Below are 56059 nucleotides of genomic sequence, written 5' to 3' on the forward strand. Positions count from 1 at the left end.
GCGTCCTGCGCGGTGGCCCGACCCGAACGAGGACCGGCCCCCGCCGCCGAACAGCCCGCCCCCGGTCGAGCCGCGGCTGCGGCCGAACCCGGCCCCGGCGCCGCCGGAGCGGGAGCGGCCCGCACCGGACAGACCGGAACCGCCCCAGCCGCCCCGCGTCCCGCCCCGGGCCCCGGAACCGGCACCCAGCAGGCCGCCGGAGCGGCCCCCCGCACCGCGCGAAGCACGGCCCAGGGCGCCCGCCGCGGCCGGGGAGGACCCCAGGCGGCCCAGAGGGCCGGACCCGGCACCGCCCAGACGCCCCCGGCCCCGCCCCCCAAGACCAGCGCCGCCTCCTCCCCGGCCGCGGCCGCTGATTCCTCGACCGCCACCGGACCCGCCGGCCCCGAGGCTTCGGCCGGGGCCGCCACCCAGCAGCGACCGGAACCGGCCCGCCCGGCCGCCCGCACGCCCGGCACCGGCCGGGCCCCCGCGGCGTTCGGCCCTGCGGCGGGCGCCGCGCGCCATGTAGGCGACCGCGCCCACCGTGGCCACCGCGCCCACGGCCAGCAGCCCGGCCGGACCGGCGGCCCCGTAGGCGAGCCCGGACGCCGTGGCCAGGTTCGAGGCGCCCAGCTCCAGGAGCGGGGGCAGCGGGGGCGGACCCTCGCCCTCCTGCGCACCCTGGTCCTGGACACCGTCCTCGCCCAGGGGCTGCGGCTCGGGGTCGGGGGGATCGGCGGCCGCGAGCTCCTGGTCGTCCAGGTCGGGGAGCGGCTCCGCGGCGGGGATCTCAACATCATCGGTGTCGGTTGTGGTCACGTTCCCTCCTCTCAGAAAAGGCTGTTCAGGGTCGGGGTGAGCGCCGTGGCGAAGCGACCGATCGCGTCGGCGCCGCCGGTGACCAGGCCGACCGCGCCGGTGATCAGCCCGGCGACCGACTCCGGTGCCCGGAAGAACCACATGACCAGGGCGCCGATGACGAAGACGGGGATGAGCTGGGACAGGCAACCGCGGATCATGCGCACTCCTTGGTGAGGTCGGTGCGAGTGGGGGTGGTGGCCATCAGGTCCTCGAACCCGGGCAGGGGCAGCTGGTCGGCGCACAGCCCGCACCAGTCGTGCCAGGCCACCCGGTGCTTCCTGGGTTCGCGGCACGCCTTGTGCGGAGGCGGCGCCACCAGGAGCTGGTGCTCCTCTGTGGCGGCCACCGCGTCGGCGTACCGGTAGTGCGCGGCCTCGGCGGTGGCGTGGCACGCGCACTGCACGCGCCAGATGAGCGCCTCCCCCTCGGGGGTGTCCTCGCGGCGGCCGTAGCCGACCTCGGGGCGGTGGCGGATGTAGGGCACGGTGTTCTCCTTCCTTCGGTGTGGGTGGGTGCGGGGCCGCTCGCGCGTCAGCTCACCGCCCCGGAAAGGGGTGGTGTCACCTCGCGCGCCACGGCCCCCGGAGTGGTGCGCACACCCGCCCCGGCCGGGGTCGGGGAAGGTGTGCGCACCCGCCGGGGCGGATGGTGGTGCTCCTGTGGCACCCGCAGGTCAGTACGGGTGCCACAGGGCGGGGCGGGTCAGGCCTGCTGGCGGAACGCGGCCATCAGCTCCGCGTAGGCGGCGTCCTCAGCGAGCGCCTCCTTGTAGCGGGTGATCGAGCGGGCGCTCGTGTTCATCCGGCGGGCGGCGTCACGGATCCCGGGCTCCTGCCCCCGGCCGATCTGCCACTGGGCGTAGTCGATGAGCTGGCGGCGTCCCTGCTCCGGGGTGGCCGGGCGGGGCCAGGTCCGCCCCTCCAGCACCTCCTCCTCTTCCTCCTGTGCGGGGTGCGCCACGGGGTCCGCCACGGGGGCGTGCGGCACCGTGGCGGCGGGTGTGGCGGGCTGTGGCACCTGCTGGTCAGCGCCCGTGGCACCCGTGGCGGGCGCGGGCGGGTTGAGCATGACCGCCAGGGCGTCGGTGCCACGGGTGGCCATCGCGGTGATGCGCTCCTCGGCCAGCACCGCCAGCACCCGGCGGATCCGCTCGACCTCAACGGCCTCGGCGTCGACGGGGTCGGCCTCGACCCGCCCCGGCTCCGGGGCGGGGGCCGGCGCGGCCGCGCCCGCCTCGATGTCGGGGATGAACGCGCCCGACGCGGTGGCCTCCAGCCGCGACCGTTCGTCCGACCACGTCTGGGTGCGCCACTGGGCCGTGTTGGCCTTGATGACCGACCGGATGACCGCCGTGGTCCCCCAGGAGGCCGCGGAGGCGCCCAACGCGATGACCGCGCCCACGATCCCGACCGCGCCCAGCAGCCCGGTCTTACCGGCGACGATGCCCGCCGTGTTGAGGCCGACCGAGACCACCAGCAGGACCCCGATCGCGCCGAGCATGATGGCCAGCACCCGGCGGGCGTCGGACCCCAAGGCTGCGAGGTTGGCCTTGTTGTGGGTGCGCACCAGCCCCTGGAACGTCAGCAGCAGGATCACCGGCACGGTCAACAGCGCTTCGGCCAGGACCCCGACGCCGACCGCAACGGGCAGGTCCCACTCGGTGCGGGCCCAGGCCCCGATGCCCAACGCAGAGGCCGCCGACCCGGCCAGGGACACCGCGATGAGCATCCGGCGGATGCGCGGGTCCGCTTCGTGCAGCGCCAGCGAGGAAGCGGCGGGGTTGTCGGCCTCCTCGTAGGCGTCGATCGCCTCCAGTGTGGCCGCGGCCCGGTCCGCGCGGGTCTCGGCCATGGACAGCGCCCGCTCCCCGCGCTGGGCGCGGGACCGGCGCTGGCGGCGGGCGGCGGCGAGCTTGTCGTCGGCGGTCTCGGCCTGTTCGGCCAGCACCGCCCGTGAGACGGTGTCGGCGGCCGCGATGCGCTGGTCCAGCGTGCGCGGGTTCGCGGCCGGGTCGGCGTGCAGCGTGGTGGTGTCGACGCCGTGCAGGTCGTCGGTGGCCTTGTTGAGCTGGCGCCAGGCCTCGACGGCCTTCGCCGGGTCGTGGCCAGTCGGCGCCCCGGGCTCGGTGGTCTTCTTCCTCTTCATCAGCGGGTGTCCTCCTTCGGGGTCCGGCGCGCGCGGCGCTCGGGGACGGGCAGGGGGTGTTCGGTGTGGATCAGGTCGCGGCCGGTGGCGGCCAGGAGCACCGCGGTCGTGGTGCACAGCAGGGCCGCAGCGGCCAGCATCAGCACGGCGGTCATCGGGTCTTCCCGCAGGTCCAGCACACGTAGGCGCCGCGGAAGACGTCCCAGTCCATGGGCTGGGCGCCGCAGCAGCGGGGGGCGTGGCCGATCCGGGCCAGGCGGCGGATCAGGGCGCTCATGCGGCCGTCCCCCGCTCCGCGACGAGGTCGGCCTCGACGGTGTCGGTGGGCCAGGTGCCGTCGACGTCCACGGGCACCAGCTCCAGCACCGGCGCGGTGGGGGTGTCCAGGACCTCCCACACGGCCAGGAGCAGCAGCCGGGCGGGCAGCTCTCCGAGCCAGCGCTGGTAGCCCTCGACCAGGGCTCCGATCCGGGCCCGCTCCAGCGGGGTGGTGTGGGCTGCGACGCGGTGGGTGGCCGCCTCGACCTGCGCCAGGTCGGCGGAGTCGGTGACGATCTGCCAGGTGCAGGTGGGGCAGTCGCGGGTGGCGATCTGGCGCTGGCGGGTACGCTCGTTCTCGTACATCGGTGCCTCTTCCTGTTCAAGGTCGGTATGCAGGTGTGCGAGAGCCCCGCCGGGCCGTAATCCCGGCGGGGCTCGCTTCGTGTCGTGGGTGGTCAGGTCACCGGCGCGGGGTGCCGGGGTCGATCACGACCCCGTTCTCGATCACGACGCCACCCCCGAAGACGAAGTCGCCGTGCTCGGCGCCGGCCTCGGCCGCGGCGGCGAGCGCCTCCGCGACTCGCTCCGGGTCGCCATTGCCGATGGCGGAGTTCTTGATCCAGCTGGCCACGGGTGCGCTCCTTCGTGTGGGTGGTGCGGACCGGGCGGCCCCTGCGGCCCACCCCCCAGGACGGGAGGGGTGGACCACAGGCACCGGCCGGGCTAGAAGGGCACCCCGGTCCTCTCCTCCAGCACCCGGGCGCGGCGGGACTGGAGCTTGGAGATCTGCTCCTCAAGGAACATCAGCGGGACGTCGTCCTGGGGCAGGGACACCGTGATCTGACCCAGCCGCGGACCCAGGGTGAAGGCGTGCTTGCCCACGACCTGGGCGTGCAGGGTCCCCTCGGCCGCGTCGGGGTGCGCCTCGACCTGCACGGTCGTGGTCGGCGCCAGGTGATGCTGGGCGTAGACCGCGATCTGGGCGGTGAAGTCCAGCTGGTCGCTGGCGTGCACGGTCAGCGGCTCGACGTCGGTCTCCAACCCGAACCTGTCGAAGCTCACGATCCGGGTGAAGCCATCGGGGTTGTGCATGTCAGTCCTCTTCCTTGTGTGCGCGTGTGTGCTGGTCAGGCGGCGATGACATAGGTGGCGAGCAGGTACTGGGCGTGGGCCCGGCCGCGCTCGGCGGCCCGGCACAGCAGGCGGGTCAGGCCCTCGCGGACGTCGTCGGGGGTGGTCCACCGCGCGACGAGGCTGTCGACGCGCTTTGCGGTGGCCTTGGCCTTGTCCCTGGGGGCCGCAATGAGGCCCGCTGCGGCGGCCCAGACGCGGACCTTGTGCTGCTCATCGCGGGTCTCGGCGTCCTGCGCGCCCTGGTCCTCGGGGGTGTCGTTCGGGTGGTGCGGAGCGACCGTGGCGGGGGCGTCGGGGGCGGTGGCCTCGGGGTAGATCCGCATGTCGGGGTCGTGGGCGGCCTTGGGGTTCGTGGGGGCGGGGGTCTGGGCGGTCTCTCCGGAGTCGCCCCAGACCTGGGCGATCATCTGGTCGCGGCCCGCCATGAACACCAGCTCGCTGGCGCGGCGGCCGCCCAGGCGCTCGATCGTGCGGGCGATGTGCCAGTCGGTCTCGGTGGTGCCGCCGTGGGTGAGCACGCGGATCACTGCGGCGCGGGTGGTGCCGGCCTCCGTGGCGACCTGGGCGATCGACAGCTGCGACATCGCGTGCTCCTCTCTGATGGCGGTCAGGGATCACCCCTGCTCACCGGAGTCCACTCCCGGGCTAAGGCCTGCGGCCATGTGACTGTTATAGCACGCGATCGTTTAGTGTTCTAGTACACATGGAACAATAAGTCGTGAGCACGAGTTGGCAGGCTGCGGAGTCGCAGCCCGCATACCGGGCTATATACGCGTACTAGTACACTGACCTTGTTCACCACGAAGGAGCCGCACGTGTCCCCTCAGGTTCAGCGCACCGACCCGCCCTACCTGCAGGTCGTGAAGCACATCAAGGCCGAGATCGAATCCGGTGTTCTGCAGGATGGACAGAGGATCGACTCGGTTCGCAAGATCGTCGCCAAGTGGAACATCTCCTTGGCCACGGCGACCAAGGTCGTCAGCACTCTGAAGGCTGAAGGGCTGGTACGCAGCGAACCCGGAGTGGGCACAATCGTCACCCGCGAGCAGGCGGCAGCCAGCGCGAAGGACCGCGTGGTCCGCAGCATGGAGGGCCGGATCTACGCAGCAAATGAGCGCGCCGAGATCCGCGCGGCCGAACTGGTACCGGCACCCGAGGACGTCGCGGACGCCCTCGGCCTTCCGGCCGGGACGAACGTCATTCGGCGCCAACGGGTCACCCTTCGGGACGACGTACCGTCCTCGGCGAGCACGTCTTGGTTCAGTGGTGACTTGGCTGGCACGGCCCCACTGCTGTTGGAGGCGAGGCGGCTGCCCCAAGGCACTCCGAAGTACGTCGAGGAGCAGGCGGGGCTCGTTCCTGCTGTCGGCAAGGACCAGCTTCGCGCCGACATCGCTTCAGAAGAGGACTCCGCAGCGCTCGGAATCCCGCTGGGATCCCCGGTCCTGCGCAAGCAGAACTGGGTGTTCAGCTCCGAGGGTGACGTGATCGAGTTCGGCCAGTCCGTCTCGGTCGCCCGACGTTGGACTACCTACAACTACGAAATCTCCAGGTAGGAGCGACATGGAACTGCTGCACTCGGGAAAAGTGCGCGACGTCTACGCCGACGGTGACGACCTCATCCTGGTGGCCTCGGACCGCGTGAGTGTCTACGACGTCGTGCTGCCCACCCCCATCCCTGACAAGGGCAAGGTTCTGACCCAGCTCTCACTATGGTGGTTCGAGCAGCTGGCTGACGTGGCGCCCAACCACATCATCTCCGCCACTGACGTGCCTGCGGAGTGGGCCGGGCGGGCCATTCGATGCCAGAAACTCACCATGCTGCCGGTGGAGTGGATCGCCCGCGGTTACCTCGCGGGTCTCGGGCTCAAGGAGTACGAGAAGCAGGGCACGGTGTCAGGCATCGCGCTTCCCGACGGTCTGGTGGAGGCGTCCAAGCTTCCGGAGCCCATCTTCACTCCCACGACCAAGGCGGCCGAGGGCCACGACGAGTTCATCACCTTCGCGGACGTGGTCGAGGAGATCGGTCAGGAGACCGCCGATCGTCTTCGCACGGTGACCCTGGACGTGTACAAGCGGGGCGCCGAGATCGCGGCTGAGCGCGGCATCATCATCGCCGACACCAAGCTGGAGTTCGGCCGAGCGGCGGACGGCACCCTCGTACTCGCTGACGAGGTGCTGACCTCCGATTCCTCGAGGTTCTGGCCTGCGGATGACTGGCAGCCGGGCAGGCCCCAGCATGCGTTCGACAAGCAGTTCGTTCGGGACTGGTCGAGCACCGTCACCGACTGGGACCGCACCCCGCCCGGACCCGAGATCCCGGACGAGATCGTGGAGGCGACCCGGGCCCGGTACATCGAGGTCTACGAGCGGATCACTGGGAAGCGCTGGGAGGCGTGAGCATGTATCAGAGCTACGACCGCAACAAGCTGGTCCAGCAGGTGCGGGAGCTCCTGGAGCGCGAGGGCCTTCAGCCATTCGCACAGGACGACCCGAAACCGGAACACGCAGCGATGCTGCTCCTCCGCTCCTTTGGAATCGAGCCCGTGGTGGACCAGGTGGAAGCGCTCAAGGGTGCCATCAACCGCACATGGGAAGACAGTGACGAGGCTCGCGCCAGGCGGACCTGATCACAGACTTCACAGCGTCCCCGACGTTCGCGCCCCTGTAGTCTCAGACCACCTCAAGACCACCGACTGACCCCAGACATGACGAAGGCCCGGGGGCCTAATCCCGGGCCTAAGTCGAAGTCGATGAGCTGGCTGTCCAGATACGACAGTTAGCAATGCTCACCCCACATGAATGCATGGCCCACTGTAGCCGAATTAAGGCAAAAGTTGAGCCCGGGGTACCCCCAATCGGGGTGACGAGCGCCGCTACTGCCGTGCAAGGGCTGCCTGGAAAGCACCCATGAGCATCCTGCACATGCAGATGGTCTTCGACGCCGAAGGCCTCAACCACAGCGAGAAGGCCGTTCTCCTCGCCTACTGCAACTACACCGACGCCCACGGCTACGTCTGGGCAGGCGTCCCCCGCGTCAGCGATGACACCGGGGCCTCCGAGAGCACCGTCAAGCGGGTCCGGAGAGAACTCCAGGACCGCGGGCTCCTCGCGACTAAGCGCCGTGTCGACCCACGCACCGGTCGGTCCACCTCGAACATCACCCGCATCAACCTCGACCGCCTAGCGGCCATGAAGCGTGCCCCCCGCGAGTACGACGACAACGTCATCGAGGAGCTGGGGTTCACCGAGTCGGCCGAACCCCAGACCCCCTCTGACCTGCGGACAGGTCAATCTGATCTGGGGTCTGAACTGCGGATAGGTCAGATTGACCCCGGACCCGGGGTCAATCTGACCTCGCCAAAGGGACAGGTCAATCTGACCCCTAATCCATCAGATGAACCATCAGGTTCATCCTCCTCAGGGGCTGCTAGCACCACACCGTCCCCGGTGGCCTCCGCTGAAGAGGAGGAGGGGACGCCTTCGGCTGGAACCGAACGGTGGGGTGTGCTCCCCATCGACCTGGTCGTGGAAGCCACCGACGCGACCCGCGAGGAAGCCGCCGCGCTCGTGGAGATCCTGCGCCCGGAGGCCAAGAAGTCCCTGGGAGGCCTGATCCGCCGCATGGCCCAGAAGGGCGACCTCGACCACCGCCTGTGGCTGCTGCGCCGCCAGAGTGCACCCCAGGCCCGCACAGGGGGTTCCGGGCGGGCCGCCCGGTGTGCGCTGCACGTCCCGAGCCCGGTCCCCTGCGGGTCCTGCCGGGCCGACCTCGCGGTCGTCGGAGATACCGCTCAGGCCGTGATCGATCTGTACACCTCGCTCGGTCCCGACGCGGCGACCCTGCGACCGGACCTGGCCCGCCACCCCAGGATCGCGGTCCTGGCCGCCGTGTAGGCGTCCGACGTGGCGACCCTGCCGATCAACCTGTACCCGCAGCGGCGGTGACTTCGGCTACGTCCTGCACAACGAAATCGGGGCCGGACCCCCGAGCTACCAACCCTGGGTCCGGCCCCACCACCCCGTGAACGAGATGGAGATTCCAGTATGACCGACCAGCTCAACAGCGGCCTCGACTCCGACCGCCAGGCGTTCGTGTTCGACAGCGTGGAGACCGACGCGGTCCTGTCCGACGTCGCCAGCGAGATGTCCCTGATCGGGTGCCTGCTCGCCGCTGGTGCCGCCGCCGCGAACGTCGCCGCGTTCCACCAGGCCGCCGAGATCGTCCGCCCGGCGGACTTCTACCGGCCCGCCAACCGCATCATCTGGGAGCGCCTGGCGGCCATGGCTGACCGGGGCCTGCCCATCGAGCTTCCCACCTTGACCGCGGAGCTGCGCACCGCAGGAGACCTCAACCGCGTCCAGGGCGCCCCCTACCTGCTTCACCTCCAGGAGCAGGGGCTCACGCACGCGAACGCGACCTACTTCGCGAAGATGGTCACGGACGCCTCCATGCGCCGGCGCATGTACCAGACCTCGATCTCGATCGGCCAGATCGCGCGGACCGGCAAGGGCGACATGATGGCCCTGGTCGAGGAGGCCGACGCCCAGTGGGGGCAGGTGCATGCCACCGACACGGCCTCGGCCGACGGCGTCGAGCACTTCGGCGACGACATCATGACTGACCTGATCGACGACCTGTCCTCCGACGAGGACCCGATGGGGGTCCCCACCGGCTACGCCGACCTGGACGCCCTCCTGAACGGGTTCCACCCCGGCGAGCTGGTCGTTGTCGCGGCCCGCCCCGGCGTCGGCAAGACCACCCTGGGGTTGAACGTGGCCACGCACGCGGCCAGGAACGGCCACAAGGCCCTGTTCGTGTCGCTGGAGATGAACCGCAAGGAGATCGGTCACCGCATCCTGTCCGCGCAGACGTCCGTGCCGTTCTTCACCATCCGCAACAAGCTGCTGACGGAGGCGGACTGGGCGCGGCTGGCCGCCCACCGTGAGGAGATCGCCTCCTGGCCGCTGGTCATCTCCCACAACCCGGCGATCACGTTCCCTCAGGTCAAGGCCGAGATCCGCCGTCAGGCCCGCAAGGGGCTCAAGATCGCCGTCGTCGACTACCTCCAGCTCCTGCAGGACCCGGACTCCAAGTCGGCCGACAGCCGCGAGCGTGAGGTCGCCCTGATGACCCGGGGCCTGAAGGTCCTGGCCCAGCAGCTGGAGATCCCCATCATTGTGCTGTGCCAGCTCAACAGGGACTCGGCGAAGCGGGAGGACAAGCGCCCGAACGTGCACGAGCTGCGCGAGAGCGGCGCCGTCGAGCAGGACGCGAACGTCGTGCTCCTCATCCACCGCGAGGACGTCTACGACAAGGACTCCCCGAGGTCGGGGGAGGCGGACCTGATCGTGGGCAAGAGCCGCAACGGGCCCATGACCGACGTGACCGTGGCGTTCCAGGGGCACTACAGCCGCTTCGTGGACATGGCACCCGGGGTGTAGACCTCGCCCGCGAACCGCGGCCCCGCACCTGCGCACGGTGCGGGGCCGCCGCCGTGCCAGGGGCCCTTCCGGGAAGAGCGTGACCGTCACGCTGGTGGTCACGCGTGACGTCACGCCATTCCTCCTCCGCCCCGAACGGCGTCGTGCTTGAGTGGCACCGCCAACGCGAAGGAGCCCCCGTGAACGTGCAGACCCGACTCCGACCCCGCCCCGCTACTGACGACGACGTCCAGGCCCTCATCGACCTCCGCCTCGCCGCTGCCTCCTGGCTGCGCTCCATCGGCTCCGACCAGTGGCACAACACGGCCCGCGCCATCAACGACATCCGTTCCGGGGTCGCCTCCGGGACCACCTGGGTCATCGACCACGACGACCAGGTCGCCGCGATCCTGACCCTGGCCGGCCCCGACTTCGACTTCTGGACCCAGGACGACGACCCCGACAACGCCCTGTACCTGTACAAGTTCATGATCGGAGACGCGCGCCGGGGTACTGGCCTGGGCGACCGGTTCCTGGACTGGGCGTTCGGCCGGGCCGCAGCCCGGGGCAAGGCGTGGCTGCGCCTGGACTGCTGGCGCACCAACCCGGCCCTGCACCGGTACTACCTCGACCGCGGCTTCGAGCACCTGCGCACCGACGTCTTCCCCGGGAGGGGGAGCGGCGCCCTGTTTCAGCGCGCCACGGCTGAACCGGGGGCCGCCGGCAGCTGACAGAGGAACGAGGCCTTGCACCGGTACCGGCGCGGGGCCTCGTTCGGCGTGGCTGCCCTCTTGGTGGAGGTCCCGGTCCCCGAAGAAGGCTTCGGGGACCGGTCTTCCTCGTCGGCCCGGAACCGGAGAGTCCTGGTGATGTTCGGAGGGAGACCTTCAGTCACCCGCGATCAGTAACAGTAGAAATAGCAAGTTATAGGCAAGAGTTCCTTTTCGGGAGCTTTCGTTCTTTTTCGCGTGTGGTTGCGGTGTTTGTGCTGGTGGCGGCCGTTGGGGGTGCGGGTCGGTGCTTCTTGGGGGGCGGGGGCGCGGGTCCGGCGGTGGGTGGGGTGTGCGCAGGGATCTGGCGATCCGCAGGAGAGAGCCGGGAGGCACCCCATGAGGGCAAGGTCCAAGCGTTTCAAGGCCGCTGTTGCGGCTGGCATGGTCGCGGTGGTGCTCGCGACGGGTGCGGCATCGTGCACGGGCAAGAGCAAGAAGGCCCGGTGTGTGGCGGTCGAGCCGGTGAGCGTCGGTCAGACCAGGGCCGTGCAGTAGCAAGAAGTTCGGTTCGGTGGTTTGCCGATCACCCAGAAAGGGTAAAACATACAGTGAGGGGTGAGGGTGTCGCACCGCCGGGCACCCCGCCCCGCACCCCCCAGCGCCACCGTTGCTTGAGAACTCCACAGAGAGCCGAGAGGAGGTGAGCGCCAATGCGCGGAGCACCACTGAACACCGTTCTCCGGAACGGAGGGGAGGAGCCCGAGCCAGCCGGTGAGGGAGAGCACCCGTGGCCGGACACCACGATCACCCACCCCAAGGGCAAGTGAGCGCGGGGGCACCGGGAACCGTCCCGGTGCCCCACCCACCGCCGGGCATCCCGCCCGCACAGAACCGAGAGGAAGTGGCCACATGAACCCCACGATCATCCTTCGCAACTCCCAGGACGGCGAGCCGGACAAGGACGGGACGATCAACACCCCCCGCCCGACCCAGACCCCCTACCCCAAGAAGAAGTGAGCGCGGGGGCACCGGGAACCGTCCCGGTGCCCCACCCACCGCCGGACCCGCGCCCCCGCCCCCCAAGAAGGGTGAGAGCGCAGGTATCTTGCCCGTGGTGCGCTGGTGTGGCGTCTGGCTTGGGATGGGGCGAGGGGCTGGCCGGTCCGCGGTGTGAGGGAGTTGGTGGGGGCGAGGCCCGGTCTGGGTGCGGCGGTCGGGTGGTGTGCCGGCTGGAGCAACTCCTGGTGGGGAAGACGGAGAGCAAGTTATAGCTGAGGGTGACCTTTTTGGGTCGTTCTCAGTTTTTTTGTGTGTTTTTGCGGTGTTTGTGCTGGTGGCGGTGTGTGGGTGGCCTGGGTCAGGGCTTCTTGCGGGCGGGGCGCAGCTCCGGCGGGGGCTGGTGAGCGCGCAGGGATCTGGCGATCCGCAGGAAAGTTCAACCCCGGTGGTTTCGCCACCAGGGAAATGGGTAAAATCTACAGTGAGGGAATCGCATGGACCTCTCGACCCAGACCCAGCCGCTCGGCGGTCAGTGCCCCCAGTGCCGGGGAGCGGGAACCACCGACGGTGGCCGCACCTGCACCGCCTGTGGCGGTAGCGGCCAGTGGTGACCAGCACCACCTAGCACCCCAGCGCCACCGGGGCACCCGCTACGGCGGGTGCCCCACCCCCCCAGCACCACGGTTGCTTGAGAACTCCACAGAGAGCCCAGGAGGCAGCGCATGTACCTCGTGATCGTCGTCGTGGTCATCGTCCACAACCCCGGGAACGGCCAGCCGGGCCCGGGCGGGACGGCCGCCCCCCAGCCGCCGAGCCCCTTCCCGTTCGGCTTCACGCCGGGCAGGGTGCTCCCGCTCAGGTCGCCGCTGTACTGAGTGGCGCAGGGGGCCACCGGCCGCCGGTGGGTGGCCCCCGCCGGAGCCGCGCCCCGCCCGCAAGAAGGGTGAGAGCGCAGGTATCACTGGAGTGGGGCCATCGGCGTGGCGACCTGGATGTGGGCCGTGGTGGGTTCGGTCTGGGGGGAGCTGGGGGTTTGTGCGGGTGGGCTGCGGGTCCGGGTCGAGGGCCTGCGCGGCGGTGCCAGATGGGGGCTTGGTCGAGCGGGCGCCCCGAGGCGGGTCCGGTCTGGGGGGAGCTGGGTGCGGCGGTCGGGTGGTGTGCCGGCTGGAGCAACTCCTGGTGGGGAAGACGGAGAGCAAGTTATAGCTGAGGGTGACCTTTTTGGGTCGTCCTCAGTTTTTTTGTGTGTTTGCGGTGTTTGCGTTGGTTGGTGTTGTTGGGGCTGTGGGTCGGTGCTTCTTGGGGGGCGGGGGCGCGGGTCCGGCGGTGGGTGGGGTGCGCGCAGGGATCTGGCGATCCGCAGGAAAGTTCAACCCCGGTGGTTTCGCCACCAGGGAAATGGGTAAAATCTACAGTGAGGGAATCGCATGGACCTCTCGACCCAGACCCAGCCGCTCGGCGGTCAGTGCCCCCAGTGCCGGGGGGCGGGAACCACCGACGGTGGCCGCACCTGTACCGCCTGTGGCGGTAGCGGCCAGTGGTGACCAGCGCCACCTAGCGCCACCTAGCGCCACCTAGCGCCACCTAGCGCCACCTAGCGCCACCTAGCACCCCAGCGCCACCGGGGCACCCGCTACAGCGGGTGCCCCACCCCCCCAGCACCGCCAAGGACCACCGTTCCTTGAGAACTCCACAGAGCGCCGAAGGGAGGTGAGACCCATGGTGATGGACCCGCCCACGAAGCCGCGCCCCCAGGGTCCGCAGGGCCCCCGCCCCGCCGACCGGAGCTAGAACAGCCCCAGCAGGAACCACACGAGGAGGAACCCGCCATGGCCGACAAGGACGCGAAGAAGCTCCGCAAGGAGATCCAGAAGGAGACCACGAAGCTCCGCCGGGGCATCCAGGAGAACTCGCGGAACTTCCGCGATGGCAAGCCGCTGCGCCGCCGCAAGAGCGGGAGCAACTGAGCCCCACCCACCGCCGGACCCGCGCCCCCGCCCCCCAAGAAGGGTGAGAGCGCAGGTATCACACGCAACTGGTGTGGGTGTGTCGTGGTTGGATGTGCGGCCCGTACGGGTCGGTCGATATGCGAGGAGACAGGTGTAGTGGTCGAGCAGGAGAGTCCCGCGGAGGAGTGGGTGACGTTGAAGGAGTGGGCGGCGCTGGTGGGGTACAGCCACGGCTACGCGGTGCATGTGATGCCGCGGATCTATGCGGACTTCCCGGCGCCGGAGCAGCCGCGGCGGGGGGTGAGTGCCAAGGGCGGGGGCGGGGGCAGTGCCCTGTACGACCCGGTCAAGCTGGAGCCGTTCCGGCCGCGCCGGCCTGATCCGGTGGAGCTGGCTGCGGAGGACTTGGACCGGGAGGTGACGCTGGGCGGGTTCGCGAAGCTGATCGGTGTGGACGGGCGCAGCGTGTCGCAGATCAAGGACGACCGGCCGGACACGCTGCCCGACACGGTGGACGGCCGGCGGTGGTATCCACGGGCGCAGTTCTTCGCGCGGGACCTGCTGTTGATGTGGAACAGCCGGCCCGGGCGGGGGGCGGGGTCGGACAAGCGTCGTCCGCCGCTGCCGTGGAAGGAGGAGGGGCCGGGCTCCTGAGGGGCTGGCGGTTCCTCGCCCGCGCACCCTTGCCTTTCGCTCCTCCCCTGCCGGGCCGTCTTGCTCTGCTGTGCTCCTGGCGGGGGTCTTCGCCCAGGTGGGGCGGCCCTGCCCTGCGGGGCGTCCTTCCTGGTCCCGAAAAGTCGGGTGTGTGGGCTGTTTTGTGGGTGATTGGTGCGAACCAGGGGGTTTTGATGTGCGTCCTAGTCGCCGTAGGCGCGCTCCCGGCCCCTTGCTGTTTGGGGCGGGTTGAGCGCGCGGGGATCGTGTTGGACCACCAGGGGGTTGCGCGTGGCGTGGGTGACGACGCTGGGCCCGGATGCTTCCCAGGTCGACTACCGGCTGCAGAGCCAGTGCGGTTGCGACCAGGCCGCCCACACCCACGCCGAGGACTCCCAGGAGCACGCCCACGGTGACGAGGCTGCCCGGGCGGCCGAGGACTACCGGCTGTACGGGGCCGCGCGTGCGGTGGAGCGGGTCGGGTCGGGGTGGGCGGCGTTCGGTGAGCGGGCCGGCACCACCCTGGACGATGAGGCCGCGCTGGAGTCGATGCGCCAGGTGATGGCCGGGCGCGATCCGCGCACCGGTCAGCAGCTGGTGGTCCCGAAGATGGCCGTGGACCCACGCGCCAAGCTCGAGGCCGCCCCGTTGGTGGAGGCGGTGCGGGCGGTGGCCGAGGCCGCGCACATGGACCCGTCCGCGTTGTTGGAGTCGCCGCGTCTGGCCGCCCGGTTCGCCCGCCTGGAGAAGGGCCTGGTGCGTGACGGGCAGGGGCACCGGGCGCCGGTGGCGGAGCTGGAGGCGATCGCCGAGGCCGCGGGTGTGGACCCGGGCCGGGTGTGGGATGCGGCGGAGCTGGAGCGGGCGCGCGCTCATGGCGATGATCGTGTGCGGGTGGGCAACCGGGGCTATGACCTGGTGCTGAACATGCCCAAGAGCGTGTCCTTGGCCTTCGCGCTGGCGGATGAGAAGACGGCTGCGCAGGTCGAGGAGATCTACCTGGAGTCGGTGCGCGAGACCGTGGCCGACGTGGAGGGGTGGGTCGCCTACGGGATGAGCGGCCATCACGGTGACGGTGAGCGGGCCCAGCGGGTTCAGGCCAGCGGGTTCGCGGCCTCGATCACGCTGCACCGCTCGGCCCGGCCGGTGGAGGGGCAGATCGGTGATCCGCACATCCACGCGCACGTGATGATCCCGAACATGGTCCAGTGCGCTGATGGCAAGTGGCGGACCTTGGCGGCGGGCGGGCGTGATCTGCACCGGCATGTGGCGTTGGCGGGTGAGCTGGCCAAGGCGCGGATGCGCGAGAAGCTGACGCGCCGCTTGGGGGCGGTGTGGGAGCAGGACGAGCGCACGGGTGAGTGGGAGATCGCCGGGTTCGACCCGGCGCTGCGCGGGGTGTTCAGTTCGCGGGCTCGGCAGATCAACGCCCTGGTGGGGGAGGACGCCTCCCGGGAGCACAAGCAGGCCGCGGGGCGGGTGCTGGCCGAGGCCAAGAACCCGTTGAGCGAGACCGGCACGGCCCGTCAGGCGTGGCGGGCCCGGGCCCAGGCGTCGGGTTTTGACGTGGACGCGGTGGTCACCGGCGCGCTCCCCGGGGCCCCGGGTCAGGGGCCCGAGACCACCCGGCCGTCGCTGGAGGAGCTCATCGCCCAGGTCTGGGATCCGCGGACGGGGGTGACCTCCCAGCGCAAGGTGGTCAACCGGGCGCAGGTGATGGCCGCGGTGGCGGCCGCGCTGCCGGGCGGGGTGGGCCGGCTCTCGGAGCTGGAGGTGCTCACCGACGCCGTGATGGGCTCGGACGAGGCGGTGGCGCTGCCCACCAGCGAGGGCGCGCACCTGTCCAACGCCGACCGGGTGAGCTCGAGGCGGATCGTGGAGGCTGAGCGCACGATCACCGCCTCGGCCAAGCGGCGCCTGGGCCAGGGCGCGGCGGTGGTGGAGCGCACGCAGGCGGTGGCGGTGCTGGGCGCCTTCGAGGCCGAGCGCGGGTTCGCTTTGTCGGCGGAGCAGCGGCGGGTGGCCGCGCGGCTGATGGGTGCGGGCCATGGCCTGGACATGGTGCGGGGTGTGGCCGGGGCCGGTAAGACGACGCTGATGAGCGCGGTCAACACCGGGTGGGAGGCGGCCGGGTACAAGGTCGAGGGCGCCGCGGTCGCGGCGGTGGCCGCCTCCAACTTGCAGGCGGAGTCGGGGATCACCTCGAGCACCGTGGCCACCTGGCTGCAGCGCATCGATGCCGGGCCCGGCCTTGAGGGTGTGGACGTGCTGGTGGTGGACGAGGCCGCGATGGTCAACGACTTGGACATGGCGGTGCTGGTGGCCGAGGCCGAGCGCACCGGCACCAAGATCGTGGGCATCGGCGACCCCAAGCAGCTTCGGGCGATCGGGGTCGGGGGGACGTTCTCGGCGGTGCACACCCTGGTCAAGGGCGACACCTTGACGCACAACCGCCGGCAGAGCGATGCGGTGGACCAGCAGGCGCTGGCGGCGTGGCTGGAGGAGGGGCGCGAGGTCGCTTTGTCGGTGTGGGGGCGTGCGGGGCGGGTGCACGCCGCCGAGCGCGCCCACCAGGCGCACGAGGCCATCGCCCAGGCCTGGTGGGGGGACCGCCGGGGGATCGGGGACCGGTTCCAGGGTGTGGAGGACGTGCTGGTTTTGGCGGCCCGCAACGGGGACGTGGACGAGCTCAACCACCGCATCCGCTCCCTTGCCCGGGCGGGCGGCCACCTGCAGGGCGATGAGGTCGGTTTCGCGCTGCGGGGCGGGGAGCGGCTGGCATTGGCGGCCGGTGACGTGGTGCGGGTGCGCCGCAACGACTACCGGTCCCGGCGCGGTGAGGGCGAGGACGTCCTCAACGGGTTCCGCGGGGTGGTGGCCGAGGTGGAGGCCCGGCGCGGGGCGCGGGTGGAGTGGCGCCGCCGTGGTCGTGTGCACAGCGCCTGGATCAGCCCTGAGGCGATCGGGCGGGGTGATCTGAGCCATGGGTATGCGATGACGATCGCGGCGGCTCAGGGGCTCACGTGTGCGCGTGTGCACGTGTACGGGATTGGGGCGGACGCCCATTCGCTGTATCCGGCGATGACGCGCTCGCGCAAGCGCGCGGATCTGTACTTGGCCTCGGAGGCGCTGCAGGATCCGAAGCTGCGGGAGCGCCTGGCGGGTGCGCGCAACGACAAGGACGTGGTGGAGGCGTGCGTCAGCGCGTACGCGCGCACGCTGGAGGTGCGCAGTGAGGGGCTGGTCATCGATGAGCTGGACGGTGGCCGGTCTGAGCGGGCGCAGGGCGCGCCCCGTCAGCGTCCCAATGTGGGTCCCGGGCGCGGGGGTATCGATGCGCCGGTGGGTGTGGACAAGGCGCTGGGCAAGTTCGCCGCCCGCAAGGGTGCGGCGGGGCCGGTCAACCGGCGTGGGAGCGGCCCGGGGCGCAGGGGCGGGCGGGCCAAGTAGGGTCCGCCCGCCCCTTGCGGGGTCCTGGTGCTTGGTGGGGCGGAGCCCCTAGGTCTGGGGTAGGAACTTGTCGCAGGCCAGATGGTCAGGCCCTTTTTGGGGCTGACTTTCTCCCGTTTGAGCTTTACACCGTCAAGGTGAGGGTGTTGTCTTCGCCCGCGCCCTCTCCCCCCACCTCTACCAGGTGTTTCCTGGCCAGTTCAGCGGCCCTTTCCTGAGGGGCCCAGTCCCGGTCCCGGTACCAGTGGGCGACCTGGGCGGCCATCACCGCCATCTGCCGGACCGCCTCCAGGCAGGCGTCCTCGTCCCGCAGGGCCTGCGGATCCGCCGCGGCCAGGGCGCGGGCCGCCTCGCGCAGCCGGGCGGCCGCCACCGTGGCCGCGGCCCGCACCGGAGGGCGCCCCGCGTGGCTCCAGTCCCGCTCGGCCGCCTCCAGCACCCCCGCCACAGGCTCCGGTGCGGCGGCTGCGGCCAGGGTGAGCGCATCGGACAGCGCCGCGACCCCCGCCGCACGTGCCCCCGCACCCCAGGGCCCCCACAGCTCCCCCTGGGCCCGCACCGCCCGGGTCAGACCCGCCCAGGGCCCACCCCCAGGCACTGGAGCCGGAACAGGGGGCACGTCGGCGAAGCGGGCCCGCACCCGGGGCAGGGACAGGTCCGGGGCCAGGGACCCGCCGGAGAACCACACCGGCTGCCCATCAGGGGCCACATCCCCGGGCAGAGCCAACGCGTACCCGGTCACGGCCCCGGCGGCGCTCTCGCGCGGGCGCAGCAGCGCCCCGCCCTCCCCCAGGGCGGCGAAGAACTCCTCCTCGGTGCGTGCGGCGGCCGCCGCACGGCGGGCCAGACACTCCAGAACGGCGCGCGAGGGCCGCTCCCGGCCCTGGCGCAGGGCCTTCTCGGTCTCGCCGCGGGTGGGGGAGGGGGCGGAGGTGTTGTCGGAGGCGCTGGTGGGGCGCAGCCCCAGCTCGTCCTCCAGGCGCCGGCACTCCTGGCGCAGGCGCAGGGCGTCGTTGTGGATGTCGGGGTTGGTGTCGTCCTGGCGGGCCAGGGTCGCGAGCAGGTGGATGTGGTGGCTCTCGCCTCCATCGTGGCGCACGGCCACCCACCGGCAGGCCCGTTCATCGCCCAGGGGGGCCACCCCGCCGGCCGAGGCGAGGCGGCGTGCGACCTGCTCCCACTCGGGGTCGGTGAGGGGGCGGTCGGTGGGGGCCACGCGGATCGCGCAGTGCCACACGTGGCGGCGCACCTGGGGGCGCACGAACCGGTCCAGGCGCCGGGCGAGCACGCCCAGGTCGGCGGCGGGGGTGCGGCCGGGGTCGGGGACGCCCAGGGTGCGCCAGGCGCCCACCTGGTGGGGATCGGTGTGCTCGTTGGCGCTTCCGGGCCCGTACAGGTACTTGAGCAGTCCGAGGGTGTCCTGGCCGCGCATCACCTTGGCGATCATGGTCGGGAGTGTTCCACAACCGCCTCGCCGGCGTCCTCGAGGGTCTCCACCGCGGCCGCGGCGCGCTCGAGCAGGGCCCGGACCTGGTCGGGTGCGGGGTCGGGGAGGGTGCGCAGGTCGGCGCCCAGGTGTTCCAGGGCGATGACGGCGTCGTTGAGGGCCACGAGTGTCTGGCGGGCGTCGGGTGAGGTGGCCAGGGTCTGGCGGGCCACGCCCAGGGCGGCGTGGGCGGCGAACCCGCTCAGGGTCATGGCCTGGTCCTTGGCGGCCTGGAGCAGCAGGGCGTGCTCGTCGTCGCTGAGGCTGAGCTTGACGTAGTTGTCGCGGCGGATGCCGATCCTGCGGTTGCCGCGCCGGTGCTGGGCTGTTTCCTCCACTGCCGGCTCCTCTTCATGGTGTGGGGGTGTTCTCGCGTTGCCTGGTGATGATGGCCGATGCGGCGGGCGGGGGCGAACGCGGGTCGAGAACCAGGGGGCCGTCCGCAGCTTCTGACAGACTCGTCCGGTTACTGGCGATTTGGGAGAAACCGATGTCCGATGTGCTGTCCGGCTCGACCTGGTGGCTGGTGTGTGCCGCGGCGCTGGTCGTGACCGGTGTGGCGGTGTGGGGGATGCGCCGTGCGGCCTCACGCAGACCGAGACCGGACCCGGGTGAGGGGCGTGCGGGGGCTGTGCCCCTGCACGGCGGCTACCTGGTGGCCACCGTAGTCATCGCGGTGGTGGCGCTGGCACTGATCCTGGTCGCGTTCACCATGAGCTACGCGGCCCTGTACGAGGCGGCCACCTGGCTTCAGGACACCCAGCTGCACGCGCTCAACGGCGGTGACCTGCGGTTCCTGTTCCCCGTGGGGATCGACGCCGTCATCGTGTACTTCCTGGCCATGGACCTGCTCATGGAGTGGCAGGGGCGCCGGCACGCGTTGAACCGGTGGGCGGCCTACGCGCTCTCGGCCATCACGATCATCCTCAACGTCTCCCAGGGGGACGGGTCCACGGCCTCCTACCTGGGCCACGCGGGCCCGCCGATCGTGATCATCCTGATCGCGGAGGGGGTGGCGGCGTGGATCCGGCACCTGGCGGGGCTCGCGCACGGCCAGGCCGCGGACCGCATCCCCGTGGGGCGGTGGATCGCGCACCCGGTCTCGACGATGAAGGTGGCGCGTCTGATGCTGGGGTGGGGGATCACCTCCTACCCGCGGGCGCTGGAGCACGAGCAGCGCCGGCAGCTGGCCTATGCGATGCTGCGCGAGCAGCACGGGCTCACCTGGCGCCGGCACACCCCCAGGCATCTGCGGTGGATGCTCGACAACGGGTACGAGCTCGACACCGCCTTCGCTCTGACCCGGGCCATGACCGCGGACACGGTGGCCATGACCGCCGCCGAGGCCACGGCCCTGGCCAACCCGGGCGGCCAACGCGGCCCGGTCGGCCACGACGATGGACAGGTTGGCCACGGGATCGGACAGCGTGGCCACGACGATGGACAGGTTGGCCACGGGATCGGACAGCGTGGCCACGACGCTGGACAGGTTGGCCAAGGGGTTGGCCACGGTGGCCAGCCGGGGCCGGCACCCGCCCTGGAGGGCGCGTCCGAGCCGCCCGCGCCCGACCCCGTCCCCGCCGATGGCCAGGACGAGACGGACACGGTGGCCACCGCCTCGGACACGCCCGTGGCCGAGGCGGCCACGCTTTCCCCGGCCCCGGACACGGCCACGCCCCGGGTGGCCACAGGCGACGAGGAGCACCCCCAGCCGGAGGCGCCCGCACCGGTCCCCGAGACCGTGCCCGCCCCCTACTGGACCCGGGAAGGGCCGGTGTTCCAGAGCCCCCCGGCCCAGGAACAGCCCGCGGCCGAGGTGCCCCGCGAGCCCCTGGCGGCCGCCGAACCCGAACCTGAGGTGGAGCAGGAGAGTGAGCCTGAGCTGCTCTCACCCGAGCAAAAGCGCGAGCGCGTGCGCGAGTTGCTGCAGACCCACCCGACGATCACCGACGCCGAGATCGCCGAGCGCATCCACGCCTCACCGCGCACCGCGCGCCGCTACCGCAGCGAGCTGGCCCCGCAGCGGCCGCTGGTGGACACCCCGCACTGACCGCCCCGGACACACCCCCGGCACCGGCGCCCGAGACGGGCTCCGTGCCGGGGCGGCGCCCGCCTCAGGCGGGGTGCGGCGGCGGGTGGCCACACCCCGCTGGCCATCTTGTGGCCACCATGGCCAAGGCTCTGGCCACGGTGGCCACGGCCATCCGGGGCGCGCCGGTTTTACCGCGTAAAACCCTGCGGCACCGCTCGGCGCACCGCCTCCCCGCAACCGGACGCAGCCGGTGCCGGACACGGTGTCCACACAGTGGCCAAGCATGTCCACCGGCCTTGGCCACGCGTGGCCAAGGCCCTGCAGTGCAGGGGGCGCCCGGTCCAGGGCGCGTCCCCCACCGCTGGAGTTTTACGCGGTAAAACCCGCCGGGCCTCTCGAGCCCCGGCCGCTGATCAGGGATTCGCAGGTGGGGGCTCATCGTGACGTTCGCGCGGGGACGACGGACACAGCACCGGGAAGCACCGAGGTCGACTCCGGGAGTGCCCTGTGCCCTCGTCCTGGTCCGGCCGAGGCTCACTGGCGCGTCCCGTGTGTCCAACGCACGGGAGACACCCCCGTACCCCTGTTTGGCCACCGCCGGACACCGTGGCCAAGGCCTTGGCCACGCCTGGCCATCGTGGTCCAGGCGTGGCCACCAGGCCCGGCCACGGTGTCTCCAGGTCTGGCCATGGTGGCCGACAGAACGGGCGCGGCGCGGGGCCCGGTCCGGGGTGTGGTCACTCTGTGGCCACGGTGGCCAGAGCCCGCCGACAGTGCTGGCCAAGAAGTGGCCAAGGGGTGCGGCCACCCCTTGGCCGGGGTGCGCCAGGGGCCGCACGGCGCCTCCCCGAGCCCTAGGCTCGGGCCGTGATCCATCTCCAGGTACGTGGCGAGGACGGCACCATCCAGGCTCGCTCCGAGCACGGTCTGGTCTGGGGGCCGGAGCTGGCCGGCCTCGACCAGTCGGTGTTCGCGATGCTGGGGCACCTGCTGCCGTACGCGGACACCGTTTTCAACAGCCGCCAGGTGTCCACCCTGCTGGGAGAGGTGCCGCGCCTGCCACCGGGCGTGCTCAGCGACGAGTTCGCGCGTGCGTTGCTGGACCTGGGTCACAGAGTCCTGGACGGAGAACACCTGTACCTGTGGTTCCTCGGAGACTGAGCCAGCAGACCCGCCCACTCCCGGAGGCCGCGGCCTGAAGGGCTGGGACGACCACCGCGCAGGGCACCGCGTGGCCCCGCTCGTCGTGGCGGGCGGCCCCCACCCCGGGTGGAGGAGCTCGTGGGTTTTACCGCGTAAAACCCTGCGTCCCCGACCCATGCCCGCACCCTCCCAGGCGTGGCTGTGGCCACCGTCGGACACCGTGGCCAACGCTCTGGCCACGCGTGGACAACGGTGGCCATGCCTGGCCACCGCCTTGGCCACGGTGTCCTCCAGGTCTGGCCACGGTGGCCACCAGAACGTGTGCGGCGCGGAGCCAAGCCCGGCGCGCGGCCACCCCGTGGCCACGATGGCCAGAGCCCGTCGGCGGCGCCGGCCACGGTGGCCAAGGGGTGGCCACCGTGGCCAGGGAGCGACTCGGCCATGTCCGGGGGCGACCCATCCGAGAACCTGGCGCGGTGATCGCCAGGCGGCGCCGGAGGGTTTTACGCGGTAAAACCCGGGCCCTCGCCAGAGCCCCGGGGAAGTGCGCGGCGGGCCCGAACGGCTCGACGGGTTTTACCGCGTAAAACTCAGGGCCCAGAAAATCGCCCAGGGGGCGGTGCGATCGCGCGGCGCCGCCCGCCCCCTCCCCGGAGCGGGACACCGCAACGGCCCCCCTGTGCGCGAGATCCAGTGTCAGACCCGGCCCGCACCCACACCTGCCGCGTGCGTGCTAGGCCTGGCGTGCCGCCTCGTGCAGGCGCACCCGCAGCCGGTCCGCCAAGGTCGAGACCCGCTCTGCCGCCGGGGTGTCGGGAGCGGCGGCCGCCGCGGCCTCCAGGACCAACAGCACGTCGTGGGCCTCCTCCAGCGTCAACAGCGGCGGCACCGACCCCGGCGCGAGCAGATCGTCGACCAGGTCCACCTTGGTGGGCAGGCTCTGCCGGATCCGTGTGCGTGCCGATCCCAGCCCGCTCTGCCCCAGGCCTGCGCGCCGCTGCCCCATCGTTTCGCCCCTCGTGCTCGGTGCCCCTTGGCCGACCGTAGCGCCACCCGCACCCCCAGGTGGCTGAACTACAGCCGGTCCAGGAACGCCTGGGCGAACCGCTGGAGTTCGTCGGGGCCCAGCCCTGAGGCCAGCTCCTTGTAGACCTGCTCGGCCAGGACTTCGGGTTCGTCCCAGGACAGGTCCAGCGTCAGCTGCTCCCCCGGCTGCGGGGCGCCCTTGGGCTGGGCGGCATCGCGTGGGGGATTCTTCGCCACCGGAGGTGCGGGCTGTGCCGGGGCCGCCGGGGAGGGGGCGGCAGGGTCGGCGGGTTTTACCGCGTAAAACTCCTCCTGCTGCTTGCGGCGGGCGGCCAGCTGCTCCTGGGGTGGGAGTTTGCCCAGTTCCCGGGCCTGGGCGAGCTTCAGCTCCCCGTCCTTGAGCTCCTGCTGCAGATCCGGGTGCAGGTCGAGCAGGATCAGGCGCTGGGTGATCCACCCGTTGGACTTGCCCAGCAGGGCCGCGGCCTGCGAGCGGTTCAACCCCTGGCCCAGGAGCTTGCCGATCTCACGGGCCTCCTCCAGGGGGTGCAGGTCCTGGCGGTGGATGTTCTCGGCCAGCACCGCCGCGCGCAGGGTGACCTCGCTGTCGTCCTGTTCGCCGCGGGGGGTGCGCACGTGCACCGCCACGGTTTCCAGGCCGGCCTGCTGCGCGGCGGCCAGGCGGCGGTTGCCGTTGATGACGACGAAGACCGCCTCGGCCACCGCCTCCTCGTGCTCGGGGTGGGCGTGGACGTAGGCGCGGCGGGGGAGGACGTGCAGCGGTTGCAGCAGCCCGTGCTCGGTCAGGCTGCCCGCGAGCTCGGAGAGGTCGCCCAGGCTCTCGCGCGGGTTCTCGGGGTTACCGACCAGGTGTGCCAGGGGCACCCGGGAGGGGTCTGCGGGGGCCTCCCCCGCGGCCTGGGAGATGAGTTGGCGGCGGGCGCTGGTGGCGCGGCCCGCGGCGCCGAAGGAGGCCGAGCGGCCCAGCTTGTCGGCCTTGCTCATGCCAGGATCCCCGCGATCTTGCGCATGGCGGCGGCCTGGTCGGACTTGGGGTCGTAGACGAGCAGGCCCTGCTTGCTGCGCACCGCCTCACGCTGCTCCTTGCGGTCGGGCACCACGGCGATCACTGCCGGGTCGCCGATCTCCTGCCAGGCCTGCAGGGAGGAGGTGGCGATGTACCCGCGGCGGCTGTCGTACATGTTGACCACCAGCCCCAGGTAGTCGACCTCCAGGCGCATGTCCTGGCGCAGGTCCTCGATCTGGCCGGTCAGCAGGGTGTAGGCGTCGGCGCTGGAGTCCTCGGCCTGCACCGGGATCACCACCCCGGAGGCGGCGGGCTTCTCCTCGGGGCGGCGGCGCCCGTAGTAGATGGCGCTGTCCATGGCCAGCCCGAGGCTGGGCGGGCAGTCGACCACGATGACGTCGAAGGCGGACTCCAGCGGTTCCAGGGCCCGCTCCAGGGCGGCCTCGCGGGCGCGGATCGTGGAGAGCTTCACGTCCAGGACGAACCCGTCGGCGCACGCGGGCAGCAGGTGCAGCCGGTCGGCGAAGCGCTCGTCGGCGATGGGCACGACGAGGTCGGCCAGGTCCCCGTGGGCCTCGCCGGTCATGTGCTTGACCAGGCTGTCGCTGCCCAGGGCCAGGTTGTCGACCCCGAACTGGGCGGTCAGGTGGCCCTGGGGGTCGAAGTCGACCAGGAGCACGCGCTGGGCGGGGCCGCCGTACTCGATGCCTTCGGCGTAGGCCTGCCCCACTCCGGCGGACAGGGCGGTCTTGCCCACGCCGCCCTTCTGGTTGGCCAGGATCCTGCGGCGGGGATGCGGTGTTGCCACGTGCTCCTCCTGTGGGGAAGGGTGGTCGGCGAGCCAGAGCTCCAGGGCCTGGGCCAGGCCCTGGATGTAGGAGACCCTGCGCTGGGCGCAGTGCGCCTTGAAGGTGTCGTAGACACCCGGCGCCAGCCAGGTGCTGAAGGGCGGGGCCCCGGAGGTGTCCGCGACGGGCCGCGGGCCGGCCTGCTGCCAGGCCTGGAGGGCTTGGGCCACTACGTCCTGCATGTCGATCCGGTGCTCGGCGGCGCGGACCTTCACGCGGGCCCGGAGTGGTGCGGGCAGCTTGGAGGTGACCTTCTCCCTCTCGCCGGAGGTTGGTGATGCCATGGGCGTTACCTTACTAACGCCGCCTGAGCTGGGCGAAGCTCTTCTGCGCGCGTGCCGCGATCTTTTACCCGGTAAAACCGGGGCCGGCGGTGCCGTGCCCCGGCGGGTTCCTCCGCCCTGGACGGGGTTCGCAGCGAGGCGCTCGGTGGGGCACCGGCGGGCCCAGACCACGGCGACGACGGCCAGCGAGGTCGGGGAGAAGCCGGTCACGGTGCCGGCGCCCGCCCCGGTTTTGGCCCGCGCGGGGTTCTGGCGCCCGCGACGGAGGGCCCGGACGTCGGGTGGGCGCCAGGTTCCCGCGTGGAACCGGGGGTCCCGGGGGCTGGCCCCCGGGTACCACCAGGCGCCCGCCCCGCCGGACCTACCGGCCGATCCCCGGGCCGCGGCCGCGGATGGGTCCCGGGGTGTGCCGGTAGGGCGCCGAGGGCGGGGGCGTGGGGCGCGGCGTCCTGGTCTTGCGCACCGGCGCCGGGGCGGGGGCGGGGGCGGGGGGTGCGCTGATCCGGGACGGGGGCCTCTTGGCGCTCCGGCCCGCCATGCCCTTGCGCCAGGCCGCGTGGTCCAGCTTCGTCAGCCCGTCGGTGTTCAGGGTGGCCAGCTCGGCCCTGGTCAGCGCCCGGGAGGTGGCCACCGGTTCCAGGGCGGTCAGGTGCTGGGCGCGCTGGGCGGCGGCCACGGCCGCGCTCTCCTGGCGCTCGCGGCCCGCCCGTGCCTGCTCGGACAGCTTCCGGGCCCGGTCGCGCAGGGCGTCGGCCTGGCCGGAGACGTGGTGGATCCGCTCGCCCGCCTGGTGGGCGGCGGCGCGGGCGGCGGCCGGGTTCGTCCTGCCCATCATCAGCCGCAGCCGCCCGACCTCGGCTCGCTGTTCGGCGAGCCGGTACTCCTCGCGCAGCGCGGGCAGGGCGGATTCCAGCTCGGTGGCCTGGCGGATGAGGGCGCGGGCTTGGGCGGCCTGGCGCTCGTGCTCGGGCACGACCTGGTCGTCGTCGTGGTCGGCGGCCGCCGGGGCGGGGAGGTCGGGGGTGCCCTCGGGCAGGCGGGCGGCGAGTTCGTCCAGGAGTAGCTGGTCCTCGTCGTCGGTGAGGGTGGCGGCGTAGGCGGCCACGGCCCGCGCCAGCGCCTGGGCCTCGTCGGCGGCCTCGCCCAGCCGGGCCCGGGTGATCTCCGGTTCGATCTCGGCCGCCGGGAGGTACAGGTCCGTGCGTTCCCGCGCCCGGCTCATGGCCGGGTACAGGCCCCTCGCGTCGGCGCCCAGGCCGTAGACGTGGCACCGGTCCGTGGTCATGCCCTGGGCGGAGGCGATCGTGGTCGCGTAGCCCAGGTCCAGGTCGCCGCGCCGGAGCTGCTTGGGGCTGATCCAGGCCTGCTGGGGCCGCCCGCCGTGGCGCCAGGCGATGCGGGCGCCCCGGTTGGCGTCCACGGCCGTGACCACGCCCCGGTAGCCGTTGAGGACGTCGACCTCGCCGTCGCCGCGGCGGGACCGGTAGTCGTTGCTGTTGACGAGCACGGGGATGTCAGTGGATCGAGCACCAACTTGTCAGTGGGTGCGAGCACGAACATGTCAGTGCTCGACTTCTGCTTCCTCTCCCGCTGACGGTGAGTATTCGGGGAAGAGGCTGAACCGGACGTCCGGGTCGACGGCGAACCCGTCCTCGGCGGTGTCCGCTGCCAGACCGGCCTCGGCCAGGCCCCGGGCGCCGGCGTCCCAATCCGCGTCGCGCGGCGGCGGGCCGAACCCCAGCAGCGCGGCCAGGACCCCGGCTTCCTCGGCTCCGATCGGGATCACCCGCCCGGCGGCCTTCTCCAGCGCGGCCCGCTGGTCGGCGGTGAGCAAGTCCATCCGGGCCCCCAGGACGTAGGTGTGCGCGCCGGTGCGGCGCACCGCCCAAGCACCGGCCGCGTCCGGGTGCGCCCGGAGGTGGTCGAGCGCGGCCTTGAGCCGGGGGTGAGGCCAGTCGAGTGCCTGGCACAGCGTGTAGGTGTGCATGGGGGTGCCCGCGTGCGCGAGCGCGGCCAGCACCACCCGCGCGTCGGCCGCTGCCCTGGGGGCCTGTGGTTCGTGCTCGGCGTCCTGGCGGTGGTGGGCCAGCACCGGTTCCAGGTCGGGCAGCAGGTCGGCGGGGTGCAGGTCCAACCGGCGAGCCAGGTCGATGAGCACCCGCGCGGGCAGCTCGGGCAGGCCCCGCAGGGAGTCGTGGTCCAACTGGTGGGGGTGCACGCCCAGTAGGTCGGCGACCTCGCGGACGGTCACCCCGCACTGGGCCATGCGCTCGTGGAGCGCCCACCCCTTCATCCCCGGGCTCCGGGGAGGCGGGACAGGGACAGTCCGCGCAGGCGCATCCACCCGCCCAGGCGGGGTGTCCTGCCGTCGCCGTCCTGGCAGCGGGTGGAGTGCGTCCAGGGGCGGTCCACGAACAGGTCGCGGCAGAGCGCGCGGACTCCGGTGAGCAGCCCTGGGACGGGGCTGCGGCCGCCGGGGAAGCTGACGTAGTCGGGGTGGACGAAGAACGGGTCGATGTCCAGTGCGCCCTGGTGGTGGCGGTGGGCCAGGTGGGCGGCCATGAACAGGCGGATGTGCGCGGGCAGGCGCACCGTGCCGGTGAGTTCCTCGTACTCGGTGCCGTAGCGGTCGCGCCTGGGCTCGGGAAGCGGGGGGTGGCGGCACCGGCGGATGGAGTAGCGCGTGGGATAGACGGGGATCGTAGGGGGGTGTTGCCACTGGAGCTGCCCGGCGGGGGTCACGTCCTGGCAGGTGATGGTGTCGAAGAACCGCGGGTCCTGGTCCAGGTGCAGGGCCAGGACGGTGGCGGCGACATGGTCGGTGCGGTAGTGCCGGTACAGCCGGTGGGTGCGGGTCAGGTCCAGGTGCCCGCGTAGCGCGGCGGCGGGGTCGGGGCCCAGGCGGGTGGTGTTCCAGCGCAGCAGCCACTCGGTGCGCAGCAGCGCGGCCTGGGCGGCCCGCACCCGGAGCAGGGCCAGGCGGGGGTCGACCAGCGCCCCGATGAGGTCGTCGCGCAGGTAGGCGGTCAGCGAGACTGTGAAGTCGCCGGCGCCGCGGGCGCCCTGCTCCCAGTCCAGGGTCCGGGCCAGGGTGGCCTGGTAGATCTCGTCGACGCGGGCGAAGGCGGCGCGCCCGAGCCGGTCTCGGCAGGCGGCGCGGAACCGGGGGAAGTCGACCAGGGGCAGGTCCGGGACGTCCACCGTCGGTGGCGGCGTGGGGGGTGCAGCGCCTTGGCGCAGGGCTCCGCCCAAGGTCACGGCGAAGGTGTAGGTGTTCTGGACCCGCAGGTTCCGCTCCCGCTCCAGGGGTGGGATGCGGGGCGTCTGGCCGTTGCTCCAGATCAGCGTCAGGTCGCACTCCACCTCGGCCAAGGCCCGGATCTGTTCGTCGGCGAGCAGGTGGGCGCGGTCCACGACCACGTGGCGCACGCCGTGGGCTCGTATCCAGGCCCGCGCCAGCCGCCACAGCTCTCCGGGGGTTCCCGCGGGCAGGGCGCGGGGGTCCTTGCCCAGGGCGCGCATCGTGTCCCGGACCAGCGCGAGGGACCCGGTGGCCTGCGGGGTGGGGTGCACGATCAGGTGGGGTCGGGCGCCCAACGCGCTGTCTGAGCGCTGGTGGTGGATGCCGGGCAGGGGTTCGTCCCCGGCGTTGTGGACCAGGGTCAGCTCAGGCATCGGCTCCCCCGCCCAGCAGGGCGTAGGCGTTGGCGAGTACCGCTGCGTTCAGGGTGTCGGTGCCCTCCTCGGCGCACAGCGCCGCGGCGGTGTGGGTGAAGGACGCCCAGTCGCGCAGGGTGCCGTGGGCGAAGGTGTCGTCGACCTCCAGCAGCAGCTCCTGCGGGGCCTGGGCGTAGATGGGGTGGTAGGCGCCCATCAGCGCCGCGACGTCGCGGCGCGGGATCGGCTTGAAGGGCACCATGCGGAACAGCCGCGAGCGCAGCATCGGCTCGCGCGAGAGCACCTCCCAGCAGCCGTTGCCGCCCGCGTACAGCAGCGCGAAGCGGGTGTCGGGGTGGTCGTGCAGGTGGCGCAGGAGTTCGAGGCAGTCGCCGTTGAGGCGCTGGGCCTCGTCGACCACGACCAGCCGGGACAGGCCGGACAGGTGGTCGATGAGGGCGTTGACGAGCTGGAACCGGTTGCGGCGCGCGGGTGCGCGCTCCCCGGTCAGGGCGAACAGCAGCTCGTCGGCGACCACGCGCATGGACGGGTGGGAGGGGAAGGCCAGCACCACCGGCTGGGTGTGGGCGTGCTCGGCCACGGTGGCATGGACAGCGAAGGTCTTGCCGGTCCCGGCGGGCCCGTAGATGACGCCGGTGGCCTGGTGGGCGACCAGGTCGGTGACGGCGCGGCGTGTGAGCTGGAAGGAGCGGGTGTTGAGGGTGGAGGCTCCGGTCAGGCCCATGAAGTGGGCGGGTGCGCTCACGGGTTCTCGTTCTCCTCCACGACGGGGTGGACAGTGGGGTCGACCAGGCCCAGCAGGCTGGTGCTGGACTTGGCCGCCAGCGCCTGGTCAAAGCGGCGGCGGGCGAGCTCGTCGCCATCGGTGGCGGGCATCAGCCGCGACTCGGCCGCGGGGGCGGCCCCGGTCATCGGCGCCAACTCGGTACGGGAGCGCCGGGCCGAGCGGCGCTGGGCGGCGGCCAGCCGGCGCGCCTCCTCCTTCTGCGCGGTGCGGAACGCCTGCACCTGTTCGGGGGTCAGGTGCGCCTGGGGGTAGGCGGTGCACAGGTGCTCGCCGCCGGTGTAGACCTCGATGGAGCGGTTGTCGTGGGGCATGTAGCGGATCTGGACGCGCTCGCCGCGCCGCCCCAGGAGTTCGGGCGCCAGGTAGGACATGCGCTCCCAGCGGATGCCGTCCTTGCCCACGACGCGCTCCTCCTGGGCCAGTAGCAGGTGGCGCAGCCGCTCCGCGCTGATGCGCGCCAGCGGGGCGGGGTCGACCTCCCACGCCCGGGCCGGGGAACGGCCGCCCAGGGCGGAGTGGGCGTGGGCGGTGTTGTACCAGGCGACCCACTCCCGGACCCGGCCGACCAGGGTGTCGATGCCCATCGGGCGCACCTGGGCGGTCTCGGCCGCCGCCCGCGCGGCGGGGCGGTCGTCCACGGGGCCGTGTAGGCGCCCGGCCGCGTCCCGGGGGCCGCCGGTGAACCCCGGCAGAGCGGACAGCAGCATCTGTTCCAGGGTGCGGTGGAAGCGCTCGACCTTGCCCTTGCGGTGCGGGGTGTAGGCGGGCAGCCGGTGCACGTCCACCCCCAGGGCTGCCAGGGCATCGGTGACCGGGCGGGCGGCGAACTCCAGGCCGCGGTCGATGCGCACCAGCGCCGGGACCGCGCCGAACGGGCCCCGCTCGGGGTCCTCGACCAGCCCGGCCCGCAGCGCGGCCAGCACGGTGCCGGTGTGCGGGGTGAGCGTGATCGACCACCCCACTAGGGCGCGGGTGGCGTCGTCGACGATCGTGGTCATCCACGGGCGCACCGCGCCCCCGCGCGGGGGCAGCACCAGGACCGGGAGCTGCTTGTGGTCGGCCTCCCACACCTGGTTGCGCACTGACGGCGGCCGGGACAGGTACACGTCGGCATCGCGGCGGGCGTTCTCCCCGCCCTGCCACAGGGCTCTTTCGGCGGCGGTGAGCTGGGTGGCGAACGCGCGGCGCAGGGTGTGCACGGACACCGGCCGCGCGCCCTGCCACCCCTGGGTGAGGGAGTCGGGGACCGGGACGCCCGCTGGCGCGGCTGTGCCCCCGGTGACGGAGCTGCGGGGCCCCCGGTGACGGAGCTGCGGGCGCGGTGCACGGCGGCGGCGTTGCCCCGGTAGAAGGCGTAGGCGGTCCGGTCGGTGTCGGTGAGCCGGTATCCGGGGCGGGCCCGGCCGTCGGCCCGCGGTGCGTGGGGGTCGATCCACCGCCACACGGTGCGCTCGCTGACCCCGCACCCCTCAGCGACCAGGCGCACGTGCCGGGCGGTGAGCTGCCCGGCGTCGGCGAGCTGCCGCAACCGCTCGGTCGCCGAATGACGCCGCTCCGGGTCGACTCGACCCACCGCCACCACCTCCAGCGCGCAGCCCTCGATGTCGAGTATGAGCTGACCAGTGGCGATGTGTTGGAAAAACAGCAAACCCCGCACCGTAGTTGGGTGCGAGCCAGGTCGGTAAGTCGGAAGGCGACCTTCTGGAATCTCTGAGGTGACTTGGATATTATCTGAGGCACACGTCTTGACCGGATCACCGGCAACGGACGCGAGGGCGCCACACCTACAACGGCGTGGAGGAGGGAGCTGTGAGTTACCAGAAGATCTCAGTGAACCTGTCAGACGAGGTGATGCAGGCCTTGAAGGCCATGGTGGAACGCGACAACGTCACCATGACGGAGGCGATTCGCCGAGCCATCTCGACTCAGAAGTTCCTGGATGACGCGCAGCGTTCGGGCCAGCGGATCTTGCTGGAAGACCCCGAGTCCAAGGACGTGCAGAGGATCGTGTTCCGATGAAGGAGGCAGGCATGTCTGGCCGAGATACCGACGGTTCGCGTTGCCCTCACGACGCTAAGCAGGCCACCCACAGCTCAGTTTCACCGGGTGAGTCGGCAGGCGTGAGGGAGCAGTGCAACGCACGAGCTCACCAAGTGACTGTCCGCACAACCGATGAGGTGATCCAGCCATGTTGCAGCCAGGATAAAGAAGCTCCTTTCGGAACCACTCATTCAGAGACCGCTACCTGCTGTGGGCAGGCCTCGACCTCCCAGAGCCAGGGGATCTCAGAGGCGCCCAATGACGCCTCCTGCCGCGGGCTCGACCATCCGAGCCTGGTGCCCCACACCATCGAACAAACAGAAGCACGGACGAGGGGCAACATAGCGTTGCTGGTCGTGACGCTCTTCGGCCTGGTGCTCCTGATCCAGATGATCGCCGTCATCATCGGCGCCTTCACCGGCGTTCCGATCGATGAACTGACCGGCTTCTTCCAGACGGTCACCGACGGGACACTCTTGCTGGTGACTCTCGCACTCGGGTACTACTTCGGCGCCCGGAGTTCCCGAGTGCAGGCAGAGAAGTGAGGGGTCCTCGTTGAGGTTGGCGGCCCGGCGAATCGCCGGGCCGCCTTGGTTGGTGCCCCTGGCTTCTGATACCCCGAAGTATCAGAAGCCAGGGGCCGTGCCGGGTTCTGATATCGCGGGGCCCGGGTAGGTTCAGGGGCCCGGAACCACTTCTGATATCAGGAAGGCGCCGCCCGATGCCGCCACGCCAGGACGTCCCGGCCGTCCACACCCCGGTGTTTGCCTCCTACGCCGCCGCCCTGGAGCGGGCTCCGCTGGATGCCCACACCCGCCGCGCCTACGCCTCCCGGGTGCGGTCCTTCCTGGCCTGGCTGGACGACGCCGCCCCGGCCGGAGGCGACCCGCTCACCGACCCCCACGGCCGTGACTTCGCCGCCCGCGACTACCGCGCCCACCTCAAGACCGTGCTCAAGCGCTCGGCGGCCACCGCCAACGCCCACCTGGTCGCCCTGGACCACTTCTTCACCCACCTCGGCCTGGGTCCCGCCACCGTGGGCCGCGACGAGCCGCCGGCCACCGCCCCCCGTGCGCTGGCCCCGCGCGAGCAGAAGCGGTTCCTGCGCGCGGTGGAGAAACGCCCCCTCGCGCGCGACCGGGCCCTCGGGCGGCTGCTGTTCTACTCCGGGCTGCGCGTCAGCGAACTCGTCGCCCTGGACGTGGAGGACGTGCCGCTGTCCGCACGCAAAGGGACGGTGATCGTGCGGGCGGGCAAGAACGACGACTCGCGCACCGTGCCCCTGGCCGACGCCTCCGCACGCACCGCGGTGGCCGTCTGGAAGCGCGAACGGGCCGCCTGGCCCGGTGCCGACACCGCGGCGCTGTTCCTCAACCGCCGCGGGGGCCGGTTGAGCGACCGGGCGGTGAACCTGCTCCTGGACGAAATCGCCGCCGACGCCGACCTGGTCGACGAGAACGGCCGCCCGGCGCTGTCGGCGCACACCCTGCGCCACACCTTCGGCACCAACCTCACCCGCAGCAGAGTGGACGTGGTCACCGTCGCCCAGCTCATGGGCCACAAGCGCCTGGAGACCACCCGCCGCTACACCCTGCCCACCCAGGCCGACATGGAAGCCGCCGTGGCCCACCTTCCCACCGACGAGTGATCACCTTTTCGGGGTATTTCCTCCGCCTTGCCGTCGAACGACCGCCATGATGGTCCTCATGGCGAAGATCCGGCACCCCATGTGGCAGAGCGCGGCAGTGGAATCGGTCTGCGCGGTCCTGGCCAGCACGGATTCCCCGGGGCTCTCCGGCTCGGAGATCACCACGCTTCTGAGCGTGTCGAGAGTCCCCGACGTGGACCCCAGCGCGAGCAACAAGAGGAAGCGGCTCTGGGCGGCGCTGATGACCCAGCAGCAGCGGGACCAGGCTGCGAACTGCATCATCAGGTTCATCACCGAAGCCATGGCCCCGGGGCGCTACGTCCAGGACCGCGCCCGCTTCGAAGCGCTCAAAGACGCGCTCAACGAGCCTTTGGCGTTACTGGGGCTGCGGGTCAACGAGGCCGGGAAACTGGCCCGCGGGGCCAGAGCGACCAACCTTGACGAGGTCGCCAGACTGGCAGGACGGCTCCAGAGCGAACTCCGGCGCCGTGGGGTCCACCCCCAGGTGATCAGGTACTGCGAGGAGGAGATCCTGCGCCAGTCGGTGTTCCACGCGGTCTTCGAGGCCACCAAGGGGCTGGCCGAACGGCTGCGCGAGATGTCGGGATCCACACTCGACGGAGCCGACCTGGTCGACCACTGCTTCAGCACGCGGAGGCCACCACCCCTGGTCCGCATCAACGGCTTCACCACCGAGAGCGAGATCAGCGAGCACAAGGGGTTCGCCAACCTCCTCAAGGGAGTGTTCGGCACCTTCCGCAACCCGCCGGCGCACACCCCCCGCGCCACCGCGGGATGGCGCATCCCCGAACCGGACGCCCTCGACCTGTTCTCCGCCCTGTCGTTCATGCATCGGCGTCTCGACGCGGCCACTGTCACCCGCTTGCCCTGATCTGCGATTCCTGCTGCTGAACCCTTAGCGCGGGTTTTCGTTCCGATGTTCCTCAACCCCGAGAAAGGCCCAACATGCTTGAAGCCCACGGGAGCGCGAGCGACGAGAAACCGTCGAATGACACCACCGAGGCTGAAGCAGGCCTCCTCGCTGAGGTCGATGAGGTACTTCATGGCGAGCGAACCTTGTGGCGCGCCACTGAGCGCCTTGTCGGCCTAACCGCTCCCTACGTCGATGAGGTCTGTCTGGGTGTGCCCCTCACAGAGGGGGGTTTCAACGTGGACATCGTCAGCCGGACCATCGTGCGGCGCGCCCACGACGCACTCGCAGCGATCACGGCCGCCGTGGATTCCCCGGCCCGCGCCAACGCCCGAGTACATCTCCGAACGATGACGGAGGATCTGATCTTCTTGCAGTGGCTTCGGAGCCTCGATGAGGGAGTTGCGGCCAAGTTTGTGCAGATAAACGCACTTGTGGAAGCGTTGACGGCTGTCGATACGCAGGAGAAGTTCCTGCCCATCGCGTACCAGCGGCTGGGAACAGACGTCCCTAACCTCGGGTTCCCCGATGTCACAGACACCCTGGAGCGAGCGAAGAACGACTTGAAGGAGCTCTGTCGGGGGCAAGGATGGTGGAGGAATCGGCCCCCGACCATCAGGAAGATGGCTGAAGAAACCGACCTGGTGCAGGTGTACGACTTCTTCTACTCCCTCAGCTCCAAGGCGGTGCACTCCAACCTGCACGAGATGGGACGCATGGTGTGGGGTACCGAGCACACCGTGGACATCTCCTCCAAGCCGTTCGAGGACCTCCACCCCAACCTTGCCGTCGTGTACGGGACATGGCTCTTCCATGACCTCCTGAGTGCGGTCATGGGCCTGTTCGAACCGATCCAACGGCTGTCGAGCGGCCAGGCATACGGGGTGTGGCTCGCTCTGATTCTGTTCAGGCCAGCGCACAACGGACGGTTGCCGCTGCTGATCCACCCGGAAGAGCTCAGATGGCGGCGAGGCTCCGCCTAGCAACGGTGCTGCCTGAGTCGGGCTTGTGGCACTGACATCTTCGTGCTCGCGACCACTGTCATGTTCGTGCTCGTCAACAGGGAGGTCAGTGGAAACGCAGCCAACTTGTCAGTGGTCGGCGCAACGAAGATGTCAGGACCGCACAAGCCGGCCCTGATACAGGGGGTGACCGGGTTCGGCCAGGTGTCCACACTCCGCCTGTGGCTGGCTACGGTCGCACCATGGCCACCGACCCCTCACCCCCTCGACCGCCTTGGCGCGAACGCCTCAAGGAACGACTCACCCGGCTGAGTGAACGCCTTGAGCGGCGACGCCATGGACTGTCCTGGACTGCGGTCACCGGCGGTGGGCTCGGCGCGGCCGTGGCGTTGTGGCCCCTGGCCACAACGGTCTGGGACCTGCTCGGGCTCACCAGGGGCCAGACCTGGCGCGTGGCCGCGGTGGGGGTGTGCGCTCTGGTCCTGGCTACCGGCGTGGTGGGGGTGAACTGGAAGCGCACCGCACCGGTGCGGCTGGCCTGGCTGATGCTGGCCGCCTGGGCGCTCGCTGCGGGCACGGTCGCGGCCATGACCGCCCTGGCGTGGCTGGTGCTCGACACCCCCCAGTGGAAGCCGCCCGGGGAGCTCACGCCCAAGAGCCTGGACGCGATCGCCACCCGCGCCTTCGCCATCGTCGCCGGCCTGGGCGGTGTAGCCCTGCTCGTGATCGCCTACCGACGCCAACGCACCACCGAAGCCGACGCCGGGCGCGCCGAACGGGCGGCCGAGCGCGAGGTGTCGAAGCTGTTCACCGACACCTTCGACAGCGCCAGCGACAAACTCGGCAGCGAACACGCCGCCGTCCGCCTGGCCGGAGTCCACGCCCTGGCCCGGTTGGCCGACGAAGCGCCTGAGGGGCGCGAGGACCTGGTGCAGATGGTCATCGACGTGTTGTGCGCCTACCTGCGCATGCCCTATGCCCTCGCGCCGGGCACGCTCCCCGAGGACGCCACCGACGACCAGATCGCCAAGCACCACGAACGCGAGCTGGAGTTCGCCTCCTTCCGCCAGGTGCGCCACACCATCATCCGAATCATTAGCAACCACCTACGCGAACCCACCCGCTGGCAGGGTAAGAACTACGACTTCACCGGTGTTGTCTTCGATGGCGGCAACCTGGCCGGGGCGGAGTTCACCGGCGGGGAGGTGTCCTTCAGCGGGGCCGAGTTCGTCGGCTGGGAGGTGTCCTTCAGGGGGGCCCGTTTCGTCGGCGGGGCGGTTGACTTCCGCAGGGCGGAGTTCACCGGCGGGGAGGTGGACTTCAGCGGGGCCGAGTTCACCGGCGGGGAGGTGGACTTCAGCGGGGCCGAGTTCACCGGCGGGGCAGTGTCCTTCTTCGGGGCCCGTTTCACCGACGGGACGGTGGACTTCTTCGGGGCCCGTTTCGTCGGCGGGGCGGTTGACTTCCGCAGGGCGGAGTTCACCGGCGGGGAGGTGTCCTTCAGCGGGGCCGAGTTCACCGGCGGGGCAGTGTCCTTCAGCGGGGCCCGGTTCACCGACGGGACGGTGGACTTCTTCGGGGCCCGTTTCGTCGGCGGGGCGGTGGACTTCCGCAGGGCGGAGTTCACCGGCGGGGAGGTGGACTTCAGCGGGGCCGAGTTCACCGGCGGGAAGGTGGACTTCCAAGACGCTTCAGGTAGGTGTCCCATCAAACTGCTCGAAGCAGTTGAGAGCGGAGAGCCAGGAGTGACCCTGTTGCCTGAACAGTGGCAGCTGAACTCGACCGAGCACGGGGAAGAGAGGGGCTCGGAGAGCCCCTCTAACGCATCCGATCACTGACATTCCCGTTGCGCCGACCACTGTCATCTTCTCTGCGCTTAACAACCCGGCCGACCACCCTCCCCCTGTTGAGCGCAACGCAGATGTCAGTGCCGTCGCCGGCCTCGGACCGTGCTCGCTCCCAGTGACCGTCGAAGGCTGCGAGGCGAAGGGCCATGGCCGCCGCTATGCGGGGCTTATCAGCGGCCAGAACCAGGCGAACGGGCACGAACCACGCGGGCTGGGTAGACCACTCCGAACAGGCGGATTGGTCTACCTTCTGACCTGCGACAACGTCACCAAGGGTGCGCGTGGGGCTCGGAAGCGGCCCTGTCGTGACTATCCGGGCGCGCGGTCACGGTGGGTGGCCACTGGCCGGATGCGGCAACCACCGTCCGAACCGGAGACGGGCGGTCTAGCGTGGCGGCCATGCGCTCACCCACCCCCCGCCAGTGGACCGGCATCGCCCTCGCCGTTGTGGTGCTGCCCGCGCTCACCGCCACCGCCTGGCCGCTGCTCGTCTTCCTCTGGAGCCTGCTCCCCGACACGCTGCCCTTGGGGCGGATCCTGCTGGGAGCGGCACTGACGGTCGCTCTGGTGGTGGCGGTCGTGCTGATCCGCGCCGAAACGCGCCGTCGAACTTCGTTCCGGCTGTGGTGGCTGATCCTCGCCGCGTGGGCGGTGGCCATCGGGTCCGTGGCCGGGATGGTGGTGCTCATCTGGCTCGTCCTGGGCACCCCAGGACTCGACCTTCCCCGCGACCTGTCCCCCCGTGCCTTGGACGCGATCGCGACCCGGGCCTTCGCCGTCGTCGCGGGCTTGGGCGGTGTAGCCCTTCTGGTAATCCACTACCGGCGTCAGCGTACGACCGAGGCCGATGCCGAACGAGCCGAACGGGCAGCGGAACTTGAGGTCACCAAGCTGTTCAACGAGCGCTTCACCGCCGCCTACACCGAACTGGGCAGCGAGCACGCCGCCGTGCGCCTGGGCGCCGTCCACGCCCTGGCCCACCTAGCCGACGACGCACCCTCCGAAGAGGAGGTGCAGATGGTCATCGACGTGCTCTGCGCCTACCTGCGCGTGCCCTACACACCCCGCCCTGATGAGCCTTCCGGACAACCCACCCAACCTGTCCTGCCAGCGGCATCTCCGACCACAGCCGTCGACCTCAGCCGACTCAGCAGCACCGAACACGACGAGACCCAACGCGAGAAACAACAGGCGGCCCAGGAAGAACACCGAAGGCAGGTTCTGGAGTTCGAGTCGTTCCAGCAGGTCCGCCACACCATCATCCGCGTCATCGGCAACCACCTACGCGAGCCCACCCGCTGGCGCGGCAAGAACTACGACTTCACTGGTGTGGTGTTCGACGGTGGCGACTTCAGCCATGCCTGCTTCTCCGGAGGCACCGTCCGATTCGACCACGCCCGCTTCCCTGGCGGGGACGTGCGCTTCTTCAACACGCAGTTCGTCGGCGCCGACGTGATCTTCCAATACGTTCGCTTCTCCGGCGGACGGGTGTACTTCACTGGTTCCAACTTCTCCAGCGGCACCGTGACCTTCCGCGCCGCGCGGTTCTCCGACGGCCTTGTGCACTTCAGTCACGTCAAGTTCTCCGGAGCTAACGTGCACTTCTATGCAGAGTTTTCCGGCGGAGGGGTGTACTTCAGCGAAGCCTGTTTCACGGGAGATGCCGTGGACTTCCGCCTCGCCGAGTTTTCCGGAGCAGAAGTGGTGTTTGCCACCAGCGAGCTAGGTGGAGCTGCGACGGGAGACTGTCCTATAGGGCTGGTGAAGTCAGCGGCAGCGGTCAAGCGTGTGCGCCTGCCGCAAGCATGGCTTGAGGCAGGTGATCGGGATGATCTTGCCCCTCCCCTGAAGGGCCACGCCTGGTAGCGCTCCGCTACTGACATCTTCGTGGCCGCCCCCACTGTCATCTTCACGGCCGTCAACACCGCACGCGTCTGGTGAGCCGCACCTGCGGATGGTGCGGCGACCCCGTCCCCTACAGCGGGAAAGGCCGGCCACCCCAGTACTGCGGCAAGGCCCACCGGAACCGGGCGTGGGAGGTCCGCTCCGCCCAGGCCCGCCAGGAGCGCGACCGGGCCGCGGGGACCGCCCGACCCGAGGGCGAACCCGTCCGCGAGGTCGTGCGGGAGACCGTGACGCGCAGCGCCCGCATCGAGGTCCCCGCCCCCGGCCGGGTGCGCACCGTCCAGGTCGAGGTGCCGGTCGAGGTGGAGCGGCCGGTGCGGCTGGAATCGGCGGCAGAGGTGTGTGCGGTGCTGCACGCGGTGGAGACAGCAGTACGCCAGGGGCGCTTCCCCGAGGACGGCCTCGACCACGTCCTGCGCCGGGCCGTCGCGCTGACCGAGGCGATCCAGGACTACCGGGGCTGGGAGGACTGATCCGCCCGGGATATACGTCCCGGGAGAAACTGGGGTGACCAGCAGTGCCACGGTTTGATTGACCTTGGTGCCTAGGCGTGATTGACCTGGATGCATGGAGTGTGAATGCTCTGCGTGGTCTGCTGGGTGGCTGTGTGCTGCCTGGTAGGTCCTGCCTTGGCTGTGCGTCCTGGGTGCCTGGGAGAGGTCCCTCGGAAGTAATGCACGGGCGTGTGGTCGGGTGGTCGGTGTTGTTCAGAAGGGGAGATGTCGGCGTCGGCAAGGTGTCGGCAAGGGGGTCTGACCGGGAAAGACGAGACCGGTGGCAGAGGGTGAGTCAAGCCGCGTGTCTAGCGTGGGGTCTAGCGCCGGGACCAGTGCGGGGTCTAGTGCCGGGTCTAGCGTGGGGTCCACTCCCCCCACACCGCCCACAGTCGGTCACGACACCCGCGAGCATGTTCGTGACCTGTAGTGATACGCCTCGCACGCGTGCTACGAGTGCGAGACGTAGCACGGCTAAGTCGGCAAACCGCCCGCGCGGCCGCGCGGGCGGTGGCAGGCTCGGGTCCATGAGCGAGACGACCCCCTCCGCCGCGGTTCCGGTGCGCCTGATCGGCGGGCCCGAGGACTGGCACGGCGCGACCCTGTCCACCCACACCGCACAGGAGCTGGCGGGCCCCCGCGAGGATCTGGGCACCTACCTGATCAGCTCCCACGTTCCCCAGGACCACCCCGACCCGGGGGCGCGTGCGGTGTATGAGCCCGATGCTGAGCCCGGCCGGGCTGATGTGTGGTTCTTCCGGGGGTGGGTGCCCCTCGCGCCGGTGGACGCCGAGTCCCGCTCCCCGGAGCGCGAGGTGGAGCTGGAGGTGCACGTCGACGACGACGGGCTCCCGGTGGCCATCGTCGCCCGGGAGGTGCCCGACGACGTGATCCGGGTGGTGCGCGTCCTGGCCCACTGGCAGGCCTCCGGGCAGGACCAGCTGGCGCCGGAGGGCGTGTGGCACGTGGCCACCCGCGACGGCGACTGGTACCTGGCATCCCACCTGGGGGACCGGTGGACCGGCGGGCCCCTGCCCGTCCTCCAGGACCAGGAGCGCGGCGGCGATCTCTTCGCGTGAGAGGCCAAGGGCCCCGGCACCCTTGGGTGTCGGGGCTTCACCGTGACTTTGACCTGTAGTGATACGCGTATCACGCGTGCTATCCGTGCTATGCGTCGCACGGGTGCTATGTGTGCGAGACGTGCGAGGTCTACCCTCGCGGGATGGACATCTACGACCTGATCAACCAGAAGGGCGGGGTCGGCAAGACGGCCCTGACCATCGGCCTGGGCGGCGCCCTGGCCGACGCCGGGGAGCGCGTGCTCCTGGTCGACCTCGACCCCCAGGGCCACCTGACCGACGCGCTCGGGGTCCCCGAGTCACCCGAGGACGCGACCCTGTCCCAGGCCATCCTGGGCGAGTACGAGGGCCACCCGCGCGACCTCGTGGTCGCCTACCGCGAACGCCTGCACGTGCTGCCCACCGCGCTGGACATGTTCCTGCTCGACCGCGGCCTGTACATGTCCAGCGGCCGCGAACACCGGCTCAAGAACGTCCTGCAGCACCTGGAGGACGACTACGACGTGTGCCTCATCGACTGCCCGCCCTCCCTGGGCGCCACCACCGACGCCGCGCTCATCGCGGCCCGACGCCGCCCCGGCCATGGGGGCGGACTCCTGGTTCCCGTGGAAGCGGAGGACTCCTCGATCCGCGCCCTGCGGCTGCTGCTGCGCCAGATCGGCACCCTGAGCCAGGTCATGGACGTGGACATCGACGTCCTGGGCCTGGTCCCCTCCAGGTTCGACGTGCGCGACGGCACCATGGTCACCAGCGTCCTGGAGGCGTTCCGGAACCTGGGCAGCCCGCCCGTGATCGGGGAGATCCGCAAGCGCAAGGAAGTGCGGGAGGCCTGGCGGGCCAAGGTGCCGGTGACCGAGTACGCCCCCGACTCCGAGGTGGCCGGCTGGTACCGCGACCTGGCCAAGGCGGTGCGCGCATGAACGCGAAGCGCAAGGCCCCGCCCCTGCCGGACATGGGCGGGGTGAGCGACGACTGGGGCAAGATGACCGCGATGCGCCAGGACGAGCACGCCCAGGAGGAGAAGGAAGCGCCGGCACCCGTGGCCGAGGCCGCTTCCCCGGCCCGGCCTGAGCCGAAGGCGGCCGCGGCCACGGAGATGACGCGGCGCAGCTGGTACGCCAGCGCGGACGCGGTGGAGGAGCTGGCCCGGGTCGTGGACGACATCCACCACACCACCCGCGCGCCCAAGCACGAGGTCGTCTCCGAGCTGTTCCGGGCGGCCGTGGCCGCCGCACCCCGGGTGGAGAAGAAGCTCTCCACATAGCCGTGATACGCGTGCGAGGCGTAGCACCCGTGCGAGGGATAGCACGGGTGCTACGCGTATCACGAGTGTTCGCCGGGGAGTGTGGCCATCCTGTTGGCCATGGCCAGGACACCGTGGCCGGGGCGGTTGGCCATGGCCAAGGCCTGTCCGGCGGGGGCGGGGGCCGTGGCCACCGGCGTCGTCATCGTGACGACGTTGTCGTCATGGCGACGACGGATTCGTCGTCATGGTGACGACAATGTCGTCGCCGCGACGACGCGGGCGGCGGCGTGGCCAGCACCCGCCGAGTGCGCCTCGCACGCCTGCTACGGGTGATACGCGTGCGAGAAGTAGCACTCGTGCTACGCGTATCACGCCTGTTCGTGTGGGTGTGGACATCCCAGTGGTCATGGCCACAGCGCCCTGGCCATCGGTGGCCAAGAGGCGGCGGTCCGGCGGGCGCGGCCTCGGGGCGCCCGTGCGCTCCGGGCGGTGTCCGGGGTTCGATGGCCACCGCGGCCGGAGCGGCTGGCCATGGCCAAGGCCTGTCCGGCGGGGGCGGGTGGACATGGCCAGAGGCGTCATCACCACGATGACGCGGCGAGGTGGCGTGGCCAAGCGCCGCCCCCTCGTGTCCGGGGTGCGGTGGCCACGGCGCTCGTGGTGTGCGTCAGCTTTGGGGTGACGACCTTGTGGGGCGACCGGACGCCCGGCGCTTGGCGCGGGTGTGCGCGGACTGCTTGGTGATGCCCAGGACGGCGCCGATGCGCGCCCAGGAGGCCCCGGCGGCGTGCGCCCGGGTCAGCGCCGCGTCCTCCAGGCGGTCCAGGTCGGCGCGCATCTGCCCGAGCAGGGCGAGCACGGCCAGATGGCCGGCGGCGTCCAGGTGCTCGTCGGCGGTGGCGGCGACAAGTTCGGCGACAAGTTCGGCGGCCGGGGCGGTGGCCAGGCGGTCGCGCCAGTCCAGGGCGGCCTGACCCTTGGCGTACCGGGAGGTCAGGTACTCGGCCGGGCCCATCACCAGCGGGTCCCCGTCTCCCTCGCCTGCGGCGTCGGCGCTGGGCTGACGCAGCAGGTGGGCCACGCCGCCACGCGCGGCCGCGGCGATCTCGCTCGGGTCCGGGTGCTGCTGGCCCAGGTGGTCCAGGAGGGCGTCGGCCAGTGCGCCGGTTCGGCCGTCGGTGGCGTGCGGGTCGGTGCGTGCGGCCAAGTGCACGGTCAGGGCGTTCTGCAGGGTCCACCGGTCGCGGCGGCCGACCTTCCCCAGGTCCCCCGACAGCGACAGCTCGATCGCGGCGACGGCCAGGGCGCGGTGGGTGTAGGAGCGCCGCAGGTCTATCGCCTCCCCGACGGGAAGGCGCTCGCGCACCGTGTCGTCGGTGGGCCCGTCCGTCCAGGCCAGGGTCCACTCGCGGTAGGAGGTGTCGTACTCGGCGTGGGCGCGGCAGCCGGGGTGTTCCGTGGACAGGTCGGCTGCCAGACGGCGCAGGGCGTGCGATCGGCTCATAGGCGTCAGCCTAAGGCTGACGCCATGAGTTTGTCAGTCTAAGACTGACATCCTGGTGGGTGCCGTTTAGGTAGCGCCCGATCCTGTTCGGATGCCCCTCGCGCCCCCGGCGCCCGCCGCCGGGGCCCCGTTTTCCTAAACGTCACGCCTGATAAGTGAACCTTATCGGTGGTGAGGCAACCGGGGTTGACGACTTCGGGCACGAGAGAGCCCCCGGGCAACGGCGCGTTGCGCAGGGGCCTCCGTGATCCGGCCGTGACCTCGGGCGGGGGTCTACCGCCAACGGCTGTAGCAATCCTCGCCCCGATGTCAGTCCTCGTCCTTGGCCGGGGGCTGCTCGGTGCGCTCGGGCTCCGGCGCCGGGACGGGCTCGCTGGTCTCGCGCGGCTCACCGGTAGACCGGCCGCCTATCCCAATGCCGCCCTTGGCGGTGGGGGCGAAGGCGAGGGGCGGGGTAGGGGGTGTGAACACGGGTGCTCCTTCCCGGGGCGCCGTGGTGCGCCCGCTCCCTGAGCATGCACTGGCCCCGGCCGCGCCGTGTCCGGCAACGGCCACTCGGCAGGAGCTACTCGCCGGTCACATGTCCTGTTGCCGGGCGTTCGGGAGCAGCAGGCCAAGCCGGAAGAACACCGACTACTCGATTACCGGCCCCCGCCAGATTCACCCCCTACGGATCCAGTGAGCGGGGTAGGTTTCTCCTATCTATTCCGGATCGGAGCCCCGTGTGTTGAAGGCCTTCGCGTCCATGTTCAACCTGTCCGGACGCACCCCCCCCTATGTGCCTCCGCCGCGCCACACCCCCCGCCCCCAGGACCCCGACCTGGAATGGGACGCCCTACCTGAGCACGTGCGTGAAGCGGTGATCGCTCGGCGGCGGGCCTGGCTATTCCAGGCCGGGATGCAAGACCAGACCACAGACAAGCCACGGGCGACCACGTCGCCCCCTCAGGTGAAGAGCGAGGGGCCCCGACTTAGCCGTAATCAACTCACTACCCTGATCGCTTTTTCGCCCATATTCATCGCACTGATCACGGTCACCTTCATGCTGAGGGACGCGGGGATGATATCGATCGGGCTCTTGTTGATGCTGGGGCTGGGCTTTTCCATCTGGGCTCTGGCTACGGGGTTCTTGCTGGCCGTGGCCAACGGCAAACGTAGACAGGATCGACGCGGCCGTCCCTACCGGCACCTCTCTAGGGACTTTACTAAGCCCCCCGCCCCTGACCCCGTCATAGCTCCCGGGCGCGCCTATTCACCGGGCTTCAAAATCCATGACCGGGATGAGGTCCCCCGTGACTGATCTGGCTTCCGCTTCGAACGGGTCCCCCGATGAGCCACAGGACAGTCCCAGGCAGGACACGACCGCGTCCTCACTGAGAAGGCTGCCCTCTGGCATGGATGCCGAGCTGCGCCGTCTGGAGTACACCCACGAGTTGGACGTGGAGGACCGGCGCCTCAAGGAGAAGTATATGGAGATGGAGGATCGACGCGTCACCCGTGGACAGTGGATGAGTTTCACCATCTCATTGCTGATTCTCGGTGTGCTGTTCGCAGCGGTAATGACCGGCGCCCATGCGGCCGCCGCCGTCCTGGCCGGAAGCGCCATCACGGTGGGTGTCGGATCCTTCGTCTACAACAACCGTCACGAACCCAGCGCACAGCCCCAGCCTCAGCCTCAGGGTCAAAAAACGGCTGCTCCGATCCCCGAGGCCGTGACCTGACCCTGCACACCATCGAGCCCTCGCAACCCTCGGTTGCGGTGGCTTCCGAATGGCGGTCGCCGCGGCCCCGTGCGGTCTCGGCCGGGGCGGGCTGCCCCTGGATGTAGAGGGCTCGGGCCCACTCCGGGGGTGAACCAAGTACGGCCGGAAGGGGTAATGCGCTTTCATCCGATGAAGGATTCCTTCGTCTGATGAAGTCCAGCGCCGCGAAGGGCGGTGCTGACCGCACTGATAAGAGCAGTTACCAGCGGCCAGAACCAGGCAATACCGGAACGAACCACACCGAATCGCTAGACCACTCCGAGCGGCCGGATTGGTCTACCTCCTGACCTGCGGGAACGTCAGTCCATTGCCGCTTTCCGGCGTACTTGGTTCGCCCCCCGGTTCCGCCCCAGTGCCGCGGCCGCCGATCCTCCCCGGGGTGCCGGCACTTCCGTGGGCGTCGCGACGCCGACCTTCTGACCGACATCTACCGATCCAAGCCACACCTGAAGGACATCGACTGCCCACACTCCGAGGCACTAGACCCAATGCCACCCCGAGCCACCATCCAGGAGCCACGCACCTAGGCATCTTGATCACCAGACGATTAAACCTAGGCACTATGCCGATCACACCGTGGCACCACTCATGCCCGTGTTGTCGTCCGGGACGTATATCCCGGGTGCTCAGTCCTCCCAGATCCGAGCGTCCTGAATCACCTCGGTCAGCGCGATGGTCCTGCGGAGCACGTGGTCCAGGCCCCCCACGGGGAAGCGGCCCTCGCGCACCGCTGTCTCCACCGCGTGCAACACAGCGCACACCTCGGCCGCTGACTCCAGCCGTACCGGCCGCTCCACCTCCACTGGCACTTCGACCTGGACGGTGCGCACCCGGCCGTGCGCGGGGACGGGCACCTCAATGCGGGCGCTCCTGGTCGCGGTGCGCGTCACGGTCTCCCGGATCACCTCGCGGACGGGTTCGTCCTCGAGGCGGGCGGACCCGTCCGCTCGGTCGCGCTCTTGGCGGGCTGCCGCGCTGCGCACCTCCCACGCCCGGTTCCGGTGCGCCTTGCCGCAGTAGCGGGGCGGGCGGCCGCGGCCGGAGTAGGACACCTCTGAGCCGCACCAGTCGCAGGTGCGACTCAGCAGTCGCGTGCGGGTGGTCTGCGTGACGCGCGGCGTGCCGACGTAGGGGCGCCCCTCGGGGTCGGTGTCGGGCAACTGGAGGCCGTCGTGGTGGTGTTCGTCGTCCATGGCGGCACCGTACCGACCCACACCCTCTTGCGTCCCGGACGTATCCGGCATCACTAGTAGTGCCACGGTGTGTGGAGAGTCGATGCTGACGCCCCGGGGGCAGGGTGGTCCTCGGTGGCTGATCAGTTAGGTTCGTTCATATCGGGCTCTTGGTGTGGATCTTCGGTCGATTTGGCCGTGGCCTTGTGCTTGGGAGGTGTCTCCCATGCCTGGGGGATGAGCAGGGTTCGAGGCATCGCGTGCACCTTGGCCTCCAGGAGGCCATCGGGGCACGCCCCTCGATCTCGTCGGAACTGTGCCAGGTCACCCGCGAACCCACCCCAACCGAAGTCCACCTGCCCGCTGGTGAACTCGGCCTCGGTGAAGTCCACCTGCCCGCTGGTGAACTCGGCCTCGGTGAAGTCCACCCTTCCGCCCTTGAACTCGGCCCCCCGGAAGTGCGCCTGCCCGTCGGTGAAGCGAGTTCCGCGGTAGGACACCGTCCCGTCGGCGAACTCGGAATCGACGAAGCCCACCTTCCCGCCAGCGAAGCGGGCCGCATCGAAGTGCACCTGCGCGCCAGCGAAGCGGGATCTAAGGTAGAACACTTTTCCGCCAGCGAAGCGGGCCCCGGAGAAGAGCACCTGCCCGCCGGTGAACTCGGCATCCTGGAAGGAGACCAACCCACCGGTGAAGCGGCCCCTGTTGAAGAACACCCGTCCGCCGGTGAACTCAGCCTTGTAGAAGGACACCTGCCCGCCGGTGAAGCGGGCCTCGTAAAAGTCCACATCTCCGCTGGTGAAGTGGGCCTCGTTGAAGAGCACCTGCCCGCCGGTGAACTCGGCATCCTGGAAGGAGACCAACCCACCGGTGAAGTGGGCCCCGGTCAGGTTGCCACCGTCGAAGACGGCGCCTGTGAAGTCGTAGTCCTTGCCACGCCAGCGGGTGGGCTCACGCAGGTGGTTGCCGATGATGCGAATGATGGTGTGGCGCACTTCCCGGAACGAGGCGACCTCCAGCTCACGCACACGGTGTTCCTCGCATCGAGCCTTGCTGGCGTTCTTGGGCAGCGCCTCAGGGGCAGGGGTGTAGGGCATGCGCAGGTAGGCGCAGAGCACGTCGATGACCATCTGCACCAGGTCCTCGCGGCCTTCGGGCGCTTCGTCGGCCAACCGGGCCAGGGCGTGGATCCCGGCCAGGCGCACGGCTGCGTGATCGCTGCCCAGTTTGTCGCTAGCGCTGTCAAAGCTGTCGGTGAACAGCTTGGTGACTTCGCGCTGTTCGCCGTTCTCTGTGGTGCGTTGGCGTCGGTAGGCGATGACCAGTAGTGCCACACCACCCAACCCGGCCACGATCGCGAACGCGCGGGTCGCGATCGCGTCCAGGTGCTTGGGGGCGAGGTTCTCGAGCTGCTGCCAGTTGGGGGCGCCCAGCAGCAGCCAGGCCAGGGCGGTCAGGGCCGTGACCGCTCCTGCGGCCACCGTCCAGGCGGCCAGGATCAGCCAGATGAGTCGCCTCGGCGAGGTGCGTTTCTTCTTCGCACCGGCCACGCCGGCGGCCAGGAGTACAGTGCACACCCCCAGAGCGGCCAGGCGCCAAGCCTGGCCGGGAGTGAAGCCGAGCAGGTCCCATGCCGTTACAGCTAGAGGCCACAACGCCACCAAGCCCCCAAGTCCGCCGAGGATGATGGCGGTCCAGGACAGGTCGCTTCGGCGTTTGGCAAGGTGTTCCCGCAGCTGTTCGGCTCGCTTCCGCCACGGGAGGGTGTCGGCAGGTGGGGAGGGTGCGGCGGCCATGGTGTGACCGTAGCCAGTTGCATGGAGGGTGTGGACGTCTGACCGAATATGGCCACCCCTGCCTCAACCCCCGTCGTCTAGCCATGCCAGCAGGCGGATCCCCCAGCCCCGGTCAGCAACAGTGCGGCCTCCGCCTAATCGCCGAGGTCTTTTCCGAGGGAAATCCTCGCGTGCGCGAGGAGCAAGTTAATAACGCAGCAGAACTGCGTGCCCCATCGGGTGCAATCCCACAATAATGCAACCCAGAATGACAACCGACTGCCATCGGGTTGCATTCTGGGAAGCAAGAAGTGGAATTCTAAGCTTTGCCTACCACCCCCAGAGCCACTCGAACAACCTGGAAGCAACCTGTCTGAAGAGCGCAGATAGCGCCAGGGGGACCACGAACAGACCGATGCGACGCCAGTCGCTCCTGCGCTTGGGCATGGGCTGCCCCTCCGATCATTGATCACAGTATGCGTCGGATAGCCAGAGTCAAAAAGAGAGTAGCGCACCACCCTGCAATGGATGTGCCCAAGCAGATCAGTCCATGTTTTTCAGGAAAAGAGGAGGCCATTCTATTTAATAAAACAGCCGCACTTCGTGCTCCATCGTTGGAAGCCCATGGGATTCCAACAACATGGGCCTGACCTGCGAAGACGCCTCACTCCCCCAGTTCTCATGTGCCTTGCGTCACATGCCGATCTCGGAGTGGCCAAACTCGAGGCTTTCCCTGCACACGACGGCGGCGGCCACCAGGATGGACCCATGACAAACACCTTCTCGACAGACGCCACCGTGACCGTGCGCCTCGTGGGAGGCCATCCTCAGTGGGACGGCGAGACCCTCACCTACTCCCGCGCCTCCGTCCACGGCGTTCCTCTGGGCGACGTGGGCGCGCTGCTGATGATCCCGGACGGGTCCTACCCCGACCATCTCTCCATGCAGGAGGGGGTCGACTGGCGGGCTCACTACGCCCCCGACGCGGACGACACCCGCGAGACGTGGACCTTCCAGGGATGGATTCCCAGCTGAAACCGCACACCGTTCCACCGGACCACCAATACACCGGTGTAACTGCACGCCGGTAAGCCGGTGTACTGGTGGATCGGTAGACCGGTGTGCGGGATACTCCACGACATGAGCGATGAACCGAAGATCTACACGGTCGCCAGCTACAAGGGCGGCGTCGGCAAGACCACGATCGCCAGCGAGCTGGCCTACGCCCTGGGCGCCGTCCTGGTGGACCTGGACTGGGACCGCGGCAACGCCACCCGCGCGTGGGGGTACCGCACCGAGGAGCGCTCCAACGCGCCGCTGCTGGACGCCATCGAGGCCGGACGCACCCCCCGCCCGCGCAAGGGTGTGCGCAAAGCGGACCTAGTCCCCTGCCATGAGGACTTCGTGGACATGCAGCCCGCACCCGATGCCATGGCGGCGCTGATCGAGCGGTGGGCCAAGGAATGGGGCCGCGACGTCGTGGTCGACACCCACCCCGGCGGCAGCCCCTCGACCCTGGGAGCGATGGCGGCCGCGCACCGCATCGTGGTGCCGGCGCCCTTCGGAGAGAAGGAGCACGAAGCCCTGGAAGGGATGGTGCAACAGCTGGCCGACTACCCGCTGATGGTCATCCCCTCCCGGGTGCCGCCGGTGCCACCGGCCCGCGACATCGACCGCCTGCGTCGCATCACCCAGGCCGCGAACGTTCCGGTCGGCCCGCCGGTGTCGCACTACGTGTGGCTGCCCCGCCGCTCCCGGCGCATGGCGGTCAGCGCAGCGCCGGTCTCCAAGCAGGGGCGGCCCTTCGCTGACGAGATCGCCGCGGTCGCCCAGGCGGTGGCCCAGTGAGCAACGGCCTGGACGACCTGTCCAACCGGCGCCGGCGGGGCCGCACGGCTCCACCGCCCAAGCACCCGCGGTCCGAGCAGCCCCCGCTCCCCGAGACCGAACCCGTCCCCGATTCGGCACCGGAGCCTGTGGTCGAGCCCGCCCGGCAGCCCCGGTCTAAGGCACCCGCGCCCGCCCTCCGCCAGGACCCTGGGCGCAGCGATGCCACCCGGGCCAAGCGGGCCCCGTCCGTTGAGGCGTACCTGGACGAGCCCCTCATGGACTGGCTCTGGCAGGTCGAGGCGGAAGCGGTGGGGCAGCGCATGCGCTCCGTCAACAGCCCCGTCGTGCGCCTGGCCCTACGCCGCCTCCAGGAGCAGATGAGCCCGGCCGAGGTCGTCCAGGCCCTCCGGGAGAACAAGCCCGCTCCCACGGGGAAGCCAGGGCGCCCGCGCCGTTGACACCGGTCAACCGGCACATAGATACACCGGTGTATTGGTGGAACTGCATACCGACATACCGGTGCTTGCAGGGCTGTGACCTGAGGCGTGGCCCGCGCCGCAGTAGTGGTTCGGGGAAGCCGCCAGAGCCTGGAGACACAAGAGCCCCGCACAACGGTTGGCACATTCCAAAGGTCGTTGCGCGGGGCTTTTCCATGCCGGTCCTCGAGGCACCTACTACGGGTTCACATGCCCGTGACGGTCACCGCTTGGTGCCAGCCTGGCTGAGCAAGTGCTTGATCCACTGCTCGTCTACGAGAGCCAGCCGCCCCTCATGCTCATCCCGCAGGTTCTGTAGGTTGCGGGCATAGCGCTTGATGTCTCGACGGTCCCCGCGGTTCAACGCCTCGTCGAGCAGCAGCGCCGAACTTTGGAGCTTGCCGGAAAGACGCTCCTCCGTCCGGGATTCCTGAGCCTTCCGGAAAGCCGGCTTCGGCGTCGAAGGGCGCGGGCGAGTGGGCGTTGTGGCCCGACGTCGGACTGGGGGCCGCTGAACTCGGAGGTCCGACTCAAGAGAGGCCGCCCTCTCGCGTGGCACAACAGGTGCGGGTTCAGGCCTCTCCTGTACGACTGTTTGTGCCTGGGCCGGGACACGCCCGACCGCAACCGGAGCCTCGACAGGGTGAAGGGGGCGGTTCGGGGCAGGCACGTACCGTTCGGCACTGCCCCATCCCTCCTCGTTCGCTCCTGCGCGGAGGAAGACCTCCATGGTGGGAGCGGCGTTGCCGTGGTCCGCGAACCGGATCAGGCCGTAGGACACTCCGTACTTGTCCAAGAGCATCCGCACCAGGCTGTTGTCCTGGTGCACGAACCAGTCCCACTCGCGCGCCCGCGGGGCCTTGGCGTCCTGTAGGACCCTGTCGTCAGTCGCATCGCCCAGCACGATGCGGGTGTCCCTGGGGTCTCCGGGGGAGCTGATGTGCATGAAGCGAGCGTCGCACCCCCTGACGTTGTCGAAGAGGTTCATGTGCCCCTCAGCCAAGCCGCGTGCCTGCCGCCAAGGGCTGAGCGCGGACCAGGCGGCCAGCGGGTCGAAGTCGCGCCAGCCCCGGCGCCGCTCCGAGAGAGGGCAGTCCGCAGCTTTCGCGCCGCGGTGGAAGAAATGCGCGACCTTGTCCAGGGGGAAGCGGGCGGACAGCTGTCGGCCGCAGCCCCCCTGGTGCGTGCCGCACCAGTAGTGGGAGTCGGGGTCGTATTCGACTTTGGCCTGGTCGCGGTCGGTGGGCAGGTAGAAGGCCTTCTTGGAAGCTGCGGTGGGACCCACCACGGCCGTCTGGACCCGACGGGTGTCCTGTGCTGCGGCCGAGACCGAGCGGAAACTGGTCAAGCGAACTCCTCCTAGTAGGGGCGGGCAGCTTGTTCGATGCGGTGTTGCAGAGTGTCACGACCACCCAGGAACGAACCACTACATCTAGTGCCTTGCCCCTTTACTATGGACTACATCTAGGACAATCGGACTTGGGTTCAACGAAAGGCCAGCTCAAGAGGCGCGTCGTCTCACCCGACGTGATGCGCGCAGGTCCAGGTACGACCCGGTGGCTTTGATCAAGCCGGGTAACCGGTGAACCGTTACACAGATACACCGGTGTATTGGTGGATCGGCCCACCGGCACACCGGTGTGTATAGAGCTGCGAATGAGGTTCGGCGAAACCCGCTGCGGTACCGTCTTGCTCCCGCTACGGTGCGCGGCGTTCCCACCTCTGGTCGAAGAGGACTGCCGACGATCCTGTCCCGATACTCCCTAGACTGGCAATGCCGCAGGTCAGCGGATTCTACCCACTGACCTGGGTGTTGTTTCGATAGACGTGTTCGGGTATAAATTCAGGGGCGGAGGTCTTGCCGGACCCCCACCCCCAGAGAGTGGACTCGTGCCGCCTGCCAGCGAAGTCGAGTCACCCTGTTACTGAAGGCTCAGATGCGGCTCCTTAGAGGAACCCGCTACCTGGGCCTTCATTCATGAACCACTCAACGTGGTTCCAGAGTTTGGCCGATCCAGTCCAAATCAACTGGAGGAGCGCTGCGGTTTTCACCGCAGTAGCGATCTTGCTGGCGACCCTGCGCAGGAAGTTGGCCTTCTTCGGCTGGATGTCGTCCATCTTCGTTCTTCACCTCCTTTCCAAGGGTGCTGTCGCGCAGCCTGAACTGGCTGCTCACGTGGTAAACGTTGACCTCAGACCACCCAAGGGGGGCCAGAGGGGCCTTGATCCGCTGCTTCTCCACGGTGACGAGTCCTTCCCGTTCGAGTTCCTTGATGCCTCGCGCTGTGGTGTCGGCCGAGAAGCCGTACCACTCCTGCATCCGTTCCATTCGCAGTCCCTTCACACCAGCCGAGGGGCCGGCCAGCAGGACCAGCAGCATCGCCAGCCCAGGCAGAGCCAACCGATCGGCATAGCCTTCGAGCCAGAACCAATGAGGTAGCTGGAAGTAGGCGCTGCGGTCCCCGTCCTTGCCGGGGCGTGTGTACGCCTCTTCGCTTCCGTCCTCCCGAAGAAGTGTGGCCGTGATGGTTGGACTCTGCCCTTTGCGTCCTTTTCGGCTGCGGCCCAGGAGCTTGCGTTCCTCGAGACGCCCGAAGGCCTTCCAAACCGAGGCGCGGGCAGTGGTCTCCGATGCATGTTCGGTGAACCCGATCGCCCGAGCCCAGACGAGGCTGTCCCTGCTGGTTGCCCAACTGTCGTCGTTGTGACTGCTGGTCAGAGCGAGAGCAAACAGATACGTCAACAGTCCCCGGCGGTCCCTGCCGATGACGAAGGCCGCCAACGGACCCTCCCGTCGCGCGGCTCCGCGCGGAGCCTGAACGAAGGCTTTGCGCACAGGGGTGGCCTTGCGACGCGTGCCCCGCAGGAGAGCCTCCCGGGTCTCCAACGTTGATGCTTTCAGCATCGCGCCGATCTGCTCTCTCATGTCCGGGACCTTACGACATCTAGCAGGTCAAGCCAATCGCAGTAAAGATCCAGAAAAGTCGTTTCAGCGGTAGTAGTGTAGATAACCATGACAATGACACTGGAAGGACCTCTGACGAGAGCAGTGTCAACAGCTCGGGTTTCCCGAGGAACGATCCAGCGAAGCAGTTAGAGGTCGAAGGCACCTCTGTCGACGCCTGCCCGCGGTTCTATGCCAACATCCTCAGCTTCTGGGTTCTGACTTTCGGTAACTTGACTTACCGAAAGCTAGAATTCGGACATTGACCCCACCTCTCCCACCCCTGGAAGGTCCCCTGTGACGACCGAGCACACCACCGAGCTGATCCCGTGCCCCGACGACGACACAGTCGAGGGGGTCGTCGACGCGGTGGTGGTCGACGGCGGCCAGGCGCTCGTTCTCCCCGACGACGCGTTGACCGAGTCCGCGGCCGCGCGCGTGGCGGACGGGTGGGCGGTCTCCACCCGCACCGGCTACGCCCGCGACTGGCGCACCTTCACCGCCTGGTGCTCGACCACCCATCGCGCCCCGCTCCCGGCGACGGCCGAGACGCTGGCCTCCTACACCGACCACCTCGCCAGTGCCGGGGCCGCCCCGGCGACCGTGGACCGGGCCCTGGGCGCCATCGCCTCCCGCCACGCCGCCGCCGGACACGCGGTGTCCACGAAGGCCGCGAGGATGGTGCTGCGTTCCTACCGCCGCGAGTGGGCCGGGGCAGGCGGGCGCAGGAAGCAAGCGCCGGCGCTCTCGGTCGAGGACCTGCGGGCCATGCTCGACGCGGCCGGGCAGGACTTGGTCGGCCTGCGCGACCGCACACTCCTCCTGTTGGGCTACGCGATGATGGCCCGCCGCTCCGAACTGGCCGCCCTGGACATCACCGACCTGCGCACCGTCCCCGACGGGTTGGAGGTGTTCGTGGCCACCTCCAAGACCGACAAGGACTCCGCCGGGACGACCGTGGCCATCCCCTACGGCACGCACCTGTCCACGTGTCCGGTGCGCACCGCGAGCGCCTACCTGGCCACGCTGGCCAACGCCGGTGTCACCACGGGTCCGCTGCTGCGCTCAATCGACCGGCACGGCCGCCTGGCCGGCACCCCCGACGCCGCAGGGCGGGGCACGGGGCGCATGTCCGGGGCCGGGATCAACCTTGTGGTCAAGCGCCTGGCCACCGCCGCCGGGATCGAGGGCGTGACCGCGCACTCCCTCCGAGCGGGGCCGGCCACCGCAGCCGCGGCCGCCGGGGTCCCCCGGGCCTGGATCGCCCGCCAGGGCCGGTGGTCGGAAGCCTCCACCGCCGTCGACTCCTACATCCGTCCGGCCGATGCGTGGCGCGACAACCCCATGCGCAAGGTCGGGCTGTGAGCGCACCCGGTCCAAGACACCACAGGCATGTCAGGCTTAGCTTGACAGCTCTACGCGTCAGGCTTAGCTTGACGCCATGAGTCGCTCCCGCACACCCCAGGCCCTCCGCCGCCTGGCCGCCGACCTGACCGAGCGCTACCCCGGCTGCCGCGCCCAGGCCGAACCCGCCTCGGGCGGCAGCTGGGAACTGCGGTGGACCGACGGCCCCAGCATCCCGCTCGTGCGCACCCAGGCCGCCGCGGCCGCCCCGGACACGGACGTGGAGCTGTTGCGCACCCACAGCCCGCGTGCCTGGGCCCTGGCCGCCATCCGCGCCTGCCTGGCCGGTCAGATCCGCCCCGGAACTGACGGGCCCGCGCTGGTGTGGCGCCTGGAGGAGCCCCTGGCCGCCACCGAGGACCCCGACCAGGCCCCCGAGGGTGAACGTCTGGGGAAGATGGCCGAGGAACTCCTGGCCCAGGCCCAGGACACCCTTCTCCCGCACCTGTTCCTGGCGCCCGTGGCCACCGACGGGGCGGCCCACCTGCTCACGCCCTTTCAAGCCAAGCCCGGGGCCGAGTCGGGGCCGCTGGTGATGAGTCCGGCCGAGCACCTCACCGCCCGCTACGCGCGGGGCCAGGACGTCCGCGAATGGCGGTTCCGGCTGCGCACCCTGCCCGTGGCGGACCTGGTGGCCGCAGCCCAGGCCGATAAGGACCTGGACCGGGCCGGACGCCTGGCCGTGCTCGGGCTCCTGGACGACATGCGCCAACTGTGGGAGTCCACCGAGGCGGGCGCGTTCGCCTCGGCCCGCGACACGGGCGCTCCCGGCGGCGCGGCGTCCTGGGCCCAGATCGGCGCGGTGCTGGGCATCAGCCGCCAGGCCGCCCACGAGCGCGGCACCCGCCGGGCCCAGGGCACCCCCGCACGACTGTCAAGCTAGCCCTGACAGCTGCGGCGCCGCACCGGCCCGCCCCCCGGGGGAGCGTCATCACCGTGATGACGCCTCTGGCCAGCGCCTGCCATCGTGGCCACGACCTTGGCCATGGCCAGGTGCTGTCCGGCGCGATGGCCACCCTCCCCTCCTGATGCCGTAGGTACGGCATGCCGTAGACACGTCACCCTGTCCATGTCCGGACACCGTCTGGCCATCGTGGCCACGGGCCCGGCCATGGCCAGGACCTGTCCGGCGATGGCCAATAGGCGAACGGTCCCG

At 70.4% G+C, this 56059-nt stretch carries 56 protein-coding genes and 1 pseudogene; 30 read left to right on the top strand and 27 right to left on the bottom strand.

What is annotated here, in order from left to right; genetic code table 11:
• From ACFWTE_RS11410 to ACFWTE_RS11455, 10 genes and pseudogenes are all read right to left on the bottom strand, one after another.
• Positions 1–801 (bottom strand): annotated as a pseudogene (locus ACFWTE_RS11410) (hypothetical protein); the annotation flags it as partial.
• Between the two features lie 11 nt (positions 802–812).
• Positions 813–1001: a hypothetical protein gene (locus tag ACFWTE_RS11415; RefSeq protein WP_378779235.1), complete on the bottom strand. Its 189-nt coding sequence runs from the start codon at positions 999–1001 to the stop codon at positions 813–815.
• Positions 998–1327 (bottom strand): hypothetical protein, encoded by a 330-nt coding sequence (locus tag ACFWTE_RS11420; RefSeq protein ID WP_378779236.1) that lies wholly within the window; start codon positions 1325–1327, stop codon positions 998–1000. Before ACFWTE_RS11420 ends, ACFWTE_RS11415 begins: the two co-directional genes overlap by 4 nt.
• A gap of 218 nt (positions 1328–1545) precedes the next feature.
• Complete coding sequence (locus ACFWTE_RS11425) at positions 1546–2988, bottom strand: hypothetical protein (RefSeq protein ID WP_378779237.1); 1443 nt, start codon at positions 2986–2988, stop codon at positions 1546–1548.
• Positions 2988–3143, bottom strand: coding sequence for a hypothetical protein (locus ACFWTE_RS11430; RefSeq protein WP_378779238.1), 156 nt, complete (start codon positions 3141–3143; stop codon positions 2988–2990). The genes ACFWTE_RS11425 and ACFWTE_RS11430 overlap by 1 nt, the downstream gene beginning before the upstream one ends.
• Entirely contained in the window at positions 3140–3265 is a 126-nt protein-coding gene (locus ACFWTE_RS11435; RefSeq protein ID WP_378779239.1) for a hypothetical protein, read from the bottom strand. The genes ACFWTE_RS11430 and ACFWTE_RS11435 overlap by 4 nt, the downstream gene beginning before the upstream one ends.
• Complete coding sequence (locus ACFWTE_RS11440) at positions 3262–3612, bottom strand: hypothetical protein (protein WP_378779240.1); 351 nt, start codon at positions 3610–3612, stop codon at positions 3262–3264. The genes ACFWTE_RS11435 and ACFWTE_RS11440 overlap by 4 nt, the downstream gene beginning before the upstream one ends.
• Before the next feature lie 97 nt (positions 3613–3709).
• Positions 3710–3880 carry a hypothetical protein gene (locus tag ACFWTE_RS11445; RefSeq protein WP_378779241.1) on the bottom strand — a complete coding sequence of 57 codons (171 nt, stop codon included), beginning with the start codon at positions 3878–3880 and terminating at the stop codon, positions 3710–3712.
• A gap of 92 nt (positions 3881–3972) precedes the next feature.
• Positions 3973–4341, bottom strand: coding sequence for a hypothetical protein (locus tag ACFWTE_RS11450; RefSeq protein WP_378779242.1), 369 nt, complete (start codon positions 4339–4341; stop codon positions 3973–3975).
• A 35-nt stretch (positions 4342–4376) separates the two neighbouring features.
• Complete coding sequence (locus tag ACFWTE_RS11455; RefSeq protein WP_378779243.1) at positions 4377–4967, bottom strand: hypothetical protein; 591 nt, start codon at positions 4965–4967, stop codon at positions 4377–4379.
• Between the two features lie 207 nt (positions 4968–5174).
• On the opposite strand from ACFWTE_RS11455, the gene ACFWTE_RS11460 reads away from it, so the two are divergent.
• The 11 genes from ACFWTE_RS11460 to mobF all read left to right on the top strand — a co-directional run bounded on the left by ACFWTE_RS11460 (position 5175) and on the right by mobF (position 17572).
• On the top strand, positions 5175–5939 hold the full coding sequence (locus ACFWTE_RS11460; protein WP_378779244.1) for a GntR family transcriptional regulator: 765 nt from the start codon (positions 5175–5177) through the stop codon (positions 5937–5939).
• Positions 5940–5946: 7 nt separating this feature from the next.
• A complete protein-coding gene (locus tag ACFWTE_RS11465; RefSeq protein WP_378779245.1) occupies positions 5947–6783 on the top strand; it encodes a phosphoribosylaminoimidazolesuccinocarboxamide synthase in 837 nt (278 codons plus the stop codon).
• Between the two features lie 2 nt (positions 6784–6785).
• Positions 6786–7013 carry a hypothetical protein gene (locus ACFWTE_RS11470; protein ID WP_378779246.1) on the top strand — a complete coding sequence of 76 codons (228 nt, stop codon included), beginning with the start codon at positions 6786–6788 and terminating at the stop codon, positions 7011–7013.
• 280 nt (positions 7014–7293) lie between these two features.
• On the top strand, positions 7294–8280 hold the full coding sequence (locus ACFWTE_RS11475) for a helix-turn-helix domain-containing protein (RefSeq protein ID WP_378779247.1): 987 nt from the start codon (positions 7294–7296) through the stop codon (positions 8278–8280).
• A 150-nt stretch (positions 8281–8430) separates the two neighbouring features.
• Positions 8431–9828, top strand: coding sequence for a replicative DNA helicase (locus ACFWTE_RS11480; RefSeq protein ID WP_378779248.1), 1398 nt, complete (start codon positions 8431–8433; stop codon positions 9826–9828).
• A 179-nt stretch (positions 9829–10007) separates the two neighbouring features.
• Positions 10008–10538, top strand: coding sequence for a GNAT family N-acetyltransferase (locus tag ACFWTE_RS11485; protein ID WP_378779249.1), 531 nt, complete (start codon positions 10008–10010; stop codon positions 10536–10538).
• 378 nt (positions 10539–10916) lie between these two features.
• Positions 10917–11075 carry a hypothetical protein gene (locus ACFWTE_RS11490; protein WP_378779250.1) on the top strand — a complete coding sequence of 53 codons (159 nt, stop codon included), beginning with the start codon at positions 10917–10919 and terminating at the stop codon, positions 11073–11075.
• 1166 nt (positions 11076–12241) lie between these two features.
• The gene (locus ACFWTE_RS11495) at positions 12242–12394 is read left to right on the top strand and encodes a hypothetical protein (RefSeq protein ID WP_378779251.1); all 153 of its coding nucleotides are present in this window, start codon (positions 12242–12244) and stop codon (positions 12392–12394) included.
• Between the two features lie 954 nt (positions 12395–13348).
• Complete coding sequence (locus tag ACFWTE_RS11500) at positions 13349–13486, top strand: hypothetical protein (protein ID WP_378779252.1); 138 nt, start codon at positions 13349–13351, stop codon at positions 13484–13486.
• Positions 13487–13624: 138 nt separating this feature from the next.
• Positions 13625–14122, top strand: a complete 498-nt coding sequence (locus ACFWTE_RS11505) for a hypothetical protein (RefSeq protein ID WP_378779253.1) — start codon at positions 13625–13627, stop codon at positions 14120–14122.
• A gap of 291 nt (positions 14123–14413) precedes the next feature.
• Positions 14414–17572 (top strand): MobF family relaxase, encoded by a 3159-nt coding sequence (gene mobF, locus ACFWTE_RS11510; RefSeq protein WP_378779254.1) that lies wholly within the window; start codon positions 14414–14416, stop codon positions 17570–17572.
• 124 nt (positions 17573–17696) lie between these two features.
• Here mobF and ACFWTE_RS11515 read toward each other — a convergent pair whose 3' ends face one another.
• Complete coding sequence (locus ACFWTE_RS11515; protein WP_378779255.1) at positions 17697–19019, bottom strand: relaxase/mobilization nuclease domain-containing protein; 1323 nt, start codon at positions 19017–19019, stop codon at positions 17697–17699.
• Positions 19016–19396: a hypothetical protein gene (locus ACFWTE_RS11520; protein ID WP_378779256.1), complete on the bottom strand. Its 381-nt coding sequence runs from the start codon at positions 19394–19396 to the stop codon at positions 19016–19018. The genes ACFWTE_RS11515 and ACFWTE_RS11520 overlap by 4 nt, the downstream gene beginning before the upstream one ends.
• 152 nt (positions 19397–19548) lie before the next feature.
• Here ACFWTE_RS11520 and ACFWTE_RS11525 point away from each other — a divergent pair, with 152 nt between their 5' ends.
• Both ACFWTE_RS11525 and ACFWTE_RS11530 read left to right on the top strand, forming a co-directional pair.
• Positions 19549–21108, top strand: coding sequence for a DUF2637 domain-containing protein (locus ACFWTE_RS11525; RefSeq protein ID WP_378779257.1), 1560 nt, complete (start codon positions 19549–19551; stop codon positions 21106–21108).
• Between the two features lie 849 nt (positions 21109–21957).
• The gene (locus ACFWTE_RS11530; protein WP_378779258.1) at positions 21958–22251 is read left to right on the top strand and encodes a hypothetical protein; all 294 of its coding nucleotides are present in this window, start codon (positions 21958–21960) and stop codon (positions 22249–22251) included.
• Positions 22252–22966: 715 nt separating this feature from the next.
• Here the strand turns inward: ACFWTE_RS11530 and ACFWTE_RS11535 are convergent.
• From ACFWTE_RS11535 to ACFWTE_RS11570, 8 genes are all read right to left on the bottom strand, one after another.
• The gene (locus ACFWTE_RS11535) at positions 22967–23239 is read right to left on the bottom strand and encodes a hypothetical protein (RefSeq protein ID WP_378779259.1); all 273 of its coding nucleotides are present in this window, start codon (positions 23237–23239) and stop codon (positions 22967–22969) included.
• A gap of 68 nt (positions 23240–23307) precedes the next feature.
• On the bottom strand, positions 23308–24264 hold the full coding sequence (locus ACFWTE_RS11540) for a ParB/RepB/Spo0J family partition protein (protein ID WP_378779260.1): 957 nt from the start codon (positions 24262–24264) through the stop codon (positions 23308–23310).
• Positions 24261–25418 carry a ParA family protein gene (locus tag ACFWTE_RS11545; protein WP_378779261.1) on the bottom strand — a complete coding sequence of 386 codons (1158 nt, stop codon included), beginning with the start codon at positions 25416–25418 and terminating at the stop codon, positions 24261–24263. Before ACFWTE_RS11545 ends, ACFWTE_RS11540 begins: the two co-directional genes overlap by 4 nt.
• 361 nt (positions 25419–25779) lie before the next feature.
• Positions 25780–26925, bottom strand: a complete 1146-nt coding sequence (locus ACFWTE_RS11550) for a hypothetical protein (RefSeq protein ID WP_378779262.1) — start codon at positions 26923–26925, stop codon at positions 25780–25782.
• 54 nt (positions 26926–26979) lie between these two features.
• On the bottom strand, positions 26980–27711 hold the full coding sequence (locus ACFWTE_RS11555; protein ID WP_378779263.1) for a hypothetical protein: 732 nt from the start codon (positions 27709–27711) through the stop codon (positions 26980–26982).
• Complete coding sequence (locus tag ACFWTE_RS11560) at positions 27708–29093, bottom strand: hypothetical protein (RefSeq protein WP_378779264.1); 1386 nt, start codon at positions 29091–29093, stop codon at positions 27708–27710. The genes ACFWTE_RS11555 and ACFWTE_RS11560 overlap by 4 nt, the downstream gene beginning before the upstream one ends.
• Complete coding sequence (locus tag ACFWTE_RS11565) at positions 29086–29841, bottom strand: AAA family ATPase (protein WP_378779265.1); 756 nt, start codon at positions 29839–29841, stop codon at positions 29086–29088. The genes ACFWTE_RS11560 and ACFWTE_RS11565 overlap by 8 nt, the downstream gene beginning before the upstream one ends.
• Positions 29838–31088, bottom strand: coding sequence for a Mu transposase C-terminal domain-containing protein (locus ACFWTE_RS11570; RefSeq protein ID WP_378779266.1), 1251 nt, complete (start codon positions 31086–31088; stop codon positions 29838–29840). Before ACFWTE_RS11570 ends, ACFWTE_RS11565 begins: the two co-directional genes overlap by 4 nt.
• A gap of 604 nt (positions 31089–31692) precedes the next feature.
• Between ACFWTE_RS11570 and ACFWTE_RS11575 the strand changes: the two genes are divergently transcribed.
• The 11 genes from ACFWTE_RS11575 to ACFWTE_RS11625 all read left to right on the top strand — a co-directional run bounded on the left by ACFWTE_RS11575 (position 31693) and on the right by ACFWTE_RS11625 (position 42053).
• Entirely contained in the window at positions 31693–31902 is a 210-nt protein-coding gene (locus ACFWTE_RS11575) for a ribbon-helix-helix protein, CopG family (protein WP_378779267.1), read from the top strand.
• A gap of 317 nt (positions 31903–32219) precedes the next feature.
• Entirely contained in the window at positions 32220–32468 is a 249-nt protein-coding gene (locus tag ACFWTE_RS11580; RefSeq protein WP_378779268.1) for a hypothetical protein, read from the top strand.
• A 176-nt stretch (positions 32469–32644) separates the two neighbouring features.
• Positions 32645–33571 carry a tyrosine-type recombinase/integrase gene (locus ACFWTE_RS11585; protein WP_378779269.1) on the top strand — a complete coding sequence of 309 codons (927 nt, stop codon included), beginning with the start codon at positions 32645–32647 and terminating at the stop codon, positions 33569–33571.
• A 58-nt stretch (positions 33572–33629) separates the two neighbouring features.
• The gene (locus ACFWTE_RS11590) at positions 33630–34463 is read left to right on the top strand and encodes a TIGR02391 family protein (protein WP_378779270.1); all 834 of its coding nucleotides are present in this window, start codon (positions 33630–33632) and stop codon (positions 34461–34463) included.
• 74 nt (positions 34464–34537) lie between these two features.
• Positions 34538–35485 carry a DUF5677 domain-containing protein gene (locus ACFWTE_RS11595; protein WP_378779271.1) on the top strand — a complete coding sequence of 316 codons (948 nt, stop codon included), beginning with the start codon at positions 34538–34540 and terminating at the stop codon, positions 35483–35485.
• Between the two features lie 200 nt (positions 35486–35685).
• Positions 35686–37302 (top strand): pentapeptide repeat-containing protein, encoded by a 1617-nt coding sequence (locus ACFWTE_RS11600; protein ID WP_378779272.1) that lies wholly within the window; start codon positions 35686–35688, stop codon positions 37300–37302.
• 408 nt (positions 37303–37710) lie between these two features.
• Positions 37711–39177, top strand: coding sequence for a pentapeptide repeat-containing protein (locus ACFWTE_RS11605; RefSeq protein ID WP_378779273.1), 1467 nt, complete (start codon positions 37711–37713; stop codon positions 39175–39177).
• Positions 39178–39248: 71 nt separating this feature from the next.
• Positions 39249–39689: a hypothetical protein gene (locus tag ACFWTE_RS11610; RefSeq protein WP_378779274.1), complete on the top strand. Its 441-nt coding sequence runs from the start codon at positions 39249–39251 to the stop codon at positions 39687–39689.
• Positions 39690–40237: 548 nt separating this feature from the next.
• Positions 40238–40789, top strand: a complete 552-nt coding sequence (locus tag ACFWTE_RS11615) for a hypothetical protein (protein WP_378779275.1) — start codon at positions 40238–40240, stop codon at positions 40787–40789.
• A gap of 143 nt (positions 40790–40932) precedes the next feature.
• Positions 40933–41709 carry a ParA family protein gene (locus ACFWTE_RS11620; protein WP_378779276.1) on the top strand — a complete coding sequence of 259 codons (777 nt, stop codon included), beginning with the start codon at positions 40933–40935 and terminating at the stop codon, positions 41707–41709.
• On the top strand, positions 41706–42053 hold the full coding sequence (locus ACFWTE_RS11625) for a hypothetical protein (RefSeq protein ID WP_378779277.1): 348 nt from the start codon (positions 41706–41708) through the stop codon (positions 42051–42053). Before ACFWTE_RS11620 ends, ACFWTE_RS11625 begins: the two co-directional genes overlap by 4 nt.
• A gap of 59 nt (positions 42054–42112) precedes the next feature.
• Here the strand turns inward: ACFWTE_RS11625 and ACFWTE_RS11630 are convergent, their stop codons facing one another.
• The 3 genes from ACFWTE_RS11630 to ACFWTE_RS11640 form a co-directional block, all read right to left on the bottom strand.
• A complete protein-coding gene (locus ACFWTE_RS11630) occupies positions 42113–42238 on the bottom strand; it encodes a hypothetical protein (protein ID WP_378779278.1) in 126 nt (41 codons plus the stop codon).
• Between the two features lie 464 nt (positions 42239–42702).
• Entirely contained in the window at positions 42703–43539 is an 837-nt protein-coding gene (locus ACFWTE_RS11635; RefSeq protein ID WP_378779279.1) for a hypothetical protein, read from the bottom strand.
• Between the two features lie 309 nt (positions 43540–43848).
• Positions 43849–44010, bottom strand: a complete 162-nt coding sequence (locus tag ACFWTE_RS11640; RefSeq protein WP_378779280.1) for a hypothetical protein — start codon at positions 44008–44010, stop codon at positions 43849–43851.
• A 923-nt stretch (positions 44011–44933) separates the two neighbouring features.
• Between ACFWTE_RS11640 and ACFWTE_RS11645 the strand changes: the two genes are divergently transcribed.
• Positions 44934–45260, top strand: coding sequence for a hypothetical protein (locus ACFWTE_RS11645; RefSeq protein WP_378779281.1), 327 nt, complete (start codon positions 44934–44936; stop codon positions 45258–45260).
• Between the two features lie 668 nt (positions 45261–45928).
• Here the strand turns inward: ACFWTE_RS11645 and ACFWTE_RS11650 are convergent.
• Together ACFWTE_RS11650 and ACFWTE_RS11655 are read right to left on the bottom strand one after the other, a co-directional pair.
• Positions 45929–46495: a hypothetical protein gene (locus tag ACFWTE_RS11650; RefSeq protein WP_378779282.1), complete on the bottom strand. Its 567-nt coding sequence runs from the start codon at positions 46493–46495 to the stop codon at positions 45929–45931.
• A gap of 122 nt (positions 46496–46617) precedes the next feature.
• On the bottom strand, positions 46618–48270 hold the full coding sequence (locus ACFWTE_RS11655; RefSeq protein WP_378779283.1) for a pentapeptide repeat-containing protein: 1653 nt from the start codon (positions 48268–48270) through the stop codon (positions 46618–46620).
• Between the two features lie 747 nt (positions 48271–49017).
• On the opposite strand from ACFWTE_RS11655, the gene ACFWTE_RS11660 reads away from it, so the two are divergent.
• The 3 genes from ACFWTE_RS11660 to ACFWTE_RS11670 all read left to right on the top strand — a co-directional run bounded on the left by ACFWTE_RS11660 (position 49018) and on the right by ACFWTE_RS11670 (position 50537).
• Entirely contained in the window at positions 49018–49284 is a 267-nt protein-coding gene (locus tag ACFWTE_RS11660) for a hypothetical protein (RefSeq protein ID WP_378779284.1), read from the top strand.
• Positions 49285–49389: 105 nt separating this feature from the next.
• A complete protein-coding gene (locus ACFWTE_RS11665) occupies positions 49390–50097 on the top strand; it encodes a ParA family protein (protein ID WP_378779285.1) in 708 nt (235 codons plus the stop codon).
• Positions 50094–50537 carry a hypothetical protein gene (locus ACFWTE_RS11670; protein WP_378779286.1) on the top strand — a complete coding sequence of 148 codons (444 nt, stop codon included), beginning with the start codon at positions 50094–50096 and terminating at the stop codon, positions 50535–50537. The genes ACFWTE_RS11665 and ACFWTE_RS11670 overlap by 4 nt, the downstream gene beginning before the upstream one ends.
• 241 nt (positions 50538–50778) lie before the next feature.
• Here the strand turns inward: ACFWTE_RS11670 and ACFWTE_RS11675 are convergent, their stop codons facing one another.
• Both ACFWTE_RS11675 and ACFWTE_RS11680 read right to left on the bottom strand, forming a co-directional pair.
• A complete protein-coding gene (locus ACFWTE_RS11675) occupies positions 50779–51903 on the bottom strand; it encodes a hypothetical protein (protein WP_378779287.1) in 1125 nt (374 codons plus the stop codon).
• A 639-nt stretch (positions 51904–52542) separates the two neighbouring features.
• On the bottom strand, positions 52543–53481 hold the full coding sequence (locus ACFWTE_RS11680; protein WP_378779288.1) for a hypothetical protein: 939 nt from the start codon (positions 53479–53481) through the stop codon (positions 52543–52545).
• A 315-nt stretch (positions 53482–53796) separates the two neighbouring features.
• Between ACFWTE_RS11680 and ACFWTE_RS11685 the strand changes: the two genes are divergently transcribed.
• Positions 53797–54864, top strand: a complete 1068-nt coding sequence (locus ACFWTE_RS11685; protein WP_378779289.1) for a tyrosine-type recombinase/integrase — start codon at positions 53797–53799, stop codon at positions 54862–54864.
• A gap of 76 nt (positions 54865–54940) precedes the next feature.
• Complete coding sequence (locus ACFWTE_RS11690) at positions 54941–55786, top strand: hypothetical protein (RefSeq protein ID WP_378779290.1); 846 nt, start codon at positions 54941–54943, stop codon at positions 55784–55786.
• Positions 55787–56059: the final 273 nt, after the last annotated feature.

This window comes from Nocardiopsis sp. NPDC058631, from assembly GCF_042716955.1.
Taxonomy (GTDB): domain Bacteria; phylum Actinomycetota; class Actinomycetes; order Streptosporangiales; family Streptosporangiaceae; genus Nocardiopsis.

Excerpts from the sequence above, each read along its gene's own strand:
- ACFWTE_RS11415 (WP_378779235.1), bottom strand. The coding sequence starts at position 1,001 with ATGATCCGCGGTTGCCTGTCCCAGCTCATCCCCGTCTTCGTCATCGGC.
- ACFWTE_RS11425 (WP_378779237.1), bottom strand. The coding sequence starts at position 2,988 with ATGAAGAGGAAGAAGACCACCGAGCCCGGGGCGCCGACTGGCCACGAC.
- ACFWTE_RS11430 (WP_378779238.1), bottom strand. The coding sequence starts at position 3,143 with ATGACCGCCGTGCTGATGCTGGCCGCTGCGGCCCTGCTGTGCACCACG.
- ACFWTE_RS11435 (WP_378779239.1), bottom strand. The coding sequence starts at position 3,265 with ATGAGCGCCCTGATCCGCCGCCTGGCCCGGATCGGCCACGCCCCCCGC.
- ACFWTE_RS11440 (WP_378779240.1), bottom strand. The coding sequence starts at position 3,612 with ATGTACGAGAACGAGCGTACCCGCCAGCGCCAGATCGCCACCCGCGAC.
- ACFWTE_RS11450 (WP_378779242.1), bottom strand. The coding sequence starts at position 4,341 with ATGCACAACCCCGATGGCTTCACCCGGATCGTGAGCTTCGACAGGTTC.
- ACFWTE_RS11455 (WP_378779243.1), bottom strand. The coding sequence starts at position 4,967 with ATGTCGCAGCTGTCGATCGCCCAGGTCGCCACGGAGGCCGGCACCACC.
- ACFWTE_RS11465 (WP_378779245.1), top strand. The coding sequence starts at position 5,947 with ATGGAACTGCTGCACTCGGGAAAAGTGCGCGACGTCTACGCCGACGGT.
- ACFWTE_RS11470 (WP_378779246.1), top strand. The coding sequence starts at position 6,786 with ATGTATCAGAGCTACGACCGCAACAAGCTGGTCCAGCAGGTGCGGGAG.
- ACFWTE_RS11475 (WP_378779247.1), top strand. The coding sequence starts at position 7,294 with ATGAGCATCCTGCACATGCAGATGGTCTTCGACGCCGAAGGCCTCAAC.
- ACFWTE_RS11480 (WP_378779248.1), top strand. The coding sequence starts at position 8,431 with ATGACCGACCAGCTCAACAGCGGCCTCGACTCCGACCGCCAGGCGTTC.
- ACFWTE_RS11490 (WP_378779250.1), top strand. The coding sequence starts at position 10,917 with ATGAGGGCAAGGTCCAAGCGTTTCAAGGCCGCTGTTGCGGCTGGCATG.
- ACFWTE_RS11495 (WP_378779251.1), top strand. The coding sequence starts at position 12,242 with ATGTACCTCGTGATCGTCGTCGTGGTCATCGTCCACAACCCCGGGAAC.
- ACFWTE_RS11500 (WP_378779252.1), top strand. The coding sequence starts at position 13,349 with ATGGCCGACAAGGACGCGAAGAAGCTCCGCAAGGAGATCCAGAAGGAG.
- ACFWTE_RS11515 (WP_378779255.1), bottom strand. The coding sequence starts at position 19,019 with ATGATCGCCAAGGTGATGCGCGGCCAGGACACCCTCGGACTGCTCAAG.
- ACFWTE_RS11525 (WP_378779257.1), top strand. The coding sequence starts at position 19,549 with ATGTCCGATGTGCTGTCCGGCTCGACCTGGTGGCTGGTGTGTGCCGCG.
- ACFWTE_RS11535 (WP_378779259.1), bottom strand. The coding sequence starts at position 23,239 with ATGGGGCAGCGGCGCGCAGGCCTGGGGCAGAGCGGGCTGGGATCGGCA.
- ACFWTE_RS11540 (WP_378779260.1), bottom strand. The coding sequence starts at position 24,264 with ATGAGCAAGGCCGACAAGCTGGGCCGCTCGGCCTCCTTCGGCGCCGCG.
- ACFWTE_RS11545 (WP_378779261.1), bottom strand. The coding sequence starts at position 25,418 with ATGGCATCACCAACCTCCGGCGAGAGGGAGAAGGTCACCTCCAAGCTG.
- ACFWTE_RS11555 (WP_378779263.1), bottom strand. The coding sequence starts at position 27,711 with ATGAAGGGGTGGGCGCTCCACGAGCGCATGGCCCAGTGCGGGGTGACC.
- ACFWTE_RS11560 (WP_378779264.1), bottom strand. The coding sequence starts at position 29,093 with ATGCCTGAGCTGACCCTGGTCCACAACGCCGGGGACGAACCCCTGCCC.
- ACFWTE_RS11585 (WP_378779269.1), top strand. The coding sequence starts at position 32,645 with ATGCCGCCACGCCAGGACGTCCCGGCCGTCCACACCCCGGTGTTTGCC.
- ACFWTE_RS11590 (WP_378779270.1), top strand. The coding sequence starts at position 33,630 with ATGGCGAAGATCCGGCACCCCATGTGGCAGAGCGCGGCAGTGGAATCG.
- ACFWTE_RS11595 (WP_378779271.1), top strand. The coding sequence starts at position 34,538 with ATGCTTGAAGCCCACGGGAGCGCGAGCGACGAGAAACCGTCGAATGAC.
- ACFWTE_RS11605 (WP_378779273.1), top strand. The coding sequence starts at position 37,711 with ATGCGCTCACCCACCCCCCGCCAGTGGACCGGCATCGCCCTCGCCGTT.
- ACFWTE_RS11615 (WP_378779275.1), top strand. The coding sequence starts at position 40,238 with ATGAGCGAGACGACCCCCTCCGCCGCGGTTCCGGTGCGCCTGATCGGC.
- ACFWTE_RS11620 (WP_378779276.1), top strand. The coding sequence starts at position 40,933 with ATGGACATCTACGACCTGATCAACCAGAAGGGCGGGGTCGGCAAGACG.
- ACFWTE_RS11625 (WP_378779277.1), top strand. The coding sequence starts at position 41,706 with ATGAACGCGAAGCGCAAGGCCCCGCCCCTGCCGGACATGGGCGGGGTG.
- ACFWTE_RS11630 (WP_378779278.1), bottom strand. The coding sequence starts at position 42,238 with ATGACGACGCCGGTGGCCACGGCCCCCGCCCCCGCCGGACAGGCCTTG.
- ACFWTE_RS11635 (WP_378779279.1), bottom strand. The coding sequence starts at position 43,539 with ATGAGCCGATCGCACGCCCTGCGCCGTCTGGCAGCCGACCTGTCCACG.
- ACFWTE_RS11645 (WP_378779281.1), top strand. The coding sequence starts at position 44,934 with ATGGATGCCGAGCTGCGCCGTCTGGAGTACACCCACGAGTTGGACGTG.
- ACFWTE_RS11650 (WP_378779282.1), bottom strand. The coding sequence starts at position 46,495 with ATGGACGACGAACACCACCACGACGGCCTCCAGTTGCCCGACACCGAC.
- ACFWTE_RS11655 (WP_378779283.1), bottom strand. The coding sequence starts at position 48,270 with ATGGCCGCCGCACCCTCCCCACCTGCCGACACCCTCCCGTGGCGGAAG.
- ACFWTE_RS11660 (WP_378779284.1), top strand. The coding sequence starts at position 49,018 with ATGACAAACACCTTCTCGACAGACGCCACCGTGACCGTGCGCCTCGTG.
- ACFWTE_RS11665 (WP_378779285.1), top strand. The coding sequence starts at position 49,390 with ATGAGCGATGAACCGAAGATCTACACGGTCGCCAGCTACAAGGGCGGC.
- ACFWTE_RS11680 (WP_378779288.1), bottom strand. The coding sequence starts at position 53,481 with ATGAGAGAGCAGATCGGCGCGATGCTGAAAGCATCAACGTTGGAGACC.
- ACFWTE_RS11690 (WP_378779290.1), top strand. The coding sequence starts at position 54,941 with ATGAGTCGCTCCCGCACACCCCAGGCCCTCCGCCGCCTGGCCGCCGAC.